Source organism: Ketobacter sp., assembly GCF_003671495.1.
In the GTDB taxonomy this organism is placed as follows: domain Bacteria; phylum Pseudomonadota; class Gammaproteobacteria; order Pseudomonadales; family Ketobacteraceae; genus Ketobacter.
Map to the genome: position 1 here is coordinate 1 of NZ_RCHN01000003.1, position 57,225 is coordinate 57,225.

Annotated in this window: 57 protein-coding genes and 1 pseudogene (1 of these 58 only partly in view); 30 read left to right on the plus strand and 28 right to left on the minus strand. The window is 58.0% G+C overall.

Annotated features, from left to right (window positions below; all coding sequences use genetic code 11):
• Positions 1-94 precede the first annotated feature (94 nt).
• The 6 genes from D9N14_RS00585 to D9N14_RS00610 all read left to right on the plus strand — a co-directional run bounded on the left by D9N14_RS00585 (position 95) and on the right by D9N14_RS00610 (position 5,383).
• Complete coding sequence (locus D9N14_RS00585) at positions 95-1,336, plus strand: NAD(P)/FAD-dependent oxidoreductase (RefSeq protein WP_290575726.1); 1,242 nt, start codon at positions 95-97, stop codon at positions 1,334-1,336.
• Positions 1,337-1,529: 193 nt separating this feature from the next.
• Positions 1,530-2,522 (plus strand): bifunctional MaoC family dehydratase N-terminal/OB-fold nucleic acid binding domain-containing protein, encoded by a 993-nt coding sequence (locus D9N14_RS00590; RefSeq protein WP_290575728.1) that lies wholly within the window; start codon positions 1,530-1,532, stop codon positions 2,520-2,522.
• Between the two features lie 10 nt (positions 2,523-2,532).
• Entirely contained in the window at positions 2,533-3,000 is a 468-nt protein-coding gene (locus tag D9N14_RS00595) for a MaoC family dehydratase (protein ID WP_290575730.1), read from the plus strand.
• The gene (locus tag D9N14_RS00600; protein ID WP_290575732.1) at positions 2,997-4,172 is read left to right on the plus strand and encodes a lipid-transfer protein; all 1,176 of its coding nucleotides are present in this window, start codon (positions 2,997-2,999) and stop codon (positions 4,170-4,172) included. The genes D9N14_RS00595 and D9N14_RS00600 overlap by 4 nt, the downstream gene beginning before the upstream one ends.
• A gap of 4 nt (positions 4,173-4,176) precedes the next feature.
• Positions 4,177-4,596 carry a PaaI family thioesterase gene (locus tag D9N14_RS00605; protein ID WP_290575734.1) on the plus strand — a complete coding sequence of 140 codons (420 nt, stop codon included), beginning with the start codon at positions 4,177-4,179 and terminating at the stop codon, positions 4,594-4,596.
• Positions 4,597-4,606: 10 nt separating this feature from the next.
• The gene (locus tag D9N14_RS00610; protein WP_290575736.1) at positions 4,607-5,383 is read left to right on the plus strand and encodes an SDR family oxidoreductase; all 777 of its coding nucleotides are present in this window, start codon (positions 4,607-4,609) and stop codon (positions 5,381-5,383) included.
• On the opposite strand, the gene D9N14_RS00615 is transcribed toward D9N14_RS00610, so the two are convergent.
• The 3 genes from D9N14_RS00615 to D9N14_RS00625 all read right to left on the minus strand — a co-directional run bounded on the left by D9N14_RS00615 (position 5,384) and on the right by D9N14_RS00625 (position 10,017).
• Positions 5,384-7,072, minus strand: a complete 1,689-nt coding sequence (locus tag D9N14_RS00615) for an OmpP1/FadL family transporter (protein WP_290575738.1) — start codon at positions 7,070-7,072, stop codon at positions 5,384-5,386.
• Positions 7,073-7,162: 90 nt separating this feature from the next.
• Complete coding sequence (locus tag D9N14_RS00620; protein WP_290575740.1) at positions 7,163-8,731, minus strand: OmpP1/FadL family transporter; 1,569 nt, start codon at positions 8,729-8,731, stop codon at positions 7,163-7,165.
• Positions 8,732-9,192: 461 nt separating this feature from the next.
• Positions 9,193-10,017, minus strand: a complete 825-nt coding sequence (locus D9N14_RS00625; RefSeq protein WP_290575742.1) for an NAD(+)--dinitrogen-reductase ADP-D-ribosyltransferase — start codon at positions 10,015-10,017, stop codon at positions 9,193-9,195.
• A gap of 80 nt (positions 10,018-10,097) precedes the next feature.
• Between D9N14_RS00625 and D9N14_RS00630 the strand changes: the two genes are divergently transcribed.
• Positions 10,098-11,006, plus strand: coding sequence for an ADP-ribosylglycohydrolase family protein (locus D9N14_RS00630; RefSeq protein ID WP_290575744.1), 909 nt, complete (start codon positions 10,098-10,100; stop codon positions 11,004-11,006).
• Positions 11,007-11,011: 5 nt separating this feature from the next.
• On the opposite strand, the gene D9N14_RS00635 is transcribed toward D9N14_RS00630, so the two are convergent.
• On the minus strand, positions 11,012-12,424 hold the full coding sequence (locus D9N14_RS00635; protein WP_290575746.1) for an FAD-dependent oxidoreductase: 1,413 nt from the start codon (positions 12,422-12,424) through the stop codon (positions 11,012-11,014).
• Positions 12,425-12,639: 215 nt separating this feature from the next.
• Between D9N14_RS00635 and D9N14_RS00640 the strand changes: the two genes are divergently transcribed.
• Positions 12,640-13,104, plus strand: a complete 465-nt coding sequence (locus D9N14_RS00640) for a hypothetical protein (protein ID WP_290575748.1) — start codon at positions 12,640-12,642, stop codon at positions 13,102-13,104.
• Between the two features lie 56 nt (positions 13,105-13,160).
• Here the strand turns inward: D9N14_RS00640 and D9N14_RS00645 are convergent.
• Together D9N14_RS00645 and D9N14_RS00650 are read right to left on the minus strand one after the other, a co-directional pair.
• A pseudogene (locus D9N14_RS00645) lies at positions 13,161-13,889 on the minus strand (DapH/DapD/GlmU-related protein); the annotation flags it as partial.
• Positions 13,890-14,071: 182 nt separating this feature from the next.
• Positions 14,072-15,043, minus strand: a complete 972-nt coding sequence (locus tag D9N14_RS00650; protein WP_290575752.1) for a GlxA family transcriptional regulator — start codon at positions 15,041-15,043, stop codon at positions 14,072-14,074.
• A 131-nt stretch (positions 15,044-15,174) separates the two neighbouring features.
• Here D9N14_RS00650 and D9N14_RS00655 point away from each other — a divergent pair, with 131 nt between their 5' ends.
• The gene (locus D9N14_RS00655; RefSeq protein ID WP_290575754.1) at positions 15,175-15,945 is read left to right on the plus strand and encodes an HD domain-containing protein; all 771 of its coding nucleotides are present in this window, start codon (positions 15,175-15,177) and stop codon (positions 15,943-15,945) included.
• A 113-nt stretch (positions 15,946-16,058) separates the two neighbouring features.
• Here the strand turns inward: D9N14_RS00655 and tpx are convergent, their stop codons facing one another.
• On the minus strand, positions 16,059-16,553 hold the full coding sequence (gene tpx / locus D9N14_RS00660; protein WP_290575756.1) for a thiol peroxidase: 495 nt from the start codon (positions 16,551-16,553) through the stop codon (positions 16,059-16,061).
• A 194-nt stretch (positions 16,554-16,747) separates the two neighbouring features.
• Positions 16,748-18,553, minus strand: coding sequence for a translational GTPase TypA (gene typA / locus D9N14_RS00665; protein ID WP_290575758.1), 1,806 nt, complete (start codon positions 18,551-18,553; stop codon positions 16,748-16,750).
• A 152-nt stretch (positions 18,554-18,705) separates the two neighbouring features.
• Between typA and D9N14_RS00670 the strand changes: the two genes are divergently transcribed.
• A complete protein-coding gene (locus D9N14_RS00670) occupies positions 18,706-19,695 on the plus strand; it encodes a serine/threonine protein kinase (RefSeq protein ID WP_290575760.1) in 990 nt (329 codons plus the stop codon).
• Between the two features lie 114 nt (positions 19,696-19,809).
• On the opposite strand, the gene D9N14_RS00675 is transcribed toward D9N14_RS00670, so the two are convergent.
• The gene (locus D9N14_RS00675; protein WP_290575762.1) at positions 19,810-20,820 is read right to left on the minus strand and encodes a glutamine synthetase beta-grasp domain-containing protein; all 1,011 of its coding nucleotides are present in this window, start codon (positions 20,818-20,820) and stop codon (positions 19,810-19,812) included.
• A 465-nt stretch (positions 20,821-21,285) separates the two neighbouring features.
• Here D9N14_RS00675 and D9N14_RS00680 point away from each other — a divergent pair, with 465 nt between their 5' ends.
• The 11 genes from D9N14_RS00680 to glnG all read left to right on the plus strand — a co-directional run bounded on the left by D9N14_RS00680 (position 21,286) and on the right by glnG (position 32,382).
• Positions 21,286-22,350: a tRNA (5-methylaminomethyl-2-thiouridylate)-methyltransferase gene (locus D9N14_RS00680; protein ID WP_290575764.1), complete on the plus strand. Its 1,065-nt coding sequence runs from the start codon at positions 21,286-21,288 to the stop codon at positions 22,348-22,350.
• Positions 22,351-22,481: 131 nt separating this feature from the next.
• Entirely contained in the window at positions 22,482-23,186 is a 705-nt protein-coding gene (locus D9N14_RS00685) for an energy transducer TonB (protein WP_290575766.1), read from the plus strand.
• Between the two features lie 28 nt (positions 23,187-23,214).
• Positions 23,215-23,943: a MotA/TolQ/ExbB proton channel family protein gene (locus tag D9N14_RS00690; protein WP_317622558.1), complete on the plus strand. Its 729-nt coding sequence runs from the start codon at positions 23,215-23,217 to the stop codon at positions 23,941-23,943.
• Position 23,944: 1 nt separating this feature from the next.
• Entirely contained in the window at positions 23,945-24,355 is a 411-nt protein-coding gene (locus tag D9N14_RS00695) for an ExbD/TolR family protein (RefSeq protein ID WP_290575768.1), read from the plus strand.
• Positions 24,356-24,511: 156 nt separating this feature from the next.
• Positions 24,512-25,327 carry a hypothetical protein gene (locus tag D9N14_RS00700; RefSeq protein ID WP_290575770.1) on the plus strand — a complete coding sequence of 272 codons (816 nt, stop codon included), beginning with the start codon at positions 24,512-24,514 and terminating at the stop codon, positions 25,325-25,327.
• 93 nt (positions 25,328-25,420) lie between these two features.
• Positions 25,421-26,794: a zinc-dependent metalloprotease gene (locus D9N14_RS00705; RefSeq protein ID WP_290575772.1), complete on the plus strand. Its 1,374-nt coding sequence runs from the start codon at positions 25,421-25,423 to the stop codon at positions 26,792-26,794.
• Between the two features lie 85 nt (positions 26,795-26,879).
• Positions 26,880-27,119, plus strand: coding sequence for a sulfurtransferase TusA family protein (locus D9N14_RS00710; protein ID WP_290575774.1), 240 nt, complete (start codon positions 26,880-26,882; stop codon positions 27,117-27,119).
• Positions 27,120-27,453: 334 nt separating this feature from the next.
• A complete protein-coding gene (glnA, locus tag D9N14_RS00715; RefSeq protein ID WP_290575776.1) occupies positions 27,454-28,860 on the plus strand; it encodes a glutamate--ammonia ligase in 1,407 nt (468 codons plus the stop codon).
• A gap of 116 nt (positions 28,861-28,976) precedes the next feature.
• The gene (locus tag D9N14_RS00720) at positions 28,977-29,537 is read left to right on the plus strand and encodes a DUF4124 domain-containing protein (RefSeq protein ID WP_290575778.1); all 561 of its coding nucleotides are present in this window, start codon (positions 28,977-28,979) and stop codon (positions 29,535-29,537) included.
• A gap of 274 nt (positions 29,538-29,811) precedes the next feature.
• Positions 29,812-30,942, plus strand: coding sequence for a nitrogen regulation protein NR(II) (gene glnL, locus D9N14_RS00725; RefSeq protein WP_290575780.1), 1,131 nt, complete (start codon positions 29,812-29,814; stop codon positions 30,940-30,942).
• A gap of 3 nt (positions 30,943-30,945) precedes the next feature.
• Positions 30,946-32,382, plus strand: a complete 1,437-nt coding sequence (gene glnG / locus D9N14_RS00730) for a nitrogen regulation protein NR(I) (protein WP_290575782.1) — start codon at positions 30,946-30,948, stop codon at positions 32,380-32,382.
• A gap of 18 nt (positions 32,383-32,400) precedes the next feature.
• On the opposite strand, the gene D9N14_RS00735 is transcribed toward glnG, so the two are convergent.
• The 4 genes from D9N14_RS00735 to D9N14_RS00750 all read right to left on the minus strand — a co-directional run bounded on the left by D9N14_RS00735 (position 32,401) and on the right by D9N14_RS00750 (position 36,814).
• Complete coding sequence (locus D9N14_RS00735; RefSeq protein WP_290575876.1) at positions 32,401-33,621, minus strand: PleD family two-component system response regulator; 1,221 nt, start codon at positions 33,619-33,621, stop codon at positions 32,401-32,403.
• 141 nt (positions 33,622-33,762) lie between these two features.
• Positions 33,763-34,389: an NUDIX hydrolase gene (locus tag D9N14_RS00740; RefSeq protein ID WP_290575784.1), complete on the minus strand. Its 627-nt coding sequence runs from the start codon at positions 34,387-34,389 to the stop codon at positions 33,763-33,765.
• The gene (locus D9N14_RS00745) at positions 34,389-35,132 is read right to left on the minus strand and encodes an SDR family NAD(P)-dependent oxidoreductase (protein WP_290575786.1); all 744 of its coding nucleotides are present in this window, start codon (positions 35,130-35,132) and stop codon (positions 34,389-34,391) included. The genes D9N14_RS00740 and D9N14_RS00745 overlap by 1 nt, the downstream gene beginning before the upstream one ends.
• A gap of 53 nt (positions 35,133-35,185) precedes the next feature.
• Positions 35,186-36,814 carry a Na/Pi cotransporter family protein gene (locus D9N14_RS00750; protein ID WP_290575788.1) on the minus strand — a complete coding sequence of 543 codons (1,629 nt, stop codon included), beginning with the start codon at positions 36,812-36,814 and terminating at the stop codon, positions 35,186-35,188.
• A 225-nt stretch (positions 36,815-37,039) separates the two neighbouring features.
• Here D9N14_RS00750 and D9N14_RS00755 point away from each other — a divergent pair, with 225 nt between their 5' ends.
• Positions 37,040-37,576, plus strand: coding sequence for a porin family protein (locus D9N14_RS00755; RefSeq protein WP_290575790.1), 537 nt, complete (start codon positions 37,040-37,042; stop codon positions 37,574-37,576).
• A gap of 10 nt (positions 37,577-37,586) precedes the next feature.
• Here the strand turns inward: D9N14_RS00755 and D9N14_RS00760 are convergent, their stop codons facing one another.
• The 14 genes from D9N14_RS00760 to D9N14_RS00825 form a co-directional block, all read right to left on the minus strand.
• Positions 37,587-41,768, minus strand: a complete 4,182-nt coding sequence (locus D9N14_RS00760; protein ID WP_290575792.1) for a DUF6701 domain-containing protein — start codon at positions 41,766-41,768, stop codon at positions 37,587-37,589.
• Positions 41,758-42,165: a hypothetical protein gene (locus D9N14_RS00765; RefSeq protein WP_290575794.1), complete on the minus strand. Its 408-nt coding sequence runs from the start codon at positions 42,163-42,165 to the stop codon at positions 41,758-41,760. The genes D9N14_RS00760 and D9N14_RS00765 overlap by 11 nt, the downstream gene beginning before the upstream one ends.
• Positions 42,162-43,019: a type II secretion system protein J gene (locus D9N14_RS00770; protein WP_290575796.1), complete on the minus strand. Its 858-nt coding sequence runs from the start codon at positions 43,017-43,019 to the stop codon at positions 42,162-42,164. Before D9N14_RS00770 ends, D9N14_RS00765 begins: the two co-directional genes overlap by 4 nt.
• Positions 42,994-43,485 carry a type II secretion system protein gene (locus D9N14_RS00775; RefSeq protein WP_290575799.1) on the minus strand — a complete coding sequence of 164 codons (492 nt, stop codon included), beginning with the start codon at positions 43,483-43,485 and terminating at the stop codon, positions 42,994-42,996. Before D9N14_RS00775 ends, D9N14_RS00770 begins: the two co-directional genes overlap by 26 nt.
• On the minus strand, positions 43,469-43,954 hold the full coding sequence (locus tag D9N14_RS00780; protein WP_290575801.1) for a GspH/FimT family pseudopilin: 486 nt from the start codon (positions 43,952-43,954) through the stop codon (positions 43,469-43,471). The genes D9N14_RS00775 and D9N14_RS00780 overlap by 17 nt, the downstream gene beginning before the upstream one ends.
• 11 nt (positions 43,955-43,965) lie before the next feature.
• Complete coding sequence (locus D9N14_RS00785; protein ID WP_290575803.1) at positions 43,966-44,424, minus strand: type II secretion system protein; 459 nt, start codon at positions 44,422-44,424, stop codon at positions 43,966-43,968.
• A gap of 36 nt (positions 44,425-44,460) precedes the next feature.
• The gene (locus tag D9N14_RS00790) at positions 44,461-45,009 is read right to left on the minus strand and encodes a Tfp pilus assembly protein FimT/FimU (RefSeq protein ID WP_290575804.1); all 549 of its coding nucleotides are present in this window, start codon (positions 45,007-45,009) and stop codon (positions 44,461-44,463) included.
• A gap of 99 nt (positions 45,010-45,108) precedes the next feature.
• The gene (locus tag D9N14_RS00795) at positions 45,109-46,329 is read right to left on the minus strand and encodes a type II secretion system F family protein (RefSeq protein ID WP_290575805.1); all 1,221 of its coding nucleotides are present in this window, start codon (positions 46,327-46,329) and stop codon (positions 45,109-45,111) included.
• A 5-nt stretch (positions 46,330-46,334) separates the two neighbouring features.
• Positions 46,335-48,050, minus strand: a complete 1,716-nt coding sequence (locus tag D9N14_RS00800) for a GspE/PulE family protein (RefSeq protein WP_290575807.1) — start codon at positions 48,048-48,050, stop codon at positions 46,335-46,337.
• 3 nt (positions 48,051-48,053) lie between these two features.
• Complete coding sequence (mshL, locus tag D9N14_RS00805; protein ID WP_290575809.1) at positions 48,054-49,802, minus strand: pilus (MSHA type) biogenesis protein MshL; 1,749 nt, start codon at positions 49,800-49,802, stop codon at positions 48,054-48,056.
• Entirely contained in the window at positions 49,795-50,121 is a 327-nt protein-coding gene (locus D9N14_RS00810) for a hypothetical protein (protein WP_290575811.1), read from the minus strand. Before D9N14_RS00810 ends, mshL begins: the two co-directional genes overlap by 8 nt.
• On the minus strand, positions 50,108-50,779 hold the full coding sequence (locus D9N14_RS00815; protein ID WP_290575813.1) for a hypothetical protein: 672 nt from the start codon (positions 50,777-50,779) through the stop codon (positions 50,108-50,110). The genes D9N14_RS00810 and D9N14_RS00815 overlap by 14 nt, the downstream gene beginning before the upstream one ends.
• Positions 50,757-51,377, minus strand: a complete 621-nt coding sequence (locus D9N14_RS00820) for a PilN domain-containing protein (protein WP_290575815.1) — start codon at positions 51,375-51,377, stop codon at positions 50,757-50,759. Before D9N14_RS00820 ends, D9N14_RS00815 begins: the two co-directional genes overlap by 23 nt.
• The gene (locus D9N14_RS00825; protein WP_290575817.1) at positions 51,374-52,369 is read right to left on the minus strand and encodes a hypothetical protein; all 996 of its coding nucleotides are present in this window, start codon (positions 52,367-52,369) and stop codon (positions 51,374-51,376) included. Before D9N14_RS00825 ends, D9N14_RS00820 begins: the two co-directional genes overlap by 4 nt.
• 160 nt (positions 52,370-52,529) lie before the next feature.
• Here D9N14_RS00825 and trmL point away from each other — a divergent pair, with 160 nt between their 5' ends.
• The 8 genes from trmL (at position 52,530) to D9N14_RS00865 (ending at position 57,049) form a co-directional block, all read left to right on the plus strand.
• The gene (trmL, locus tag D9N14_RS00830) at positions 52,530-52,994 is read left to right on the plus strand and encodes a tRNA (uridine(34)/cytosine(34)/5-carboxymethylaminomethyluridine(34)-2'-O)-methyltransferase TrmL (protein ID WP_290575819.1); all 465 of its coding nucleotides are present in this window, start codon (positions 52,530-52,532) and stop codon (positions 52,992-52,994) included.
• Positions 52,995-53,082: 88 nt separating this feature from the next.
• A complete protein-coding gene (locus D9N14_RS00835; protein ID WP_290575821.1) occupies positions 53,083-53,634 on the plus strand; it encodes a hypothetical protein in 552 nt (183 codons plus the stop codon).
• Between the two features lie 25 nt (positions 53,635-53,659).
• The gene (locus D9N14_RS00840) at positions 53,660-54,214 is read left to right on the plus strand and encodes an RNA polymerase sigma factor (RefSeq protein ID WP_290575823.1); all 555 of its coding nucleotides are present in this window, start codon (positions 53,660-53,662) and stop codon (positions 54,212-54,214) included.
• A gap of 15 nt (positions 54,215-54,229) precedes the next feature.
• The gene (locus tag D9N14_RS00845) at positions 54,230-54,550 is read left to right on the plus strand and encodes a hypothetical protein (RefSeq protein ID WP_290575825.1); all 321 of its coding nucleotides are present in this window, start codon (positions 54,230-54,232) and stop codon (positions 54,548-54,550) included.
• The gene (locus D9N14_RS00850; RefSeq protein ID WP_290575827.1) at positions 54,543-54,794 is read left to right on the plus strand and encodes a hypothetical protein; all 252 of its coding nucleotides are present in this window, start codon (positions 54,543-54,545) and stop codon (positions 54,792-54,794) included. Before D9N14_RS00845 ends, D9N14_RS00850 begins: the two co-directional genes overlap by 8 nt.
• Entirely contained in the window at positions 54,791-55,291 is a 501-nt protein-coding gene (locus tag D9N14_RS00855) for a DUF3106 domain-containing protein (protein WP_290575829.1), read from the plus strand. Before D9N14_RS00850 ends, D9N14_RS00855 begins: the two co-directional genes overlap by 4 nt.
• Before the next feature lie 21 nt (positions 55,292-55,312).
• Complete coding sequence (locus D9N14_RS00860) at positions 55,313-56,236, plus strand: hypothetical protein (protein WP_290575831.1); 924 nt, start codon at positions 55,313-55,315, stop codon at positions 56,234-56,236.
• A 66-nt stretch (positions 56,237-56,302) separates the two neighbouring features.
• Complete coding sequence (locus D9N14_RS00865) at positions 56,303-57,049, plus strand: ParA family protein (RefSeq protein WP_290575833.1); 747 nt, start codon at positions 56,303-56,305, stop codon at positions 57,047-57,049.
• Positions 57,050-57,053: 4 nt separating this feature from the next.
• On the opposite strand, the gene D9N14_RS00870 is transcribed toward D9N14_RS00865, so the two are convergent.
• Positions 57,054-57,225, minus strand: the 3' end of a protein-coding gene (locus D9N14_RS00870) for an autotransporter domain-containing protein (protein WP_290575835.1). 1,391 nt of this gene lie beyond the right edge of the window; the window shows 172 of its 1,563 coding nt (coding positions 1,392-1,563); its start codon lies off the right edge, out of view; it ends in the stop codon at positions 57,054-57,056.

Sequence of the window (57,225 nt, forward strand, 5' to 3'; positions counted from 1 at the left end):
CTTGGATGGAGTTAGTATACACAGTATACTAACAACAACAACAGCTATTCATTTTTCGATATTTATAAATAAAGGCAGTCCGAGGGATATCCCAATGAGTGAAGATCAAGTTTGTATTATTATCGGCGCCAGTCACGCCGGAGCCCAATTGGCCACAAGTGTTCGCAAGGAAGGATGGGAAGGTCGCATTCTGGTAATCGGGGATGAACCGATTGCGCCCTATCACCGCCCACCGCTGTCCAAAGCCTTTTTGATGAAAGAAAAAACCGCCGACCAGCTGGAAATCTTTAAGCCCTCGGTTTACGAAAAAGCCGGAGTGGAATTCAAGCTGAACGCCCGCGTGAGCAAAATCGACCGCGCCGGCAAATCCATTACCCTGGACAGTGGTGAGACCCTGCCTTATACCAAATTGGCACTGTGCACCGGCGCCCGGGTACGCAAGCTGGATATCCCCGGCGGCGATCTGCCCGGCGTACACTATCTGCGCGACCTGGCGGACTCTGAAGCGATCCAGGGCAGTGTTAAGGAAGGCGGCAAAGCCGTTATCGTCGGTGGTGGCTATATCGGTTTGGAAACCGCCGCATCGCTACGCAAGCTGGGCATGGACGTCACCGTACTGGAAATGATGCACCGGGTGCTGGAGCGGGTAACCGCGCCGGAACTGTCTGAGTACTACACCAAGCTGCACCAAGGCCATGGCGTTAAGATCATTACCGACGCCCAGGCTCAGGCCATTCTGGGTGATGGCCGCGCCCAGCAGGTGCAGTGCAATAATGACCTGACCCTGGACGCTGACCTGGTGATCATCGGCATCGGTGTTATTCCCAATACCGAACTGGCGGCAGATGCCGGTCTGGAAATCGAAAACGGCATCGTGGTAGACGAGTTTGCCTGCACCCAGGACCCGGATATCGTTGCTGCCGGTGACTGTACCTTCCATCCCAATGATGTGCTGGGCTATCGCCTGCGCCTGGAATCCGTGCCCAACGCCATGGAGCAGGCCAAGACGGCCGCCGCCTCCATCTGTGGCAAGCAGAAGGCCTACCATGCTCTGCCCTGGTTCTGGTCTGACCAGTATGACATCAAGCTGCAGATCGCCGGCTTTAACCGCGGCTATGATCGCGTGGTACTGCGCGGCAATCCGGACAGCAACCAGTTCGTTGCCTGGTATCTGCAAGGGGACAAAATCCTGGCCGCAGATTGCATCAACAGCGCCAAGGAATTCATGCAGGCCAAAAAGATCATCGGCGAGCAGCTGTCGATCAGCGTGGAAGACCTGGCCAACAGCGAAAATGACCTGGTGGCATTGGTAAAGGCGGCACTTGAAGCCGCATAAGCAAGAGCGGTACCGACCCATGTAATGCCCGGCTTCTGAAGCCGGACTTCGCAATCCTGACAAGTTCCAAAGCCGAGCCATCAGGATTGCGAAGGATAAATTATGCATTATTATTGCAAATATAATGCATAATTTATTACAATCGTGCTGTAACGCATAACAATAACGATCATCAGCACATGAGGGAGTAGCCATGTCAGATTCGTCGGCTGCGGACATTCTCAATAAAATCAAACCCCTGATGCACAAACGGGTAGGCCCCTACAACAGTTGGAATCCGGTCTCCCGCACCCAGATCTGGCAATGGTGCAGCGCCATGGGGGATCACAACCCACTCTATCTGGACGACCAATACCGCGCTGAACACAGCGAATTCGCTGCGGATAAAGCGGTGGCCCCACCGGCCATGATGCAGATGTGGTCCATGCGGGATGTGAACGGCCACGACGGCCCCGGCTCCACCACCGATAATCTGTTTGAAATTCTCGACGCCCTGGAGCAGGAAGGCTATGCCGGCATCATGGCAGTGAGCTACGACCAGACCTTTCATCGCTACCTGGAAGAAGGCGACCGCGCCCACCATTACAGCACCATCATCAACGTCAGCGACCTGAAAACCACCGGTATCGGCAAAGGGTTTTTCGTCACCCAGTTAGCGGAGTTCATGGACCAGAATGACGAGCTGTTTGCGGAAGCCCGCATCACCTATTTCAAATACCAGGTGCCGAAAAAGCCCGCCGGCGCCAGCAAGCCCAGCGCCCCCGGCAAGATCAATCGCATCCATCCGGTGGAAAACCACGACCACGCCCATTTCTGGCAGGGGCTGCGGGACGGCAAACTGCTGATCCAGAAATGCGATGATTGCGGCGAGTTGCGTCATCCACCCCAACCCATGTGTGAACACTGCCAGTCGTTGCGTTGGAGCACCATCGAGTCCAAGGGCAAAGGCACGGTCTATACCTACACCGTCATGCATTATCCGGAAATTCCGCCCTTTGATTATCCCAACGCCATTGTGCTGGTGGATCTGGAGGAAGGGGTGCGCATTGTGTCGCAGTTAATCGGCACCAAACCCGATGACATCAAAGTGGGTATGTCGGTGGAAATGAAACTGACGGAAGTGCAGGAGGACATGACCCTGCCCCTGTTTCATGCTGCCGACCCATCTACTACAGAGAAACCGTAAGGAGGCGATGATGTCTGACGCAAATCTTAACTACAGGAATGTAATCGCCTCTGAACTGTCCGTGGGTGATGCTCTGCCGGAATTTGAATTACCCATTACGGCGAAATTGGTGGTATCCACCGCCATGGCATCCCAGGATTTTCAGGATGTGCATCACGACAAGGATGCCGCCATCGCCAAGGGTACCCCGGATATTTTTATGAACATCCTCACCACCAACGGCTTTGTGGGCCGTTACCTGACGGACTGGGCCGGCCCCGGCAGCCGCATTAAAAAAATCCAGTTCAACCTGGGGGCGCCGAATTTTCCCGGCGACACCATGATCATGAGTGGTGAAGTGACCGAATTGAGCCAGGAGGGTGAACACCATCTGGCCCATGTAAATTTCAAAGGCAAAAACGGCATGGGCAATCACGTGAGCGGTGTTGCGGTGGTGCAACTGGCCGGGGCGCAGCAGAACGGGGGGGCAAACGGATGAGCCATACCTTATCCCGCAAAGCCGCCATCGTCGGCATTGGCGCCACCGAATTTTCCAAGGATTCCGGCCGCAGTGAAATGCAGCTGGCCTGTGAAGCGGTGAAAGCGGCACTGGACGATGCCGGACTCAACGGCAGCGCCATTGATGGCATGGCCAGCTTCAGCATGGACAACAACTGGGAAAACGAAATCCTGCGCCAAGTAGGCGGCAAGGCACTGAAATTCTTTTCCCGCACGGAATTCGGGGGCGGTGCTGCCTGCGGTCCGTTTGTGCACGCCGCCACTGCGATCGCCAGCGGCCTGTGTGAGACCGTGGTGATTTATCGCGCCTTGAATGAACGCTCCGGTTTGCGCTTTGGCAGCGGACAGATGATGAATAACAGTCCCCTGGACCCCAACATCATCAACTTCAGCCATTATTTTCCCTACGGCTTTATGACGCCTGCAGCCTGGATCGCCTTCAGTGCCCGCCGTTACATGCACGAATACGGCGCCACCAGCGAAGACTTCGGCCGGGTGGCAGTGGCCATGCGCGATTTTGCCGCCACCAATCCCAATGCGTTTTTCTACGAGCGCCCCATCACGCTGGAAGAACATCAGGCATCGCGCATGATCGCTGATCCGCTGCGCTTGTACGACTGCTGCCAGGAAAGCGATGGTGCCGTGGCGTTTGTGGTGACGTCGATGGAACGGGCCAAAGACCTGGCCAACACCCCGGCGGTGATCGCCAGCGCACGCCAAAGCATTGTGAAAGAATCCCGAATGATGACGCCGTTCTATGGAGAAACGCTGTCGGGCATTCCCGAATTCGACGCCTGCGCCGGTGAGGTGTATGCCATGGCCGGACTGTCGCCCAACGACATTAATGTGGCCTGTCTGTACGATCACTTTTCTCCCTGGGTGTTGCCACAGCTGGAGGCCTTTGGCTTTTGTGATCGCGGCGAAGCCAAAGATTTCGTCAAAGACGGTCATATCAATCGCGGCGGCAAGTTACCGGTGAATCCCCACGGCGGCCAATTGGGCGAAGCCTATATCCACGGCATGAACGGCATCGCCGAAGCGGTGCGCCAGATTCGAGGCACCTCGGTGAACCAGGTGGAAAACGTGGATCACGTGCTGATTACTGCCGGTGCCGGTGTGCCCACCGGGGCTGCGATTCTGGAACGGGGTTGACGTCATGACGATTCCCGCCGGTTTCGACAGCTCTGGCTTTGCCCCCTATTCCGATCACTGCGGCCCCATCCGTTATAAGCGTGAGACGTTAGAAGACGGCAGCATTCGGGGTTGGGCCGGTGTCCTGCTGCAGGATCATCACATCGGCGGCAACAACCGGGGCCACGGCGGCCTGCTGATGACCATACTGGATGAAGCGCTGGGCATGAACGCCTGCATCAGTCGCCAGATGCAGCCGGCGGTGACCGTATCCATGAACACCCAGTTTTTTGCGCCCATGACCGCCGGCGAGTTTTTGATGGCCTATGGCAAGGTCACCCATGCCACCGCCACCATGGCGTTCATGGAGGGCGAAGCCTGGTGTGGTGATGCGCTGGTGGGCAAAGCCACCGGAGTGTGGAAATACCTGAAACGGACGCAGTAACGAGGCAACCATGTTTGATTTTTCCGGCAAAAGCGTGATCGTCACCGGCGGCAGTAAAGGCGTTGGTTTCGGCATCAGTGCAGCATTCCTTGCAGCCGGTGCAGATGTTTTTATCTGTGGGCGCAGCGCTCCGGAATCCCTGCCGCACGCTAACGGTAAAACCGCGGTGTTTCACAGCGTGGACGTGCGCCAACCGGAAGCCACTCAACAACTCATTGACGCGGTGCTCAACCAAAGCGGGCGCCTGGATGTCCTGATCAACAACGCCGGTGGCAGCCCGCCGGTGGCGGCAGCGGATTCCTCACCACGACTGACGGAATCCATCATCCGCCTCAACCTGATTGCCCCCATGATCCTGGCCCAGCAGGCCTATCACGCCATGCGCAACACCGGTGGCAGCATCATCAACATCGCCAGCATCTCGGGCGAACGCCCATCACCGGGCACGGCCGCCTACGGTGCCGCCAAAGCCGGCCTGATCAACGCCACCCGCTCCCTGGCCCAGGAATGGGGAGCAGACCAGGTGCGGGTCAACGCCATCATCGCCGGTATGATCAAAACCGAAGCCTCCCACGATCACTACGGCGGCCAGGCCGGTATCCACCTGATCGAGGAATCCCTGCCCATGAAGCGCATGGCGGTGCCGGATGACATTGCCCACGCCTGCCTGTTTCTGGCCGATGACCACGCCGCCTACATCAGCGGTGCTGCCCTGGAAGTGTATGGCGCCGGTGAGCCGCCGAGCTTTTTGAAGTTGGCCCAGGATGCCTTCAGTCTGCGTGAGTAGCTAAAACGGCTGGGTGAAACTCAACTCCAGCATGAAGGTCTCCAGCTCCACCTGAAGATCCGAGCCAGCGTAAGGGCTGTAGATCAGTTTGGAGGCATCCAGGGAGTTTCCCACGTCTGCGGTTCCACCGGGCATGTCCAGGCTGGATTTCATATAACCCACCGCCATTTCCAGAATCGCATCACTGGCCAGCTCCATGCCGAAACCGGCGCCGTAAAATGTGCCGGACCCTAACGGCAGCAACGGCGTCAACCCATCTGCCGGCAACGAGGTGGGGCGATCCTCGACCCCCAACCGCAACACGGTGGTGGGGGAATACTGGTACTCAATACCCACCGCCCAGTTCCAGGTGTCTTCCAACCCAAGGGGAAAGGCGATGCGCTGCTTGCCCGCCAGATCCGGCTGCACGATTTCCGCCAGACGCAAAAAATCCACCGGCTCGGAAAACTCCACTTCCAGCACCTGCCAGGCAGACCAGCCGGCAAACTTGTAATCCAGGTTCAGTTTGAAATTCTCGGTAAGTTGAATGCTGGCCCCGAACATATACTGCTCTGGCATGTCCATGGATATAAAGGCATCCCCCTCGGTATAACTTTCCCCCTGGGGAAACGACCAGCCCAACACCCGCAACAGAGAATCAATCTGCCCCGCCAGGGTGACGCCGTTAGCATCCGGCACCAGAAACGGCTGCAGGAAACCATTCCAGTTATCCCCATTGGTCCAGCGGAACCAGCCTTCCATGTCCATGGGGAAAGAAGCAATGTAATTGGCCCCCAGGGTGAGCCAGGCGGTGGGGCGCCACAACACCCCGAAGTTGAATCCGGGCACCAAGGCCTTTTCCACTTCGAACTCCAGGTACGCCAGTTGGTTGTACAACCCCAGGCGCTCCCCTGCACACAACTCCGAGGCCAGGTCCTGAAAACCAATGAACGCATCATTCTGTGCAATAGGGCACTGGCTCTGAAGATCCCCCAGGAATAATTGCCCGGCATGGGGCGCCCGTATGGGCAGATCCATTCCCACGCCAATGTAGTTGAACGTCAGCGCCGCACCGACATCCAGTTGATCGGTGATGCTGACGCCGATGCTGGGCGAAAAGTAGGTGAGATGCATCATCGACATGCGTTCACCGATAAAGCGGCCCGGGTCATCTTCCTCCCGATAAAAGCCCACCATCATGGGGGAATACACGTTGGTGGCCAGGGTATAGCCTTTACCGGGCGGCGCATAGGAAGCACCGCCCAAAGGCGCAATGATCGCCGGCAGATCGGTCATGCCCACAAACGGCAGCATCAACGACGCGCCGCTGGTCTCGCTGGTGCTCATATGGGCTTCATCATAAAAGTAGTCGTCCTCGAACAGGCCGGACGCCTCCATGGCCTGCAACTGGGACTTGCGGGGCTCAACATAGTCGCCGATTTCCATCACCACCGAAAAGTCCGCTGCCACCACTTTCAGCTGCAGGGTGCGCCCCTTGATGCGCGCGAGACCGGCGGGATTAAAATGGATGGAATCGATACCGGGTGGGTCCGCGGTAACCGCATGACCCAGGGAAACCGCCTTGGCATTACCAATGGTGAGGCTGTCTGCCACCACCGCCTGTGCATTGAGAGGCAGTACGGCAAGCACAGCAACCGCAATCAAAGACAATAACCGCCCGTCAGGCAGTCGTTGAGTTGCCTGTTTCATACGCTCTCCTTAGCGCGAAACAACAAACCCGCGATACTGCGTTACGGTTGCTTTGTTATCGTTGTGAGTAGGTGTGTTTAGTCTTGGCGTTTAGTATTGGTAATTCGCCGACAACCCCAGGAATACCGATTCCACCGTCTGCAAACCGGGGCAGCCGGATTTCACCAACTGGCCGGCACGGCAGGTGGGTGTGTCCACCGGATTGCCCTCACTGTCATAGGGCTGATCGATGGTGTATTCCACTGTGGCGTAGTTAAAGCCGATATCCAGAATCCAACGGCCCTGTTGTGTGCCATAGCCAATGTAAAATGAATCCTGTTTGTCCGCGGGGGGCGGGGTGAAGGCATTGGTGTAGGCTTCCGGCGTGGCGCTGTTGCCCACGCTGTAACCGAAGCGCAGGTACTGATTGCGCTTGAAGTTCCACTCCAAGCCAAAACTCCACACATCCGCATCTTCCCAATCCAGCGTCTGGCCCAACCGGTCCAGGCCCGTGGCCTCAAAAATGGGCTCCTTCAATTCCACAATAAAATCCTTGTTGGAATCGGAGTAATACGCGCGCCGCCAATCCATGGCGAACAACAGGTTCGGCGTCACCTGCAGGGCGATACCCAATTCAATGGCTTCTGCTGTGGACCAGGAAATCTGCGAATCAATGTCGGTGGCAATTTTTTCCGCCACGTTATAGATGTCGTCGTTGCTGGTGATGGACACCAACTGCGATACGCCGGGAATGGAATTCACCAGATCCGCGTACCCCCCCACCGGCAAACCACCCAGCATGTTCAGAGCCGGGTTGATCAGCATATTGGATTCCAACACCACATCGGTGGTGCCCTTCATTGTGGTGGTGGTTTTGGTGCGATAGGCTGCGGCCACGGTGAAGTATTCCGTCACATCGTAACTCATGCCCAGCAATACCCCCGGGGTGCCCACGCCGTACATTTTGGACTGCACCTGGGTGTAACCCAAACCGTAAGATCCCACCGGCGAGTCCGGCTCGGTGAAAGCACCGGCAAAATCCTCGGTGGTCTGCTGTTCAAACATGCCGAAGGGAAAGCGGAAGGAAACGCCAACCCGGAAACGATCGTTGACGCGATAGCTGACAGGAAAAGCCAGTTCAAACAAAGCCAGGTTGACCATCTCCTCCCGCCCCCGGGACAGGCACTGGTCATTGTCGATGGCGGTAGGGTCCAACATCACACCGCCGTTACCGTCGCTCAGGATCACATCACTGGGTGCACGGGTGCATTTTTTGCCGGTGCCATAACGCTTCACATCCTCATAGCCGCCACCAAAACCCAGAGCCAGATAAAAAGATGCCCCATAGGCCAGATCGTTGGAGTGCTTGTTGATATAGCCCCAGAACGGCAGCGGCACGGCGATCCAGTCAGACTCCTGATAATGATCCGGACCGGCGAAGGAGCCACCCAGTTTCACCCCCAACAAGGTGAAGGCGCTTTGATTCTGTGAGGTGGGGTTCTGCACCAGGTTCGCCGGATTATGCAACACCGCCGCCGGGCTTTTCAGGTGCGCCAGGCCGGCGCCACCCATCCCCATGTTGCGCGCATCGTACATGCCCGGTGCTTCGGGATTGCCTAAGCAAAATATGGGATTAAGCAAAGAAAAAACGAACCCCAGCGCCACTATTAGCCGTGTCATTTGCTCTCCTTGGCGGGGAACAACATGAGCACCAGAATGAAGAGATACAGCCTGTGAATGGGATGACTGTCAGTCGCGTTGGGATGCCTGTGCGGCACAGCTTGACTCTTTAGTCACCAGTAGAGAAATATTTCCCCTCTGCACACAACCCGTTTCGCCGTTCTTCCTGTGTGTTGTTTGATCCTGTTGTTGAACCCTGCTTTTTGTTTCTTATTTTTGTTGGGTGGCTAACCCTCAATCAGATGACTTATGAGCATCTGTAAACATAGTGTCCAAATACAATTTATTTTGCAATATGTTTTGCAAAATAAATTGTCAAATTGCTCTCATATAAACAGCGGCGGCGATTTGTCTCCCATTATTAGCACCATCGTTCTAGTAAAACCACTGGGATTGAGTCGAATTTGAGCGCAAGCCGACGAAAGGCAGCGGGGTATCAGAAGCAAAGAGAGGCTTATGAATCAATAAGAAAGGAGGACTTCGTAGACGCCCCCTATGACCAGGAATTCCTGCTCCCCTTTCAAGACACCGGGCAGCAGGTCGTGAAAATACAGCAATTTGGGCAGCGGAACCTGCGCGGCGAGCACGGTATCGCCGAACGCACAGGCCTGCTCCCGATCTGCGCTAAAGGAATTGAGGTTATTCAGCAGCACCGCCACCCGCTCGCTTTGCGGCGGCGACATGCACTCAAAATCCTGCAGGCGGTTAAGGCCGCGATAAAGGGTCCAGTGCAAGCGCCCACCGTGGCGCCGGCGCAACTCATACTGACAATAGCTGTAGAGCAGGTCCAGCTGTGCCTCCAGCGCATTGGTGTTGTACAACCCACGGACATAGTCCGCCTGGTAGGCATGGTATGCCGCGGAATCCATCTCCCGCAACGGCCCCCCATGGCGCCGGGTCAACAGACCAAAGCGGGATTCCACCCAGCGTTTCAGGACAGCGCCTTCGATGCTGTCGGCGTCGAACATCCAGCCCCGCAGCAGCCGCAGGTAATCCGCCCGGCCCCGCCGCACCCGCTGCAGATCGGGGTCGAACCCGGCGCGCTCTTTATGGTCCAGCAGAAAGCAGGCACTCATGTAATCCCGAAAATGCAACGCCCGCACTGCAGGGTCATCGATGCGATCCAAGGCGCCAAACAGGGCGCGGTGCAACACCTGAACCCCGTCGATCTCAATCGGCTCAGGGTGGCGTTGGTAGGTCAGTCCGCCCAGGATCACGGCCGGCAGATTACAGTGATTCAAGGCGCTGCGCGCGTACGCGGGTAATGTAGCCGGTTTGGAAGACATCACTTAAATCCGATTGAACCGGTTTACGGGAAGCCCTGATAATACCTCGAACTGGTCCGTTGATAAGGTGTATTTATCCCATGTTTGACCGAGGACAACGCTACCGTGGCTGCCTGTTGGGATTGGCAGCCGGGGACGCCGTGGGCACCACTCTGGAATTCCGCGAGCCCGGCAGTTTTGAACCCCTGACCGACATGGTGGGTGGCGGCCCCTTCAACCTGCAAGCGGGGCAATGGACCGACGACACCTCCATGGCCCTCTGCCTGGCCCACTCACTGCTGCACTGCCAGGGCTTTGATCCGGCAGATCAGATGCAACGCTATTGCGCCTGGCGCAAGGAAGGCTACATGAGCAGCAATGGGCGCTGCTTTGACATCGGGGTCACCGTTTCCGAAGCCCTCAGTCAGTTTCTTTCAACCGGCGACCCGTTCTCCGGCTCCAGCAACCCCTTCAGTGCCGGCAACGGCTCCCTGATGCGACTGGCCCCCGTGGTCATGTACTTCAGCCCGAACCTGCAACAGGTGATCCACTATTGCGGGGAAAGCTCCCGCACCACGCACGCCGCACTGGAGTGCATTGACGCCTGCCGCTATTTCGGCAGCCTGCTGCATCTGGCATTGACGGGCACCGAGAAAAGCCGCCTGTTGAACAGTACAGAGTACACACCGGAAACCCGCAAAGTGAGTGCTGTCAGCCGGGGGGAATATCAAACCAAAACCCCGGCACAGATTAAAGGCAGCGGCTATGTGGTCGATTGTCTGGAAGCGGCCCTTTGGTGTTTTTACCGCACCGATAATTTTCGTGATGCCATCCTGATGGCGGCCAACCTGGGGGATGATGCCGACACCACGGCCGCCGTGTGCGGCCAGATTGCCGGCGCTTTTTACGGGGTGGAGGGCATCCCCGCACCCTGGCGCAACCAGCTCACCATGGCCGCGGAGATCGCGCAGCTGAGTGATCGACTGGCGGCGGCCAGTTCGCGCAACTGATCCGGCTACAGCACCAGCTCCGCCACCTTCTGACGCAAACCCGGTGACGCCGTCTGCGGCTTGGTCCGGGGTGCCAATTGAAAATCCGCCAGCACGGCATCCACCGCCCGGGCCGCGCTCTGGCAGGCCCCTTCCATGGTGATGGTCCAATCCGTTTGGGTCCAGTCACCGGCCACCGCCAGCCCCCGCACCGAGGTTTTCTGCGGCGGGCGCACACCGGCACTGCCTGGACGCTGGGCCATGGTGGAATTGGGCATGCGCACAATATGACTGTGAATCACCTGCGCATCCCGGGCCTGGGGATAATACTGCCGCAGCATCGCCATCTGGGTGTCCACGATTTCCTTGTTGGAGCATTTGATCAGCTCATAGGACGCAGACACCGTGGTGGAATAAAACCAGTTCTTGTCCGGGGAGCGACCGTGCATGGTCTGCCGGTCCCACACCTGCTCCAGCACACCTTCCCCTCCCAACAGGATCTCACCCCAGTCCTGCATGCCGATGCTGCGGTCCAGATACAGGTTCACACTGACGATGGGCACCGGCGTCAGCTCGGCCACTGCCCTGTCGTAAATCTCATGTTCCGGCACCTGGTCCAGCAAGCCTTTCACCTGCCACACCGGCACCGCACAAATCACGCAATCCGCCTCCAGGGTTTGCCCGCTGCGCAGGGTCACGCCCTTCACCTTGCCGGCCTCCACATTGACCTGGGCCACGGGGGACCGATAACGCACCTTGACGCCACGCGCTTCGAATATTTTTTTGGTCGGCGTCACAAACAGGGTATCCAGATCCACCGTGGGGTAACCGATGGACACCGGCTCCCCCGTTTTCAGCGCCTGGCGGATGCCGGTCACCAGCAGATCCGCCGGTACCTTGGCTGAGGAAATCTCGGTCTTGTCGCCGGTCAGGCCGATGACAATGCCATCCCACATGGCCTTGCGGGCCGAGGCCGGCATGCCGATCCGCTGGAACCACTCATCGGCGGTAATGCGGTCCAGGTCTTCCGGCTGACGCAACGCATCGCGGAACAACTTCGCCTGGGCAATGGCAGTGCGCACTTTATCCAGGCCGCTCACCCCGGGCAGATCCCCCAGTGCCGCGCGCAGTCCGTCCAGCCCCCAGAAGGCATTGCGCCGTACGGCACCGCCTGGCAGCCGCATGGACATGTGCCCCGGGAAGGCCACATGTTGACGGGTGCCCACGCTTTCCAGGTAACGGAACAGGTTTTCGTAACCACTGGCAAACACGTGCTGGCCATTGTCCGGCACATCGTCCACCTCCGGCTGGGGAATGGCGATGGTGCGCCCGCCCAGGGAGCCCCGTCGTTCCAACAGGGTCACGTCATGCCCGGCTTCCGCCAGCCAGACCGCGGAAGACAGGCCCGACAGGCCACCACCGATGACTATACATTTCATAATGATTCGTTCCCTCTTTAGCGACGTCGCGTGTGCAATCCGGTAAACATACTATGTCCCCTGTCAGCGGATCATTAACCCGCCAGAACAGAATGTGCATCGCATCGGATTTCTTACGCTGCCTGTCACATTCTGCAAGCCCACCGCGTCTTTTGAGGTGTACAGGATTCACCTATACTTCCGGCACACCCATCCCGTTGCCACAGGAACTGCCCATGTCCGATCTGTATGAAAGCCCGAAATCCATCGTCGGAGACGTGCGCAAGGGCAACCTGTTTCTGGCCATCATCATCGGGGTAGTAGTGGACTTCGGCTTGACGCTCGTTGCCGGCGGTGTGCTGGGTTCCATCATCGGTTTTGCCTTGCTGGAACAGGGCATTCCAGCCTCCCAGCTGGAAGCGGAAATCGACCGTACCCTGCCCGCCGTGATGGACAGCGCCATGGGTTACGGATTCACTGCGATCGGCCTGTTCGCTTCTTTTCTTGGCGCTTTTTTGGCAGCGAAATACAGTAATCATAAGGAATATACCGTGGCGACGGTGCTGGCGGTGATTGCCCTGCTGGTGTCCTGGTTGGTTGAAGACGCCAGCTCATCCGCATTGAAACATTACACCCTGGTGGTGCTGGGCGTTGCGGTGATCTATCTGGGCGCGCGCACTCACGTCAGGGGCAAGCTCTAACGTACTGCGTGAGGCTGCGCGATGGCTGGTGATCTGGCGGGCGCAGGATGCGCCCTTCAGTCGTTGTTGTGCAGTGTGGTATTGATGCCACCCCAGCGTCCGGAGTCTGTTGGCAACACCTCGACGCAACCACTTTGGCTGTTGCGCCGGAACAGCAATCCGGGCTGGCCCGATAATACCCGGGCCGCAACCACTGTACCGTCGGGCAGGCGCACCTTGGTACCAGCGGTGACATAAAGCCCCGCCTCCACAATGGAATCGTCCCCCAGGGAAATCCCGATGCCTGCGTTTGCCCCCAACAGGCTGCGCTCGCCAATGGCATTCACCTGCTTGCCGCCGCCGGACAAGGTGCCCATGATGGAGGAGCCCGCCCCCACATCGGATTTGGCTCCCACCACCACACCCGGCGTGACCCGGCCCTCGATCATGCACTCCCCCAGGCTACCGGCATTGAAATTCACAAAGCCCTCATGCATGACGGTGGTGCCCGGCGCCAGGTGCGCACCCAACCGGACCCGGTCGGCATCGGCAATCCTGACGCCCGGTGGAATCACGTAATCCACCATGCGCGGAAACTTGTCAATCGAAAACACCGTCAGGTGATGGTCCTCTGCCACCAGCGCCATCCGCAGTGCATCCACCCGATTGGGCAACACCGGACCGGCAGAGGTCCAGGCCACGTTCTGCAACAAGGCAAAAATACCGTCGAGGTTCATGGAGTTCGGCGTCATTGCGCACTCCGACAGCAAATGCAGGCGCAGATAGACCTCAGCGGTGGACACCGGCGGACTGGCAATATCCCCGATACACACCTCCACCCATTCGGCCTCAATCAGGCCCAGCTTCCTCGCCAGACAATTGCGCTCAATTTTTTGGTTATCCCGGGGAAACCACACATCCAAAACCGTTCCCGATTCCCGGTCACGATAACTGTGTCCTATCCGTGTTAATGCCACATTGATTCCTCTTATCGATTGATCGCCCGAAAGCGTGCCGGCGTCATGCCAGCGTGGCGTTTGAACAAACGCCGAAAGTGATTCACATCCCGGTAGCCCACCTGCTCCGCCACCTGCTCGATCTGCACCGACGATCCATCCAACAAATGTTTGGCCGCCTCCACCCGCAGTTTCTGCAAATAGTTCAACGGGGTTTCGCCGGACGCATCGGTAAAGCGCCGTTTGAAATTGCGCGGGCTCATTCCATATTGGCGGGCCAGTTCATCCAGATTAATGTCCGCATTGAAATTCTGTTCCAGCCACTGCTGAATGGACTGCACACGCTCATCGTGATGCATGCGGTGGTGCATGATGCCCGCGTACATGGATTGGGAAGTGCGCCCCGTATCCAACATCAATGCGTTAGCACATTGGCGGGCGATTTCTTTACCACAGAGTTTCTCCACCAGATACAACGCCAGGTCATTGCCCGCGTAACCTCCGCCTGCGGTAATGATATTGCCTTCCTCAATATACAACTGATCCGGTTCCAACTGCACCTTGGGAAAGCAACCCCGCACTGTATCGAACATGCCCCAATGCGTGGTGGCCCGCTTGCCGTCCAGCAGTCCGGCGGCGGCCAGCAACACCATGCCGGTACAGATCGAACCGATCAGCGCTCCGCGGGCTGCCTGCTGTTGCAGCCAGGGTATCACCGGTGCTGACGCCTGCAGACAGGCGTCGATGGCCTCACCACAGGAGGTGATCAGTATCACGTCCGCATCGTCCGCATCCAGCACGGCCAGATCCACTTCAATTTTCAGGCCGGTACGGGTCAACACTGGCCTCCCATCCAGAGACGCCACCTGCACCGTGAAACGACGATCAAACTCCGCACAGGTGAGGTAGTTCCACAGGGTGCCAGTGTAGGCAAACACTTCCAGGGGGCCCACCAAGGTGGAGGCGAAGCCGAATTGCTGGGCATAAATCAGAACTTTTTTCATGGCCGCACCTCCTCATCGGGTCTGAACGGCTTATCTGGCACAAATAGTATTAAAACCTGTCATATATGCCAATCACTCTCCACGCCAAGGGCGCTCTATATTGGCCACTCACGCATTCAAACGAGACGACCATGGACACAATAACGATGGACACACTGATGCACAGCCTGACACTGCACCAGGGCGCACTTTCCACCCGGGCACGCTGGCGCTACAACCTGCAGGCCGTTGCGGCCAGATTGAAGATCATGATTCCGGCCCTGGTGGCACATAAACCGCGGCGCCGCGCCCTCAGCAAACTGGACCTGGAGGCAATCCCCTACCCGGACAGCGCGCTGGCAAGATCCGCCGTGGAAGCGATGGAAACCGCCTCCAGCGCGGCCTTGTTCCACCATTGCTATCGCACCTACATCTGGGGCAGCCTGCTGCAACAACTGGATGAACAACAATGTGATGCCGAAATCCTGTTCGTCAGCGCCATGCTCCACGACCTGGGCCTGACCGAGCAACATCACGGCTGCTGCCACAGTGGACAGTGTTTCACCTGGGACGGCGTGTACGCGGCCAAACCGGTACTGGCGAAGACAGAACCGGCCCGCGCCGAGCGCATCAGTCAAGCGATTCTGCACCATCTGAACATTAACGTGCCGGGGGAGGTCCACGGCTGGGAAGCTCATTATCTGCAAGCGGGCGCCTCACTGGATGTGACCGGTCAGCGCAATACAGAATTACCGGCGGCGCTGCGGACGCAGGTGCTGCAGGAACACCCTCGCTTGCAACTGAAGCAGGAATTACAACAGTGGGTGGATCGGGAGGCGGCCTTGCACCCGGATTCGCGCTTTGCAGCCATGAAGCGCCTGGGGTTCAAGGGCGTGATTCGAAAAGCGCCGTTCGCTGGATAGCAGCGCGGACTCTGAATAGGATCTCGCAAAACAAAAACCCGGCATCCTCGCCACCAACGATTGTGATGATGGGCTCAGGATGACGGGTTCGTTACCGCACGATAGAGGCGGAATTACAGCACAGCGAGGGCCGCTTCATAGTTGGGTTCATCGGCGATCTCGCCCACCTGCTCCGTGTGCAGCACTTTGCCGTTTTCATCGATCACCACCACCGCACGGGACAGCAGCCCGAGCAACGGCCCACTACTGAACTGAACACCGTAATCCGTACCGAAACTGGAACGGAAGGTGGAGCCGATCTTCACATTGGCAATGCCTTCTGCACCGCAGAAGCGGGTCATGGCAAACGGCAGGTCCGCCGCCACGCACACCACCACGGTGTTATCCAACGCCGCGGCTTTTTGGTTGAAAGTGCGCACGGAGGTGGCACAGGTGGGCGTATCAATGGAAGGAAAAATATTCAGGATCACCCGTTTGCCCGCCAGGGCAGCAGACGTCAGCTCCGACAGATCGCCCTGCACAAAAGTATAAGCCGGTGCCTGAGTGCCAACCGCAGGCAATTCACCTACAGTCTCAATGGGATTACCTTGTAGCGTAACCGTTGCCATAAAAAATTCCTTGTTATGAGTGGATTGGTCTTATGCAGATCAGACTGTAGTGAAAGTGGGTTCAAAAAGGAATGGTTTTCTTGATCCGGCCTGACGCGCAACACACCGGACAGGCCAAAAAAAACGGCTGAGGTTTGCACCTTCAGCCGTTGTTCTGGATCGCCGGACGCCGGACCCGTGATTGTAGTTACTGCTTACTTGGTAGCGCGCTTACGCTCGTGTTCCTTGAGGAACTTTTTGCGGATTCGGATGGATTCAGGGGTTACTTCCACCAACTCATCTTTATCGATGAAATCCAGCGCCTGCTCCAGGGACAATTTGATCGGCGGGGTCAGCAGCACGTTCTCATCGGAGCCGGAAGCGCGGAAGTTAGTGAGCTGCTTGCCCTTGGTGGGGTTCACCACCAGATCGTTGCCGCGGGAGTGAATGCCGATGATCTGGCCTTCATACACGTCCACGTTGGGGTCCACGAACAGACGACCACGTTCCTGGATATTGAACAGGGCATAGGCCAGTACCTTGCCGCTGATCATGGAGATCAGAACACCATTCTGGCGCTTGGTGACGTCCCCTTCCTTGATGGGGCCATAGTGGCTGAAGGTGGAGTTCATGATGCCGGTACCGGAGGTCAGGGTCAGGAATTCGGAACGGAAACCGATCAAACCGCGGGAAGGCGCGATGAAGTCCATGCGGATGCGGCCTTTGCCGTCGGGCACCATGTCGGTCATTTCCGCTTTGCGCAGACCCAGTTGTTCCATGATCGAACCCTGGTTGTCTTCTTCGATGTCGATGGTGAGCTGCTCGAAAGGCTCCTGCATTTCGCCATCCACTTCTTTGACGATCACTTCCGGAGAACCCACCGCCAGTTCGTAGCCTTCACGGCGCATGTTCTCAATCAGTACCGACAGGTGCAGTTCACCGCGGCCGGATACACGAAAACGGTCCGGGCTGTCGGTGTCTTCCACCCGCAGCGCCACATTGTGGATCAATTCTTTCTGCAGGCGGTCACGAATATTACGGGAGGTGATGTACTTGCCTTCCTTACCGGCGAACGGTGAGGTGTTGACCTGGAAGATCATGCTCACGGTGGGCTCATCCACCGTCAAAGGCGGCAGGGCTTCCGGCGCTTCCGGGGCGCACACGGTGTCGGAAATGAACAGCTCGTCGATACCGGTAATGCACACGATGTCGCCCGCCTCGGCTTCCTGCACTTCCACCCGTTCCAGGCCCAGGTGGCTCATGATTTTCAGGATCTTGCCGCTGCGCACTTTGCCTTCACGGTCCACCACTTTCACCGGGGCACCCGCCTTGATCTTGCCACGCTTGATGCGACCGATACCGATAACACCCAGGAAGCTGGAATAATCCAGGGAGCTGATCTGCATCTGGAACGGGCCGTCCAGGTCCACTTCCGGGGGCGAAACTTTCTCGACGATGGCCTCAAACAACGGCGTCATGTCGTCGGCCATGGCGTCCGGGTCCAAGCCCGCAATGCCGTTCAGGGCCGAGGTGTAAATCACCGGGAAATCCAGTTGCTGATCGGTGGCACCCAGGCGGTCAAACAGATCGAACACCTGGTCCATAACCCAGTCCGGGCGGGCGCCGGGGCGGTCGATCTTGTTGATGACCACGATGGGGTTCAGACCCTGGGCAAAGGCTTTCTGGGTCACAAACCGGGTCTGGGGCATGGGGCCGTCCTGGGCATCCACCAGCAGCAGCACGCAGTCCACCATGGACATGACCCGCTCCACTTCACCGCCGAAATCGGCGTGCCCGGGAGTATCCACAATATTGATATGGTAATCATTCCAGCGAATGGCGGTGTTTTTGGCCAGGATGGTGATCCCGCGCTCTTTTTCCAGGTCATTGGAATCCATCACCCGCTCCCCTTCGTCTTTGCGACCCAGGGTGCCGGATTGTTGTAACAGCTTGTCAACCAAGGTGGTTTTACCGTGGTCAACGTGCGCGATGATGGCGATATTACGGATTTTTTCGATCACAAACTTACAGCCTCAGCCCTAAACACTTCTTCGAGGGCGCGGAGTATACAGGAAACCACTGACAACTTGGCAGCAGGATTTACAAATTCGCCACAAGTTGGGCTATTTTTTCTGTACAATCCGATCAATGCCGGCAACCCAGTGGTCACTCTATGCTTCAGTTCCAGCAACCACCCCGGGAGTACAGCAATGTATACCTGGAAGACACCGACCGGCCTTTGCCGGAAGTGCTCAACCCCAACACCCGCTACATGTTCATTGGCACCGTGGCCACCGGCGGCAAGTCCATCATCCGCAGCTGCAAGGATCTGCACCTGTCCCGGGTGGTGGTGTACAAATCCCTGCGCCCCGAGTTCATCAACGACCCCATTGAGCAACGCCGCCTGCTGCGGGAGGCCCGGGTGTCCGCCCTGCTACAACACCCCAATACGGTGCCCACTTACGAAATCGGCCGGGACCGGGACGGCAACTGCTACTTCACCATGAAGCTGGTGCACGGCTACACCCTGCGGGAAATCATGAACTACCGGGACCGCTACGACCTGACCCAGCTGGTGGAGGTCATCGAGCAAATTGCCCACGCCCTGGATTACGCCCATGCCCACGGCGTGGCTCACCGGGACATCAAGCCGGAAAACATTCTGGTGGGCCCCTACGGGGAGGTGTTGCTGCTGGATTGGGGCATGGCCAAGGTCTGGCGCAAGGATGGCACCTCCGACGAGGAGCTGGATGAATCCAGCCTGAAGCCCCTCAATTCCCGCATCAATAAAGAGAACAAGTCCATGACCGGCATGGGCAACCTGCAGGGCACCCTTTGCTACATGTCACCGGAGCAGATCCGGCGCGACCCGGACATCAGCTACAGCACCGACATCTACAGCCTGGGCTCAGTGCTTTATGAACTGCTCGCCGGACGCACGCCGTTCACCGGCACCCACAGCTATGAAGTCCTGGAGGCGGTGGAACACCACCAGCCCGCCAAGCCCTCCAGCGTCAGCAAGTATCCAGTGCCGCGTCTGCTGGAACGCCTGGCCCTGCAATGCCTGCAGAAAGACCCCGCCCAGCGGCCGGAGGCCATGGTTGATGTGATTCGGGTACTGCAGGAAAACTGGGCCACAGATCTGCTGGCTCATCGGCGCTGACAACCCCACGCGACATTCTCCGATGCAGACATTCAGGCACAAAAAAACCGGAGGCGGCGTCCCGCCCCCGGCTAAACGGACTGATTAAAATCCGTCAGAGGATGTGCTATCGGATCAGGCCAGTGCTTTTTTGGTCACTTTCACGATCACGGCGGCCACCTTGTAGGGATCCGCGTTGGAAGCCGGACGGCGGTCTTCCAGACGGCCTTTCCAGCCATCTTCAACAGTCCCGATGGGGATACGGATAGACGCACCACGGTCGGATACGCCGTAGCTGTACTGGTCGATGGACTGAGTTTCGTGCTTACCGGTCAGACGCTGTTCGTTGTGGGCACCGTATACCGCGATGCACTCCGGAACGTGACGGCCGAACTGTTCGCAAATTTTGGTGAATACGGATTCATCACCGGAATCGCGCATGGCGCCATTGGAAAAGTTGGCGTGCATGCCGGAACCGTTCCAGTCGGTATCACCCAGGGGCTTGGGATGCCAGGAGACGGACAGGTCATATTTCTCGGCGGTGCGCTCCAGCAGATAGCGGGCCAGCCAGATTTCGTCACCGGCGCGGGTTGCGCTCTTGGCAAAGATCTGGAATTCCCACTGGCCGGCAGCTACTTCGGCGTTGATACCTTCCACGTTCAGGCCAGCTTCCAGACACAGGTCCAGGTGCTCTTCGATCAGGTCACGGCAATAGGCATTGCGCGCGCCCACGGAGCAGTAGTAAGGGCCCTGTGGCGGTGGGTAACCACCCGGAGGGAAGCCCGGGGGCAGGTTGGTGGTGGGATCCCACAGGAAGTATTCCTGCTCGAAACCAAACCAGAAATCGTCGTCATCGTCTTCGATGGTGGCACGACCGTTGGACACATGAGGAGTACCGTCCGCGTTCAGAACTTCGGTCATAACCAGATAGGAGTTCATGCGGCCTGGATCAGGAATAATCATCACCGGCTTCAACAGACAATCCGATGCATTACCTTCCGCCTGCTCAGTAGAGCTACCGTCGAAAGACCACATGGGGCAGTCTTCGAGCTTGCCGCTGAAATCTTTGCGGACCATGGTTTTGCTGCGCAGGCTTTGAGTCGGCTTGTAACCGTCGAGCCAGATATATTCCAACTTACTCTTCATATTTTATTGCTCCGAACAGAGGTCGTGATCAAGGCAGTCGCCTTGGTTATAGAAACCGGTTTGAACTCCGGCAAAGTTTTTCATGGCGGTCATAATACAATTATCGTGCCGATCTGATTCTGGCGCCCCAATAAAAGGCCCGCGCTCCCCGAAACCAGCGCCAACCGGCCGCAGACCGCGGAATACGTCGAGTTACCCCTTTCCACCCAGGGCCCACGGGGGCCCTTTCCTGGCCCCCCGCCAAACCACTTGCACCATTTCAGAGCAGCATGCGGCATCATCTTGGTGCACAATGTACACTTCTGGCTTCGTTGCCGCCACGGCTTTCTCTGCGGATTCCGCCGTGCACCGGTCTGGCCTGCGTTGCGCGTCTTTACAAAATCACCACCCGTCCGGCGGCGTTTTTCTGTATAATGCGCGACCCCAAATCAATACAGTCACTTTACGAGTAAATAGCGGATCACTATGGCTATTCAACGCAAGGCAATTGCTCTGATTTCCGGCGGCCTGGACTCCATGCTGGCGGTTAAAGCCGTGCAAAAACAGGGTATTCATGTGGAAGGGGTCAACTTCTACACCGGTTTCTGTGTGGAGGGCCATACCCACGCCATCCGCAAGAAGGATAAAGACAAACAGAAGCGCAACAACGCCCTGTGGGTGGCCGAGCAGCTGGGTATCCGCATGAACATTGTGGATATCTCGGAAGAGTACAAAAAGATTGTATTGAATCCCCAGCACGGTTATGGCGCCAACCTGAACCCCTGCCTGGACTGCAAGATTTTCATGGTGGACAAGGCCAACACCATGCTCAACAAAGCGCGGGGAATGGCCGCCGACAAGGGATTTGACTTTATCATCACCGGCGAAGTCATCGGCCAGCGCCCCAAATCCCAGCGCAAGGACACCATGCCCCTGATCGCCCGGGAATCCGGCGCCGACGACCGCCTGCTGCGCCCGTTGTGCGCCAAGCTGTTACCCCCCACCCTGCCGGAGCGGGAAGGCTGGGTGAACCGGGACGAGCTGTACAATTTCAACGGTCGCAACCGCAAGCCCCAGATCGCTTTGGCCAAAGAGTTCGGCCTGGAGGACTTTGCCCAGCCCAGTGGCGGCTGCTGCTTCCTCACCGACGAATCCTATTCCCGCAAACTGGCGGACCTGTGGACCGCCCGCGGCCGCAAGGATTACGAGCTGGACGACATCATGCTGCTGAAAGTGGGTCGCCACATCCGCCCGGCGCAACACTACAAAGTGATCATCAGCCGGGAAGAAGGCGAAAACAACTTCCTGATGGGGTATCGCAAGCAGTTCCACTCCATCAAGTGCGTCAGCCACGGCGGCCCCCTGAGCCTGGTGGATGGCGCTCCTACGGAAGCGGACCTGCTCACCGCCGCCCGCATCGCCACTCGGTTCAGCCAGGGCAAGAACAGCCCCAGCGTCACCGTGGAGATCCAGGACAAAAACGGCGTGGCCCGCCAGGTGGATGTCACCCCCATGGACGCCAATGACATCCAGCAGGCCTGGTACGTGTGACCCACCAATACAAATAATTCTCATTTAGATTAGAATCTGGTAAGCTGTCGCGATTCCTGGGGCATTGATTATATGAGGGTATAATCCGGCCCCTGACCACTCACTGCCGTCTGCCGAAGTTGGGTAATCACGTGGAAAATCCCTGGAGCAACAGCCTGATATTCGCCGTCGTCCTGCTGGCCCATGGGGCCGCTTTGGGCGCCGCCGCGCTGTGGCAAAAACAGGAGCCCCTGCCGGACGAGTTGCCCACCGTCAGCGGCGTGCTGATTCAGGCTCCGCCCGCCAACGTGGTGCAGGCTCCGGCCGCAGCACAAGAGCCCGTACCGCCCAAACCCGAGCCACCCGAAAAGCCCAAACCGGTTGAGCCTCCCAAACCCGAGCCCAAACCAGAGCCAAAGCCGGTGGAGCCTCCCAAACCCCAGCCCAAACCCAAACCCCAGCCGGAAAAAGCGATTACGCCCCCGCCACCTGCACCCCAGCCCCAGGTCGCCGAGCCGCCGCCCACACCGGCCCCCGTCAAGGCCAAGGCCAATTCCCAGGAAGGTGCACCGGTTACCGCTCCCAAGGTGGATGCCCGTCAGCACCAGAACCCGGCTCCGGCCTACCCCCGCCTGTCCCGTCGCCGGGGCGAAGAGGGCACGGTGATCCTGGAGTTACTGGTACTGAAAAATGGCCGGGTGGATGAAGTAAAAGTGAAAGAGTCCAGCGGTTTTCCCCGCCTCGACAAATCCGCCATCGAAGCGGTGCGACGCTGGCGTTACAACCCGGCCACCCGGGGCGGAGAGCCCATCGATTATCGTTACCTGCAACCGGTCACCTTCAGTTTGAACGGCTGACAGCAGACACATAACAGGAGAAAGCAAAATGGAAAACAACCCCTACGGCATTGCCGCCCTGTGGGAACAGGGGGACCCGGTCATCAAAGGCGTCGCCATCATGCTGCTGGTGATGTCGGTCTTATCCTGGTACGTGATTCTGGTGCGCTCCCTGGGTTTGCTGAGTCTGCGCCGGGTGGCCGGCTCGATCCAGAACTTCTGGCACGCCCACAGCCTGGGGGAAGGCATGCAGATTCTGGGGCGGGGCCGCAGCCACAACCCGTTTTATCAACTGGCGGAGGATGGGCAGATCGCCCTGGACCACCACGCCACCCACCAGGAAGACCTGCACGGCAAACTGCCCCTGGCGGACTGGCTGACCACCAGCCTGCGGGGTTCCATTGACGAGAGTGCAGAACGATTGCAACGTGGCTTGTCCATCCTGGCATCCGTGGGCAGCACCGCCCCTTTTATAGGGCTGTTCGGCACCGTGTGGGGCATCTATCACGCTTTGGTGGGTATTGGGGTCTCCGGCCAGGCCAGCATCGACAAAGTGGCAGGCCCGGTGGGCGAGGCGCTGATCATGACGGCCTTCGGCCTGGCGGTAGCGATTCCGGCGGTGCTGGGTTACAACGCCCTGCAGCGGCAAAACAAACTGATCCTGGGCCGCCTCAACCGGTTTGCCCATCAGTTGCACGCCTTCTTCCTGACCGGCTCCCCCATTGCCAGAAGCAGCGGCAAAAACGTGACCGCACTGCCCAAGCGCGAGGCGAAATAAGATGGCTTTTGGCAGTGGACTGGACGACAACGAAGAGGCCATGAGCGAGATCAACATGACGCCGTTGGTGGACGTCATGCTGGTGCTGCTGATCATCTTTATCATCACGGTGCCGGTGCTGACCCACTCCGTCAAAGTGGATCTGCCCCAGGCCAGCAACACCCCCAATGAACTGAAGCCCAAAACCGTCGCCATCAGTGTGACCGCCGACGGCAACCTTCACTGGAACGACGATACCGTGTCGTTCGAGGTGTTGGAACAACGGCTGCAGGTGGCGGCCGGCGCCCCGGAGCAACCGGAAATACACCTGCGGGGAGACAAGCAAGTGGCCTATGAGCATATGATCCGGGTGATGGCAGCAGTGCAGCGGGCCGGTATCGAAAAACTGGGGTTTGTCACCACGCCGGAGTAAGCGGGCAGACAAATTGAATTTGGTTTTTTATGCCTGCTGGTTTCATGCACGGCCGCATTGAGATTTTCTTGAGCTGTTTTTCTGATTTTGTGGCGGCAGTCACGGTTGGGGTCTATTTTTCATCAGAGTTAGCCCTACACGTTGTGCGAGTGCATCATGCTTGGCAGTCACAAATTCATCACCGCCGGATACTTTCTGGTGGCCGGGATCGGCGGCTTTATTGCCTACCAGCAAAGCGGGTTTTCCCTACCGGCAGCGCCTTCTGCGGCACTGGCCAGCAGTGGAGAACAACGCCCTGTTTCTGCTGCCGGTGAGCCATCGGCAGCACACAACACCAGCACCCCCACTCGCAGCGCGAACCAGAACCCCACCCTGTTAGCAGCACAACAGGCACTGGCCCTGGCGGACGCCATCGAGGCGGAGCCCGACGCAGCATTCGATGACCTGCCCGGGCCCGCGGCCACCGGCGCCACGGCCTCTGCCACGGTGAACCGCCCCTGGCAACCGGACCCCAAGCAGCAGCGCACTCCATCATTCATGCTGCACGACGACGTCCGCGAATACGAGGTGGTGAACACCGATGCGGCCGCCACCTACCCTGGCGAGGGCGAACGGGTGCAGTTGACGCTGCTGAACGGCAAGCAGGTCACCGTCAACGTGAAAAACAGCACGGTCACCCGCAACGGCGATTACTCCTGGAGTGGCCACCTGGACGGTTACGGAGACGACTATCCGGTGGTGATGACCTACGGGAAGACTTCGACCTTTGCCATGATCACCACGCCGGAAGGCAGTTACTCCATGGAATCGGTGGAGGGTGTCGGCTGGCTCTACAAGAATCCGGCGGAACACGAGCTGACCCGACCCGGACACGAGGATTTTCTGGAAATTCCAGAGCAGCATAGTCAACACCCAGCACAACACCAAAGCCACTCACAACAGGACGAGGATGATACCCATATGGAAACCTGATCACCGCACACGGAAAAATGACTTTAAAGGATGCGCGCAATTACTTGTGAATCATGGAGGATTTTCAGTAAAGTCAAACGAGGCAGACGTTTCATGACACACTTATTTTCAAAAACCGTAACCCGCTCCCTGGCCACCCTGGCCTTCCTGTTTCCCTTTTCATTGCAGGCTAATGCCGAAGCCACCATCGATCTGCTGATCGTCTATACCAGCGGCACCAACGACCTGTATGCCGGCGACCCCATGACCCGCTTCAATCACCTGGTGGCCACCGCCAACCAGATTTACAGCGACAGTGGCATCGACCTGCAACTCAACATCAAGCACAGTGTGCAGGTGAATTACACCGACACCAACAACGCCGAAACCGCCCTCAACGACATCACCAACGGCAGCGGCGCCTTCAGCTCCATTGCCGGATTGCGCGAAGTGCATGAAGCGGACATGGTGGTACTGTTCCGCCCCTATCATGCCAATCATGGCAGCTGCGGACTGGCCTGGATCGGCGGCATGAACACCAACGGTGATTTCTCGGCGCCGTACATCAAGAACTATCAGTACAGCCACGTGGCCGTGAATTCCTGCGGCGATTACGTGACTGCCCACGAGCTGGGGCACAACATGGGATTACGCCATTCCCGCAAGCAGGACGGCTCCGGCGGCACCCTGAGCTATGCTCTGGGCCACGGCGTCAACAGCCAGTTCACCACCATCATGGCCTACCAGTCGGAATTCAACGTGGATTACTGGACCGGCAAAGTCTACAAATTCTCCAACCCCGACATCACCTGCAAAGGCCTGCCCTGCGGCGTGGACCGGTTTCAGTCCCAGGGCGCCGATGCCCGCTTTGCCCTGAACATCACCGGCCCGCAGATTGCCAATTTCTTCGGTGACCCCAACGCCACGGTGCAATCCGAGCTGCAAATCGCCCATGGCCAGATGAATGATGCGGAAACCGCCTACAACGACGCCGTGCAAGCCAAACTGGACAGCGATGCCGCCTACGCCGCCAAGAAAGAAGCAGAGAAAGCGGCTAAGGTGGCGGTGAAAGACGCCAAGAGAAGTGCCAAGGACGCCGCCAAGGCCTACTCAAAATCGCTGAAGGACCAGGCCAAGGCGGCCAAGAAAGCGGCCAACTACCTGCAGAAGGCCCAGGTTCAACTGGACAAGTACAACGCCACCGGCAAAGCCGCCTACCAGGCCAAGTACAACGACTTTATGGCCCTGTACAACAGCTACAGCGACCAGGCAGACGCCTTCGCCAGCACGGCAGAAGCCCAGGAGCCGGCCGTTCTCAGCACCACCCAGGACCTGACCGACGCCATCACCGATTACGAAGCCAAAAAGCAGGCCCGCATCGATGAGAAGGACCAGAACAAACTGCTGAAGCAGGATGAGAACAACAAGAAGAAGGTCTGGACCACATTGGTCAAGCAGTACAACAATTTGCTGAAGAACTGGTCCTGATGAGGAAAGCCCCGCCAGGGGCTTTGCCATTTCCAATTTCCAATCCGGCGCTGCGCCGCTATCATGGGCGCCCGGAGGATAGATCATGACCCAACACGAACTGGACGCCCGCGGGCTGCTCTGCCCCATGCCCGTCATCAAAACCCAGAATGCCATCCAACAACTGACGCCGGGAGACCGGCTGCGGGTACTGGCCACCGACCCGGGTGTCCTGCACGACATCCCGGCCTGGTGCCGGGTCAACGGCCATACCATCCTGTCCAGCCAGGAACAGGCACGGGAGATCGAGGTGGTGATCGAGGTCTGCGGTGACCCCGGCGAGTAGCGCTCCAAGTTGGTGCTGTGATGAACAGCGCATGGCCCAACGCCTTGACAACTCAGGGTTACAGCCTGCGCGACAAACTCCGGGCCCGCACCATTTGTGGGCTGGACACGGCCCCAAAAAAATCTTACTGTTGCCCACCGGGGCCCCTACCCGGTAAAACCCAGTGGCAAATAGTTTGCTTTGCTTATGGCAAGACCAGAACACCCGCAGCGTGGATCAGATTCCTTTTCGCACCTGCCGGTTGGGGCTGTCGAAGACCCGAGGGGGAATCGACAGGACTTCTTCACTTGGTCACACCCCCTAATTTCAAATTCCAATTGGAGGACACTTCAGAATGTCTGCAAAGACCACTTCTCTTATTAAAGAAAATAACGTTCGTTGGGTTGACCTGCGCTTCACTGATTCCCGTGGTAAAGAGCAACACGTTTCCCTGCCGGTAAGCGAAATCAAAGACGATTTCTTTACCGACGGCAAAATGTTTGATGGTTCTTCCATTGCCGGCTGGAAAGGCATTAACGAATCCGACATGATCCTGATGCCTGATGACAGCACTGCGGTCATCGACCCCTTCACAGATGAAACCACACTGAACCTGCGTTGCGACATCGTTGAGCCTGCCACCATGCAGGGCTACGAGCGTGACCCCCGTTCTGTTGGCCGTCGTGCAGAAGAGTATCTGAAGTCCACGGGCATCGCCGACGGTGCCCTGTTCGGCCCCGAGCCGGAATTCTTCGTGTTCGATTCCGTTACCTGGAAATCCGACATGAGCGGTTCCATGTACGCCATCCATTCTGAAGAAGCCGCCTGGGTTTCCCATGAAGATTTCGACCGTTCCAACATCGGTCACCGTCCCGGTGTGAAAGGCGGTTACTTCCCCGTGCCTCCGGTGGATTCCCTGCACGACCTGCGCGCCGCCATGTGTGCCGCCATGGAACAAATGGGCCTGACCATCGAAGTACACCACCACGAAGTGGGCACCGCCGGCCAGTGTGAAATCGGCGTTGGCCCCAACACCCTGGTAAAAAAAGCCGACGAAGTTCAGATCCTGAAATACTGCGTACACAACGTAGCACACGCTTACGGCAAAACCGCCACCTTCATGCCCAAGCCATTGGTGGGTGACAACGGTTCCGGTATGCACGTGCACCAGTCCCTGTCCCGTGACGGCAAAAACCTGTTCGCCGGTGACGAATACGCGGGCCTGTCCAAAGAAGCCCTCTACTACATCGGCGGCATCATCAAGCACGCCCGCGCCATCAACGCCTTCACCAATGCGTCCACCAACTCTTACAAGCGTCTGGTGCCCGGTTTTGAAGCGCCGGTTATGCTGGCTTACTCTGCCCGCAACCGTTCTGCTTCCATTCGTATTCCGTGGGTCAGCAGCCCGAAAGCGCGCCGCATCGAAGTTCGCTTCCCTGATCCTTCCGCCAACCCCTACCTGGCATTCTCTGCCATGTTGATGGCCGGCCTGGACGGTATCAAGAACAAGATCCACCCCGGCGACGCGGCGGACAAAGACCTGTATGACCTGCCTCCGGAAGAAGGCAAGCTGATCCCCACTGTGTCTTCCTACCTGACCATGTCTCTGGACGCCCTGGAAGCCGACAAAGACTTCCTCATGGAAGGTGGCGTGTTCACTGAAGACATGATCGCCGGTTACGTGGACCTGAAGCGCGCCGAAGTCGAGAAGCTGAACATGACCACTCACCCGGTTGAGTTCGAGATGTACTACTCCTGCTAATCGCTGCTGCGATCAGCCCGGAACGGAAAAAGCTCCCAAAATAGGGAGCTTTTTTTGTATCTGGTGCCGAAAATGGTTTTTAATGAGTAGATAACAACAACCGATGGAGCAACACCATGATCCGTACCCCGGTGATCCTCACCCTCCTGGCCCTGGTTGCCGTGCCGGCGACGGCAGAAACGGTCTACAAGTACAAGGATGCCAGCGGCAACACCGTGTTTACTGACGAGCCCACCGAGGGGGCTGAAAAAATGGATGTGCAGCCGGTGCCCACCATACCCGCCATCATCCCCAAAATTGATACGGCTCCGGTGGCCGCTCCGGAAGACGACAAGTTCAGTTACAACAAGATGACCATCATCATTCCCAGCGATGGGGAGCACTTCATCAACAACGGTGGTCAAGTGACCGTGCAGGTGGCGGTATCACCCAACCTGCGCAATAACGACAAGGTGCAGCTGGTGTTCAACGGCGTACCCTATGGCAAGCCCCAGCGTGCCACCACCTTCAACATCAGCAACCTGGACCGGGGGGAGTATGTGGCCCACGTGAGCGCCATTGACAACCACGGCAAAGAAGTGGGCAAAAGTGACAGCATCACCTTCTATGTCAAACGCTCCGCCGTTGCCCCCACCCTCGCTCCCGCTCCCAAACCGGCACCAAGAAAAAGCCCCTAAAATCCAGTCGCACCATTTTGGTTCACTCCAACACCAAAATTCCCTAAAATCCCCTGATATCACCACCTGGGAAACCCAATAAAGGGCATCCCAGGTGCCCGTGTGCCAAATCAACCCGGATTCCAGCGCTTTGCTGGCGCCAAAACAGGGATCTGAAAAGCAGGCAAGCCCGGAAACCAGACACATTCTTTCACCAGACGCACCAACTTCAACCCGTGATTGCATAGGTGGTTTAGTTTTTGCATTGGCAACTCCCATAGTATCTGAGGTCCCGATGAATCCAGTGAATACAGCAAGGGTATCAAACAATTACGATCAACCACGTCGTTTGATGGACCATCTCACCACGGCCGTGGTGTTGCTGGACGAACAAATGAAGGTTCAATACGTTAATCCCGCTGCGGAGCAACTGATGGCCGCCAGCCAATCGCAACTGGCGGGCATGAGCATCAACGCCCTGATCAACGACAAGGACCAGAGTACCCAGGCGGATCTGGAAAACGCCCTGCGGGACCTGCACCCCTTCACCAAACGGGAAGCGCAGGTCTACATCCTGAACAACCCGCAGCTGGCCACCGTGGACTACACCATCACGCCGATCCGGGAATCGACCAACAACCACAGCCTGTTGTTGGAGCTGCGGCCCCTGGATCGCTTGATGCGGATCAGCCGGGAAGACAACCTGATTAACGCTCATCATGCCACCCGCGCCCTGGTACGGGGGGTGGCCCATGAGGTCAAGAATCCTTTAGGGGGGATACGTGGGGCAGCACAGCTTCTGGCAAGGGAACTGCCAGATGACTCCCTGCGGGAATACACCGACATCATCATCGCGGAGGTGGACCGCCTGCGCAATCTGGTGGATCAGATGCTGGGGCCGCGCAAGTTACCCAAGTGGGCCCAGGTCAACATCCACGAAATCCTGGAACGGGTACGCTCGGTGCTGACGGCGGAAACCGGCGATCCGGTGTCCATCGAGCGGGACTACGACCCCAGCCTGCCGGAGATGTGTGGCGACAAGGATCAATTGATCCAGGCCATTCTCAACGTGGTGCGCAACGCCAAACAGGCCTTGACCGAGTTTGAGGAACAGGAGAGCCCCACCATCATCCTGCGCACCCGGGCCCTGCGCCAGTTCACCATCGGCCATACCCGCCACCGCCTGATCCTGCTGGTGGAAATCGAGGACAACGGCCCCGGCATCAGCAAGGAAATGCAGGAAACCATGTTCTATCCCATGATCAGTGGCCGCGCCAGCGGGACCGGTCTGGGGTTATCCATCTCGCAATCGATTATTAATCAACACCACGGGTTGGTGGAATGTGAAAGCAACCCGGGCAAAACCATTTTTAGACTCTTGCTGCCTCTGGAACAACCGGAAGAGCATACCAATGTTGGAGCGTAAATCATGCAGGGTGAAGAAAACGTCTGGATTATTGATGATGATAAATCCATTCGCTGGGTACTGGAAAAGGCCTTATCACAGGAAGGCATCAACACCTCCACTTTTGAGTCCGGCGACTCAGCCCTAAACAAGCTGCGTAATACACAGCCTGACGTGATCATCACCGATGTGCGCATGCCCGGCACCGACGGCCTGGGCCTGCTGGCCCATATCCAGGATAACTATCCCAATCTGCCGGTCATCATCATGACCGCCCACTCGGACCTGGACAGCGCCGTGCAATCCTACCAGGGTGGCGCCTTCGAATACCTGCCCAAACCCTTCGACCTGGACGATGCCGTCTCACTGGTGAAGCGGGCCGTGACCCACAGCCAGGAGCAACAGGCCAGCAGCGGGGAACCGGTCATCAACAACAACACCGACATCATCGGTGAAGCACCGGCCATGCAGGAAGTGTTTCGTGCCATCGGCCGGCTGTCCCATTCCAACATCACCGTACTCATCAATGGGGAATCGGGAACCGGTAAGGAACTGGTGGCCGGCGCCCTGCACCGCCACAGCCCGCGGGCCGACAAACCCTTTATCGCCCTGAATATGGCGGCCATTCCCAAGGACCTGATTGAATCCGAGCTGTTCGGACATGAGAAAGGCGCTTTCACCGGCGCCGCCGCGCAGCGTCAGGGTCGGTTTGAACAGGCCAATGGCGGCACCCTCTTCCTTGATGAAATCGGCGATATGCCCCTGGATGCCCAGACCCGGTTACTGCGGGTGCTGGCGGACGGCACCTTCTATCGTGTGGGTGGCCACACCGCCGTCAAAGTGGATGTACGCATCATCGCCGCCACCCACCAAAACCTGGAAAACCTGGTGAAAGACGGCAAGTTCCGGGAAGACTTGTTCCACCGCCTCAACGTCATTCGTGTGCACCTGCCGAAGCTGAACGAGCGGCGGGAGGACATTCCACAACTGGCGGGGCACTTCCTGCAGAAAGCGGCCAAGGAACTGAATGTGGAAACCAAGGTGCTGCTGCCGGAAACCGAAGAATACATGATGACCCTGGACTGGAAGGGCAACGTGCGGCAACTGGAAAACACCTGCCGCTGGCTGACGGTGATGGCTTCCGGACGCGAGGTGTTGATCAGCGACCTGCCACCGGAGCTGCAGGAATCCCACGGTTCACAGGATGCCTCTTCCAATTGGGAACAGGGCCTGCGGGCCTGGGCAGACCAGGCTTTGGCCCGAGGTCAGCGCGGGCTGCTGGATAAAGCGGTACCGGCCTTTGAGCGCATTATGATTGAGACGGCCTTGAAACATACCGCTGGACGGCGTCGGGACGCGGCTGAATTGCTGGGCTGGGGGCGTAACACTCTGACCCGCAAGATCAAGGAGCTGGGAATGAACGGCAACAATTCCGATGATGACGACGATGGCGACGAATGACAGCGACGAGTAATCCGCTCAGAACAACTCCACGTCGCTGCTGATTTCCCTGTCTTCAGGCGCTCCACTCGAATGGAGCGTCTTCTCCTCCTGCACCACCTCATGCAATAACTTGTTCTGCCGGTCCGCCAGGTGTTCCAGCAACCGGCACACCGTCTGAAACGCTGCGCGGGCACTTTCGCCGCCGTCGATGATGCGTTGTGATGACAGCAACGCCCCATCCAGGGTATTGATCAGATATTTTTCCTGGTCCTCATCCAGCCCCAGGGTGGGGATTCGTTGATCCAGTCCCTGAATAGTGGTCTCCAACAGATTCAGCACCTCACTCTGGCTGGACTGCAGATTCGCCCCCACCTGCACCAGGGTTTCCCGCACCACATTAAAGGACTGGGTCAGGTTTCGGGTTTGCTCCACCAACGCCATTTCGGTGTTCAGGGCTTTCACTTTGGCATCGGTGGACCCCAACATCGTGGGCAGAAAATCCTTATACCGCCCATAGGCCTGCGGATCGTCCATGGGCATGTTCTTGATCAGCAGCGCCACGCGGGAATAATTGATCTGAGTGCGGTGGCCAAAGTCGTTAAAGCGCACGCCGGCGTCATACAGCGTGCTGATGACTTCTTTTTCCAGCGGGGATACCGCGCCTTTGGCACTGAAGAAGTTGGGTCCACCACGGGTGCGGAACATCAACGCACAATTCAGGCCCAACTGGTTGGTGACATCAAAGAAGCGCCGGGCGATGGTCTCAAAATCGGTGACGTTATAGGTGGCTTCGATAAACTGGATGGCGAGCCCCAGTTCACTGGAGCCACGCATGGCGGTCAACGCCGTGGCGGAAGCATGCCGGGCTTTCTGGTCCAACTGTTCACGATCGCGTTTGAACTGCCCCAGCAGGCGCAGTTTGGCCAACAGTTCGCTGGCCTCAAACGGCTTTACCAGGAAATCCGCTGCCCCCTTTTCATAGCCCAGCATGCGCTGCTGGATGCCACTGAGGCCGGACAGGAACAACACCGGCTTGTCCTGGGTGGCTGGGTTCTGCTTCAGGCGTTCACACACTTCGAAGCCGTTCATGCCGGGCATTTCCACATCCAGCAGCACGAAGTCGGGGTTTTCCGTGGTGGCTTTATCCAATCCCTCTGCCCCATTGGCGGCGGTCAGGATCTCATACTCGCTGGATAACGCGCGGCATACGAGCTTGCGCACCAGCCCGTCGTCGTCCACCACCAGAACTTTTTGCATCGCCACAGTCGACCCTCGTGCAATTCCCTTGCTATCTGTAAGTGTAGATAACCAGGCAACGAGAACAACGTCGTTCAGGGGTTATAAAGGATTCGACTGAGACCCGATTTTGATATACCTAACCGGATCAGCCTGTACGCATCAATCGAACCAGGAGCGCAAGCGGCCATCGGCCGCAAAGGCCAGCGCCGCGGCGATGTCCTCCGGCAGGTTTTTACCCAGGGAGAGCGGCGGCAATGCGTCCGCTGGAAAGAATTCGGCGCGCACGGTTTCCACCCCCGGAGAAGGAGCCGCCGCCGGGTCCACGCACTCACACAGAAAATGCAGTTTATAGAAATCCCGGCTATCGGGAGGATAGTTCCCCCGGGCTTTGTGGCGCAGGGCATACAGTTGCTGTGCCTTCACCTCCAGCCCGGCTTCCTCCCACACTTCTTTCTCCACATTACCGGCGGCGGAAATGCCCACATCCGCATAGCCCCCGGGCATGGCCCAGCGACCGTCTTCCTTTTCCTGAACCAGCAGGATGCGGCCGTCACGGATCACCGCGCCCCGCACTTCCACCTTTGGCGTCACATAGCCGGGATCGCCTTCGTCAAACAGGCCGGCAATACGCTCCAGCGGCACCGAGCCCAGATCCGCCAGCATCTGCAGGGCAATGGTTTCGATTTCCTGATAGCGCTCCAGATCGAACGGACAACGGGTGAAGTGACGCCCGGTGGCCGCCAATGCCTGCAACCGCTTGGCCATGGCCAGCCAGCTGGATTCCATCAGAACGCCTTCTCGATCACGGCGTCGGGCATGAAGGGAATGACCCGCCCCAACACCGACCAGGGCAGGGCCGGAACAATGATGTTGGACTTGCCTTTGACGATGCCGTCGACAATGTCCCGCGCTGCCTGTTCAGCGCTGATGACAAACGGATATTTTTCCATGTTGGGAGCGATTTCGGTTTTGACAAAGCCCGGATGCACGGCGATCACCTGAATGCCGTGTTTTTTCAGCTCAATCCGGGTGGTGTCCAGATAACTGCTGAAGCCGGCCTTGGAAGCGGAATAGGCCGCGCTGCCGGGAATGCCCCGGAACGCCGACACCGACGAGATGCCCACCGCCGTGCCCCCACCCTGTTGGCGGAACAGACGTGCGGCAGCGTCGATGGTGGCCATGCCCCCCACCAGGTTGACCTGGATGATCTGCTGATCACGGCTAAAGTCACCGGCACCGGTTTTATTCACCCCGGTGATGCCCGCATTGGCAATCACACAATCCAGGTGCCCCAGCAATGACTGCGCCTGCTCCAGGGTCGGGTAGAGGGTTTCCGTCTGGGCCACATCCAGCGCCAGGCAATGCACCTGCAGCGCGGGGTATTGGGCCCGGATGTCGTCTGCCAGCGCTTGCAGCAGCTCCAGCCGTCGCGCCAGCAACACCAGGTTCGCGCCACGGCGGGCAAACTCGTAGGCAATGGCTTTGCCGATGCCGGAAGAAGCGCCCGTTATTGCGACTGATTTGATCATGAGATTCACCACCAGGATGCGTTGCCAGAAGCGGCTTGCAGGCCACTCCGGGCTTAATTTTCCGCTGTTTGATTTTGCTCTAAGGTAACAGATGGTTCCTGTGGATGCATCAGGTCATCAATTTCCTCAACCCGACGCAGCACCTTCATCATCTGCTGGGCAATGCGCCGATGCCACGCCACCCATTGCGTGGCCAGACTGACATCGCTGCTGAACACCGCATGCCCCCGCAGACGGGTGAACACATCCCGGTTGACCCGTTCCGCTTCTGCCAACACCTGCTCCAGGCGTTGCTGAATGCGCAGGTGATCCTCTTCCGCCGCCACCGCCTGAATAAATTCGCGAAAGCTCAGTTCAAACGGCAGCAGTATCTGCTCAATGGCCGGATCTTTGGGGCGGGCGCCCTGTTGCAGGGTCAGTTGATACCATTGCAGGGCATTGAGCAGGCTCTGACTGGATTTGATGATTTTACTGAACGCATCGGCGTTGATGGGGGCCATGGGTTGACGCAGCGTGGCCACCACATAGCCGTCGAACTGTTCCAACAGGCGCTGCAGCTGCTCGATCTGGTCGTGGGTATCCGGCCCCTTCTCCTCCCGCACAATCACCGAGGCCACCAGCTGCGCCAGGTTGTCCAGCTCCTTACTGATGGACTGTAATGCCAACGGCGGCATCGAGACGATGTTCTTGTCCAGGTAGCGCAACTGAAAATGCGCACCCTCCCGCTTTTTAAAGCGCCGGGTCAGCATGCGGGTCACCCGCGGCTCCAGCGGGATCATGATCAGCACCCCCAACAGGTTGAACAGGGAATGGTATATGGCCAGCCAGAACGCTGCGTTGCCGCCGGCCAGCTCGCGGTTGTAGGCGGTTGTGAATACCGTGGACACCAGCGGCAGCAACAACAGTGCCACCGCCGCCGCCACCACATTGAAACTGACGTGCGCCCAGGCCACCCGCTTGGCGTTGGCAGTGGCACCGATGGTGGCCAGCAGCGCCGTGGAGGTGGTGCCCACATTGGCGCCAATCACCGCCGCCGCACCCAACGGCAGCGGAATCACCCCGCCGTTCACCAGCGTCAGGATCATCGCCATGGAGGCACTGGAGGACTGCATCACCACCGTCATCAGAAAGCCCATCAGCAGCAGGATAATCACGTGCTGCAGATCGAAACTGCCTTCGTCCAGAAACAGGAATTGTTCCTCGTAGCCTTTCATGCTGGCCTGCATAAAATCCAGACCCACGAACAACAGGCCGAAACCCGCCAGAGCTCCCCCCAGCGCGCGCCACTGGGCCTGCTTGGACAGAATGTGGATGAACGCCCCCAACCCCACCATGGGCAGCGCGAACACCTGCACATTGATTTTGAAACCGATCAACGCCACGATCCAGGCGGTCATGGTGGTGCCCACGTTACTGCCGAACACCACCCACACCGCCTGCCCCATGGTCAACAGGCGGGCGTTGACAAAGCCAATGGTGGCCACGGTGATCACACTGGAACTCTGCACCAGCGCCGTCAGCAGAAAGCCGGAAAAGAAGCCCCGCCGTTTGGTATTGGTCCCCCGATGCAGGTACTCATCCAGCTTTTCCCCGGCGGATTGTTTCAGACCGTCGGTGAGATAGATCATACCCAGCAAAAATATGCCGACGCCGCCCAACACGGTGCCCAGTGCCACAAGCATACGATTCCCTTTTTTGGTTGGTAAAACGAGTTCCAGTTTAGCCACCGGACCGGGTGGCCATCTTAGACCCTGATCAACGCCTGGTCATTCTGCCGCTGCATTATTTCATTCAGCTGAACCCCCCAAGGCCGGAGATCTGATTCAGCTCATATTCAGTTTGCAGCGCCTATGGTATAAACACGCCCAGTGGGCAATGGCCCACCTTTGACCAACGGAGAGAATATCATGAATAAAACAGTAACCCATTCCGCCTTTGCCCTGGCCCTGTTGGCCGCCGGTTCCGCCATGGCCGCCGATCCTTACGTAGGCGGCAGTGTGTTGTTTGTGGATGCGGAATTTCAAGACATCAGCGAAGAGGCCTCCCTCACCGGCATCACCGGCCGCCTGGGCAGCATGATGAACGACAATATCGGAGGTGAAGTGCGGGTGTCCCTGGGGGTTGGTGACGACAGTATCGGTTCAGGTATTTTTGACACTGACGTAGAATTGAACAGCATGATCGGCGGCTATTTGCGAGCAGGTGCGCCAGTGGGCTCGGGTTTTTTCCCTTATGCAGTACTGGGCTTCACCCGCACGGAACTGGAATATTCCAATGACTACTTCGGTAGTGATTCCGAAAGCGAAACCGATGTTTCCTGGGGCTTCGGCGCTGATCTGAGCCTAGATCGCAAAATGAGCCTGAACGTGGAATACATGAACTACTACGACAAGGACGGTGTGGAGATCAGCGGATTTTCCATCGGCATAGCCAGCAAAATATAACGGCCGCGCCTCAGCGGAAACGTTCCCGGCGGAACAGCACAGGCTGGTTCGCCGGTTGCCCTACAAAGGTGGCCACCCCGGCCGGGTCTTCACTGGCCCCATCACCATCAACATCAAACTGCAGCCAGGTCTCCGGCACCCAGTTCAACAGCACACTGCCGGCGTTGGCCGTATTGCCCTGGTAGCCAGGGGCGCTCAGCGTGCTGATGTAATATCCCGGATAACCGGTGACCGTACTCACACTGGTTTCTCCCGCATTGAGCTCACCACTGTAATTGCTTAAAGACAAATCCGCGGACTGCACCAGGGTGCCGCTGCAGGTGGTGAAATCATCGTCTTCGTTCAACTGGAACCGGGCGCTGCTGTTCCAGTACTGCAGGCGTAACGTCACCGGCAGGGGCGTCAGCACGCTGCCCAGGGCGCTGTCCACCCAGGCCCGGCCCCAACGGATGTCGGTGCCGGTGATGTCGTCGATCAGGTAATCCGCACAACTGCCGTTGGGTTGACCCGAGGCCTGATAACAGGCTCCGTCATCATCGGTGAGGGCAGCCGCCGTTAACCGATAATCCAGGGCCGGGCTGTAGGGCACATCTCCACCATCCGGGGTGAGGTTCAATTTGTTCAGGATCAGGCTGTGGTCACCGGTCACCACCACACCATTGCCGTCATAGTCACTGTTGACACTCCAGGCTCTGCTCACCGTGGCGCTGTTTTCCGTCAGGCAACCGGCCACCACCGCGCCCCCGCTTTCACAGGCGGAACCCGTGGGCAGGCTGCTGACGTCCAGCACAATGCTGTGGGTCGGTACATCCAGTTTCCAAAAGTCCGCGCTGTAGTTCTCCGTGACATCGCCATTCATGTTAAAGGCCTGCACCGTGATCAGAGGTTCCGAATCAAAACCGAACGGCTGGCCTTGATAGGTGAACGGGCAGGTCCAGCTGCCGGTGGCATCCCGCAGCGCCGGACCATTGTCCGTCGCCGAGAAATAAGCCGGATAGAAGCGCCCCACATTGGCAATCTGCCCGCGCACATTGGCGGCGCCCAGATAGCTGGTATCCGCCAGCACGCCATTGAGCTGGACGATACCCACTTCGTCATAGCGTACGGTGGTGGCGGCCGTGCCCGCGCTGAATCCACTCACCGTGGTGGTGCCCAACAGGCCGGGGTCATGTGCTTCGGCTGCAGCGGGTAACAACAGTGTCGCACTTAAGGCCACCGATTCGGCAGCGCCGTTTTGTTCCTGGCCGAAGGCGGCTGTAACCGGATTATCCGACAGGTTGGCGCCCGGGTCAGGGTGATGATCGCCGTCGCTGTCTTCAGCGGATTGATCCGGACGATAACCCACAGCGGTCACATTCAGCGTAAAACTTTCCCCCGCCCGCACATAAGCACCGCCATTGGCATCGACGGCGGCGGGGTTGCCCACGGCCTCCAGATAAAAACCAAAGGGGCGCACGGTGAACGGGCTTAGGCTGCCTTCGATGGGCAACGGATTGTTATTGATATCCAACAGCAATCCGCTGCTGTCGTCCTTCAGTGTCAGGCCATACTGACCCACATCGGTGGTCACCCAATCGGCGAACGCCTCACCCGCGCTGAAATTCAGGGTCACATTATTGGCGGCCGGTTCAGCGTTGGGCAATGCCTGATTAGCGCCGGTGGTGGTGATGGCCGGAGCCGCACCGCCGGGGTCTTCCGCACTGCGGCTGATCCAGGCTTTCAGATCGATATCCCCCTGGTATTCGGTGAACAGACCGCAACGGCCGGTGCTGGGGTCCAGGCGCAATGCCTGTACCCGCAACGCATGATCACGGCCAGCCACAAAATCCGACCCCCAGGCATCCACCACATCAATCTGCAGCGCGTTTTCACTGAAGGTGATGGTGCCAGAAGTACCGGTGGCGGTGCCGCCGTTTTCGGTGGCCGTTACCGTCAACTGATCCGCATGGGTATTGCTGAGGTAGAGCTGGGCGCTGCCATTATCCCCGCTGACGAAGGTGTACTGCACCGCACCGTTATCATCGTTGTCGGGGTTGGGGCTCAACGATCCACTGGCGCTGGCGATGGACCAGTTCCCATGGGCGCTGCTGGTGGCAATGTCCACGGCGCCGGTGAAGGTGCTGTAGGTGCTGCCATCGGCTTGCGTGGCGGTGATGGTGACGGTGGTGGGGGCGCAGACACTGGCGCTGGCCGCCGCCGTAACCGTAAAGGCATCCAGGGCGTTGGCACAGGGATGGGTTTCGTTCATCACATCCTGCACGTCGGCCTGGGTCAGCGGTTGCTTGAAGATTTTCACTTCGTCAATCTGGCCCACCCAGTTGCGATTAGTTAAGCCCTGATCAGCACCGATTTCCAATGGGTCCGCATTGGTGATCAGGGTCTCTCCGCTGTAGGTGCGGAACGCCACTTCATTGCCATCCAGATAAATACTCTGGCGGCCGTCCGCATAGACAATGGCCACATGATGCCAGGTGTTGAGAGTAATACGGCTGGCACCGGAATCAAAGGAACGGGTACCCCCATTGCTGTTCCACCACCAGTAAATCGCGCCGTTGCGATCGATATGGAATTCGTAGTTTTCATCTTTCGACAGAATGGAGCGCAGCTCATTGCTGAACGAGCTCAAGTTGATCCAGGCGGTGACCGTAAGCTCGTCAGTCAGGTCCAGTGCCACGTTATCCTGAATGCGGATGAAGTTGCTGCCGTCCAGTTCCGCCCCGTTGCAGACCCGGGCCGGCGTACTGATGGCCCCGTTGACAATGTTGCCGTGCACATTGCCGCCGGCGCTGTCCAGCACTTCATTGGCAGTGCCGTTCCAGGTGGGGCCATCCAGGGTGTAATGCACCACCAGGCCGTTGGTGGCATCCGGGGCCGCCCGACAGGTGTTCAACGCGGCGGATGAGGTGCCATAGCTGCCGCTGTTGAGTCGCCACTGCAACTGGATTTCTCCATCTTCGCCATTGGCACTGCGGTTGTAGTACTCCAGCCGCAATGGATAACTGACGCCCGCCTCCAGGGCCATTCCGCTCCCCTGGTCCCAGGTGGCCGGGTGGTCGGTCCAATTATTGATGGTTCCGGTGCCACTGAGATCGTCCACCCACAGGCGTACGCCATCATCACTGTAGGTACGGAACTGGTACGTGCCGGTGCTGGCGGGAACAAAGTACCCTTCCCAACGCATGGAGAAACCGCTGGTGCCACTGCCAAAGGGGGTTTGATTGGAATTCCAGCTGCCATAGACCTGGCTTTCCACCCGATACTCAGTCACCGGATCAGTGAGGGTGGAGTTGTAATAATATTCCCCCACCAATCCGGTTTGGGTGGTGGTGAAATACACCGAGGCACTGGCGCTGGCCAGTGTGGTGCCATCTTCATCAGCGATGTTGCTCACCGTCAGGGTGTAGTTCTCGCCTGCGGTCAACGGTGTCGCCAGTGTCAGGATCACCTCAAAGCCGTTGTCCGCCAGCTCGGCATCACTGATCCCGATCACCGTGCCGCTGTCTGCCTGCAATACATAATTGGAGGTCACTTCTGCCGAGGAGCTCAGGGCGGTTTGACCACTGGCATCACTGAAACTCACAATCAGTCGGTCGTTGGCACCGCACTCCAGGCTGACCATTTCCAGCACCGGCTCGGCGCCACCGCACAGGCTGCCGAAATCTGCATTGGCCACGGCGTTGGCGTCATAATTAATGCGGTTGGGGTTGTTAACCCACCCCTCTGCGGTCACGGTTCCATTGACCACCACATCGTTGTTGAGGTTCACATTACCGGTGGCATAAATGATGGCGTTGACATTAATGGTATTCCAGCTGGAGTTAAAATTGAGGTCGCCATTGACGATAATGATCAGGTCTTCTGGGTCGCCGTTCTGGTTCAAATCCGTATTGCCACCGATGATCAGGTTACCGTTGATGTAGATGCGGGTACTTGGCCCGCCATTCACACTCAGGTCGCCGCTACTCTCACTGGAGGACGCGAAATGAAAATCGCCAGCCCCCAGGGTACGATTCAGGTTCAGTTGAGTGGTGCCGGTAAACGCCGGCAGGGTGGCCCGCGCCGTAGCCTGGGAAGTATCGCGGTCCGGCCAGATGGCCGCGCACTCCGCCGCCCACAGACGTGGGCTGACCAGCCACAGCAGCACCAACAGTAATACGCCAGGGCCTGCCCATAGATTGCGACTAATGCACATCCAGAATCACCTCCACTGAACGGGACACATAATCCGGCTGGGCCGGATCGTTGCCCATCACCGCCCGGGTGTTGATGGTGTAGATGACGCCGTTGCTGGCCCCTTCGGTATAGCTCAAACTGCTGCACGCCAGCGTGATGGCGAACCCGTTGATGGTGAAATTGGCAGGCACGGTGGGGCAGGCATTGCTCAGGTGGATGGAATACGCCGCCCACTCATTGGCGCTCTGGGCTGCCCAGTAGGCCCGCTTGCCCTGCAGGTTCAGGTTGGCAGTGGCGGTTTCCGATGACAGCAGGCGGGACATACTGGCCACCAGCAGCGTGACGATCACCATCAGAAAAATCACCGCCGGCAGGGCGATACCCCGCCCCTTGCGCTTCACCCAAACACCATTCATGGGCGGTTCTCCACATGAATAAAGCGCACCAGGGAAATGGACTCACTGCCCAGGCTCAGTTCCAACTCGATGGTTACCAGACCGTGCTGCTGATCCAGCGCCGTGTAACCAAACACACAATTGCTGACCGCATCCACCAGCAGGGCAGTGGCGGCGGACGCCAAAGGGGCCAAAGCCGTGTTGGTGGGCTGACTGGACTGCAGGGGGTAACTTTGATAACGGCGCAAGGTACCGTCGGACAGGTTACACACATAGCTGCCGGCGCCATCCACAATATAAAAGCGGCTGGCGATGGAATCCTGGGAGAACTGAAACGGAGTGCTGAGTGAAATGACCCCTGCCGCCGCTGACAGGGTCACTCCGGTTGCGGTGATCACATGGGAGCCCAGTGGTAATGAGCTGCCGTCACTGGCTGCCTGATACAGGTTGTAGCCACTGGCCGCAGCCGCGCTGTTGGCGATCACCATGCGATTGCCCGCGGCCACCGCCGGCACACTGCCGAACACATCAAAGCTCTCATCCGCCACGGAAAAATCCAGCACATCACCGGCACCACCGGTGGGAAACTTTCGATAGCGGCCGAACCCGCTGATCGGAACCCATTCAATGGCACTGCCGCTGACCCGAATGCTGTGGGGCACTGCATTACGCAGATCCCGCGCCATGCGACTGAGGGCCGCATCGGCCTTACCCACCAGCTCAGCCCGGCGCGCGGTGTCCACGTATCCCTGCATCTGTTGTGAAATGATGGTGGATGCCATCACCGCCACCACCCCCACCAGGGTAATGACGATGATCAGTTCCACCAGGGTGAACCCGGAGCAACCCTTAACTGCAGGCAGGATCGCTTTCATAATCCGTGCGGTACCCCGTCAACGACATGGCATCCTGAATGGGATTGGTCACCGTGACGGTGACCTTCAGGGCGCAATGGGTGGGAATGGCTCCCAACTCGCCGGCAGCGATGTCAGCAACGCTGATGCTGACGCTGTAGCCATTCAAAGACGATACTGCGCTGCCATTGGGCAGCGTGATACTGGTACTGGAATAACCGTCGTAGTCGCAGACATTGTTGAACGTACTGCGGCCTCCGCTGGCCCCCGGACAACGGCTGTTGGTGGCGGAATCCAGAAACGGCTTCTGCAGCACTTCCTCCAGATAGGATTCGGCAATGGCAATGGACTGCACGCGAATCATCGGATCGGCACTGCGGCCAACGATCGAGCTGTAGGAGGACATCAGGGCAGCCACCAGAATGCCCGCCAGGGCGATGGCCATCACCAGTTCAATCAGGGTCATGCCTTTATGGCTGATATACATAACCGGTTTCACCTACTACCCGCAGTTCCCGCGCGCCCACACTGATGACGGCTTCGCCGGAAAAGATGGCGAGGCCACTGTTCATGGCCCGACCCTGGGGATCAAACAGCAACGGGTTCACCGTTGCGGAATAGGACACCCCAGCCGGCAACGGGCTCAGCTCGGTGTAGCTGCTGTCAAATCCATCCGGGTTGACCACCGCAGCACCGGAAAACGCGGCACTGTTGCAGTCGCTGTCCACCGTGACGCTGAAACCCGAACCGCTGAACTGCACCTGTGTGATGCAACCGCTGCCCAAGGCTTTGGCCTGGGCAAAACGCACCGCCTGCGCCACGTCATCAAAAAAGGTGCGCTCATCGAACACATCCGTGGAAGCAAAACGGGGTCCGACCACAACAGCCAGGACCCCGATAATGGTGATTACTGTGATGAGTTCGACCAGAGTGAAGCCGGAGCTATGCGATCTCATCGAGGCACGTATTAGGTACAGGTGTTAGGAGTACCTGAAGTCCACGTACCAATCACACTGAAAGTTGGGGCACTATTGGCTGCTGCTTCGGTATAGGTGAAGCAAGGGTCATTGTCAGCAGGAGTTCCTGGAGCCACAATAGTTGCTGTACCGGCCGCATTCGTCTCGCAATCAAAATCTGTATCCAGTTGACCGGCGGCGCAAATGGACTCAGCATCCGGATACAGGTTCACCAAACTAATAGCAGTGCCTTCCAATGTCACCGAGGCGGTTGCATCTTCTGCCAACGCAGCCGCATGACTGATAGCCGCGGCCGACTTGGCGGAACCCAGCGCCCCTTGCACGGCCGCAGTGGATGCCTCGTCACTCAGGTTCGCAAACCGTGGCAACGCGAACGCTGACAGAATACCCAGGATCACGATTACCATGATCAGTTCGATAAGGGTGAAACCCGATTGTTGCTTTTGCATTGTTCTAGCTCTCCTGTAAAACCTGTTATGAAATACTTAATTAATGGTGGTAATCACTTCGCCGGTACGGGCGTTGTAGACGATGTTGCTGCCCTGGTCCGTGCGTCGATACAGGTAACGGCAGTTGCCGTTCACGGTATCCACTAAATAATCTGAGCTGGCCGCCACGCTGGCGGAAACCGATGGCGCATTGGCTACCAGCACGCCCCGCCAGATGCGTACACAGCGGTCAGAACTGTCCATGACATCGCTGTTGTTGGAACCCGCGCCCTGCCCTACATCCGTGGGCCAGCCTTCGCTGCTGGTGGCCACATCGTCGTTGCCGAAGCCATCCACCGCGTCCACCGCCAGGGAGTCACCGTTGGCCACCCACTGGCTGCGCACCAGCACCACCGCGGAGGCCAGGGCACCACCGGCACCGAACACCGCCGCTTCATGGGCGTTGTCATAGGTGTCCAGCATCCGCGGCAACGCCACCGCCGCCAGAATGGAAATCAGCGCGATGACCACCACCATCTCAATCAGGGTAAAGCCCTGAGTGTTGGTGCTGCCCTTTAGGTTTGCCGATAAAGTCGTTGTTTTCACACCAGTTCTTGAATCTGAAGTTTGTTTCATAAATATAGACCAGAATTCCAGCAGCAATGTCCGTTTAACGAATCTTTACAACCTTTCATCTCTTTCTTACTAACGTTTCATGGCAGAGCCCAATTCCCACATGGGCAGGAACACACCCAACGCCAGAATCAGCACCAGAATCCCAAGGAAAACCAGAATGATAGGCTCAATGGCATCGGCCAGGCCTTTCAATTCGTAGTCCACTTCTTCGTCATAAAAATCCGCCACGTCATGCAATAATTTATCTAAGGAACCGGTTTCCTCACCGATGGCAATCATCTGCAACACCAGATCGGAGAAGATCCCGGCGGCGGCCGACGTGCGCGCCAGGGAATCGCCCCGCTCCACGCCCCGCCGAATGGAATCAATATTGCTGGCAATATATTCATTACCCACCGTGGGGCCGACAATGTTCAGGGCCTGCAACACCGGCACACCGGACTCAAAGGTCATGGCAAAGCTGCGGGCAAAACGGGACAGGGCGATCTTTTCAAAGATGCCGCCGATAATGGGTATGCGCAGTTTTTTCTGATCCCACCACAGCCGGCCCGGTGCAGTGTTGATGTAGCGGACGAACGCAAAGATGCCGCCGCCCACCACCCCGAAAATCAACCACCAGTAGTCCACCGAAAATTCCGAGACTGCCACCAGAATCCGGGTGGGGGTGGGCAACTCCGCCCCCACCTTGGCGAACACTTTGGCGAATTGCGGAATCACAAACATGTTGACGATCATCATGGCCACGAACATGGCACCCAGCACAAACATGGGGTAACGCATGGCCTGGGTCATGCGGTTACGGGTGTCCCGTTCCATTTCGATGTGGGAAATCAGTTTGGCAAAGGCATCCTCCAGCCGTCCGGTGTTTTCTCCCACATGGATCATGCTGACGAACATGGAATTGAAGATCCGACTGTGGGCCGCCATGGACGTGGCCAGTGTGGAACCGGTGGCCAGGCGCACATTGATATCCGCCAGTGCCGCTTTGATCTGCGGTGACTTGCTGATGTCCGCCAGCCCGGCAATGGCCTGGATGATGGGAATGCCCGCCCGTGTCAGGGCCCGCATCTGCCGGCACAGCATAATCAGGTCATCGTGCTTGACCCGTTTCTGAAACGACCAGGAAAGCGCTAAACCGGACGCGGCTTTCGCTTGCACCGCCTGGATGGAAACCGGCGTTATGGACTGGTTTTGCAATTGTAACGCCGCCGCCTGGCTGTTGCCGGCCTCGAGGGTGCCGGTGACTTCACTGCCGGAGGTGGTGCGGCCGCGATAGCTGAACGTAGGCATGACGCTTAACGATCATCCAGAGAAGCGGTGATTTTGAAGACTTCCTGCACCGAGGTCACTCCGGTGCGGGCATAATCCAGCGCACATTGACTCAGGCTGCGAAAGTGCTGATTGTTGGCGGCCGCACGGGAAAACTCCGCAGCATCGCCTTTGCGCAGGGCATACAACAGGGGTTCATCCAACTCCAGTAATTCATACACGCCGATACGACCGCTGTACCCGGTATTGTTGCAATGGTGACAGCCAGTGCCCTTGTGAAATTCCGCATCCAGGGCCGTGCTGTCGATGTTGCCCAGCCAGGTTAATTCCTGCGGTGTCATCTGGTAGGGCTGAATACAATGTTCACAGATCTTGCGCACCAATCTCTGGGCAATCACCGCCCGCAGGGACGACGCCACCAGAAACGCATCACAGCCCATGTCGATCAGACGCATGGCAGTGGACACGGAATCATTGGTGTGCAATGTGGACAACACCATGTGGCCGGTCATGGCGGCGCGCAAGCCGATTTCAGCGGTCTCATGATCCCGCATCTCACCCACCAGAATCACGTCCGGGTCCTGCCGCAACGCGGTGCGCAACACCGAGGAAAAACTGAGGCCGATTTTGCTATTCACCTGTACCTGGTTAATACGCGGCAACCGGTATTCGATGGGATCTTCCGCCGTAATGATTTTGCGTTCCGGAATATTGAGCATGGACAGCGCAGCGTAAAGCGTGGTGGTTTTACCACTACCAGTAGGACCGGTGACCAACACCATGCCGTAGGGCCGCTGGATCAGGTTTTCAAACCGTTTCTGAATCGACTCGGGCATCCCCAGCTTGTCCATGGACAACATGCCGGCGGACTGATCCAGCAAACGCATCACCACGCATTCGCCATAGGGCACCGGCAACGTGGACAAGCGCACGTCGATACTTTTACCCAACACCCGCACATTGAAGCGCCCATCCTGGGGCAGGCGTTTTTCCGAGATATCCAGGCCGGACATGATTTTCAGGCGCGACACCAGCGCCGGCGCAATGCGCCGCTCTTTCATCACCTGCTCCTGCAATTCCCCATCGATGCGCAGCCGCACCCGCAACACCTGTTCATCCGGCTCGATATGAATATCCGACGCCCGCACCTGCACCGCGTCTTCAAAAATACTTTGCAACAGGCGCACCACCGGAGCTTCTGCGGTATCGGTGGTGGTGGCCAGGCTTTCCAGGTCGAAGTCGGTGCTTTCCAGTTCCGAATCCAGCTCCACCGCGATGGAGGCAATCTGCTCGGAACGCCGATAGGAGCGGTCCATGGCCCCCAACAACTCCTGCTCTTTCACGAACGCAGGATGCACCGGCCGTTTCAGAATGCGCTGCAATTCATCTATGGCCAGCAGATCCAGGGGATCCGCCATACCCACCAGAATGCCGTCGGGCTGCTCTGCCAGCAGGATGGCGCGGAAGCGGCGGGCATAGGTTTCCGGCAGGGTTTTGATCAGATCATTGTTGAGGCGGAAACGGGCCAGGTCCACAAAGGGATAACCAAAGTGATTGGCCATGGTCTGCAGCATCTGCGCTTCGGTGACAAACCCCAGGTCCACCACCACCTTGCCGATCTTCTTGCCGGTGCGCTTCTGCTCATCCAGCGCCTGTTTCAGCTGTGCGTCGACGATCAGGCCTTTGGAAACCAACAAATCCCCGATGCGAACCTTGGGCGCCTGTTGTTTGGGTGCTTCCATGGCTCAGGGCTCCTCGCTTTGCGTACCCTCTGCAGCCTGTTCATCCTGCAGAATGGGGGACCGGTTCATATCCGGGAAATAAGGCTGGAAACGATGCTCGATGGACTGGATTTCTTCCTCGTTACTCAGGCTGTCATTCACCACGAAAGGTTTCAACAGAATCACCAGCTCGCTTTTACTCTTGCGGCGCAGTTTCTGGCTGAACAGCACATCGCCAATCAGGGGCAGATCCCCCAAAAAAGGAATCTGTGACACTTCTTCTTTATAAACATCCTGCATCAGGCCACCGATGATCACCACCTGACCGGTGCGCGCCCGTACGATGCTGTCGGTTTCACGAATCGTGCTGTAGGCCAGGGGCAACGAAAGATCCTCATCCCCCAGACCGATGTCCTTGCGCTTTTCCACCACTTCAGAAATGGAAGGATGGACGTGCAGAATCACCTCGCCGCTGTCCGCAATCTGGGGCGTCACATCCAGGGCAATGCCGGAAAAGAACGGCGTCAGGGTAATGTCCGGCGTATCACTCACCGTGGACGACGTGGTGGTGGTGGTACTGGAGATATCGGTCACAAAGAATTCGTCAGAGCCCACCTTGATCACCGCTTTCTGGTTGTTGAGAGTGGAGATGCGCGGGCTCGACAACACCTGCACATTGCCCTGCAGTTCCAGCAGGTTCAACACCGCAGTGAAGTCGGTAAAGTTGGCCCCCAGGGTGAACACACCGCCAATCAGCGATACGCTTTCGCTCACCAGGGAACTGAAATCCGCCTGCTCCAGGCCACCGGCCACGCGGTTGTCACTGGTTTCCAGGCTGCCGTTATAGCCTTCACCAAAGGTGTCCCAACGAATGCCGGTGGCAAACCCTTCCGACAGTTCCACCTCCAGAATCTTGGCTTCGATCAACACCTGCTGCTTCAGGCTCAGCTGAGCACTGTCGAGAAAGTTCTGCACTTCGGTCAATTCCGACGGCAGCGCTTTGACCACGGCGATCCCCGATACCGGGTCCACCACCACACTGCGGTTATCACCGGTGCCCACGATCATGGTCAGCACATTGGCCAGCTGTTGCCAGAAGGCACTATTACTCTCGGTTTTGATATTGCTGCTTTGTTGCACCTGGGTTTCGCGGGAGCTGCTGGTGGAGCTGCCGGTGGTGTCGTCCTCTCCAGTGACGCTTACCTGGCCGCTGCTCACCGAGGTGGTGGACAAGCCCATGCGATTGATGTTCAGGTAATTGATGCGGAACACCCGACTCTGCAGGGTGCGGGGCAGTATCTGGTAGCCATAGGGCTTGCGCACGAAATCGTAGCCATAGGCATCGCGCACAGCCTTCAGTGTCTCCTCCAGGTTGACACTGCGCAGGCGGATGGAGATGTTGCCGGTGACATCCGGGTGCACCACCATGTTGACGGAAGTACCGTGCACCAGACTCATGAAGAACTGTCGCGCCGGGGTATCGCTGGCCGTCACATCAAAACGGGGCAGCTCCGGCTTGGCTTTTTTGGCCGGGGCAACCGGAGCCGTCGCCACCGGCAACGCCGCCGCGGCTTGGGGGCCAGGCTGGGAGTTCATTGCAACCGCAGAGGGGGTTGTCCCGCTCTGCGATTGCGGCTGTGATTGAGCCTGTGATGGTTTCGTCGCGGCTGGCGCTGTGCCGGCCTGCGGCTTGGGCTGATACCAGGAAGCACACCCTGCCACCAAGGCCAGGCAGGCGGCAACCAAGACAGACTGGGCAAACACTTTATTCATTCACACTTTCCTTTCTCACCGCCGCCATGGGCATGCGCAACGTAATTCTGCGACCGGCTCGACTCACCACCACCGAATCCTCGGCAATGGAAAGCACTTTGGCATCCGCCACCTGATCCGACACCCCCACCACCGATTCGTTGATGATGGCGCGTTTGTGGTGCCCGTCATTCAAAATCATACTGAGCTGCAACGGCGCATAGGCCGTTTTGGTTTTGGTATTGGAGAACATGGGAGGACGGGTGGGATCACCGGCCGCCTGCACAGACACTGAACCAGCGAGCACAGTCAACATCAACAAGCATTTAATGGGCAACACGCAACAACTCCTCCTGCGAGCTCAGGGTATGGACTTCCAGGGTCAGACTCCCCTTCGGATATTCCTCCACCACATATTCCAGGCGGTCCCATAACAATTTCTCCGGCAGCGCTTCCACTGCCGCCAGGTAGTTTTTCACCTGGAAAAAGGAACCCACCATCTTCAATTCCAGATCGTGACGATAGATCGCTGCCGCCTGTTGATCCTGTTCATCAGCCACCAGCAACCGCTCTGCCGCTTTTGATTTCACGCTATGCACTTTCAGGCCAAAACGTTCACTCAACATTTCGCCCAGGATCACCGGCATCTGCTGAGGCGCGATCATGCCATCGGTGATGGCTGCAATGTCGTGATCCACTTCCTCGTGCAACTCCAGCAGATTTTCAATATTGGCTTTCAACTGGTTATTGGGGTTGTTGAGAATCGCGCTCTGCAACTCATCAATACGACGGTTGGACGCCTCCATGGATTTCAGCAGCGTGGTTTTGTCTTTCTCAATCTGATCCCGCTCCTGCAGCCAGGGTCGCAACAGCAACTGATCCACCACCCCCAGCACCAATACCGCCAGGGCACCCACAATGATCATGCGCTCCCGCACACTGAGTTTGTGGGCTTTGGTTTCCAGCTCCTGATATTTAATTCGCAGACTGTTGGTCATACTGCGTACTCACACTGAATGTCAGGAATCGGTTTTGCTCCTCCATGCGCTCCAGGCTGAACACCCGAAAGCCAAAGCCCTGGAAGTGTTCTTCCTGCTTCAAATCCGAAATGTAGTCTGGAATCGCCTTGGGTTTATCGGTCACACCGTGCAGGCTGAGCTCCGGCCCGGGGGAACGCATCACAATGCGCGTCAACCACACGGAGGGCGTATCCATATTGGACAGTGCCTGCAGGTAACCGGAAAAATGCACATGATGGGTGTCACCCTCTTGCTGCAACTGGCCCAGGAACTTGCGCTTGCCCTGCAGTGATTGCTGCAGTTGTTTTTCCCGCTGCTGCAAGCGGGTATCCAGTACAATCGCATCCACTTCTTTTTGCAGGCGCTCAATGGAGGCTTCCATCCTGGTACGGGACGCCTCCATATCCGCCAGAGTGTTGCGCGCATGGACTGTGCGACTCCACTCCAGCACGGTGAGCATGATCACCGCCACGACCACCGCCGCCACCACCATCAGCATCTGCTTCAACGGCAGAACAATGACCGGTTTGCGAAAGCTATCCTGATAGAAGTTGACGCGTTGAATCACTGCGCTCACGCCACCCTCCCCATGCCCGTCACTTTGGCCCCGCCAGACGCCGCAGTCGCCAGGGCGGCCAACACGACACCCAGGGCCGGAGCCAGCGCACCGGCCGCCACTGTTGAGCCGTCCGTCGGTTGCAGCCCGGTACTCAATTCAAAACACTGGGCGGCGATGGGCAGGCGCTCGGCCAGACCGGGACACCACCCATTCTGCTCCTCGGCATCGGACACCAGGTACAAGGCGGTGATGCCGGACTTGCCAATCTGGCTCTCGTAATAATCCAGCGAGCGCTGCACGTCCAACGCCAGGTTGTCCACCGGGTCCTGCTGGAAATCCAGGTTGCCGCTGAACACCGCACCGCCATTACCCAACTCGATGGTGCGGGTCAGGTACAGGCTGCCGTTTTCAATCAGGTTGATGGTGCCACCCTGCCCGTTGAGGTAGAGGAAGGCCGCGCCCCGCTCCTGCAGTTCATGCATCTGCCCCGCCAGGCCGGACATGGCCAACTCATTAATGGAGATACTCTGCAGGTTCACAGCAAGCTGGTCACACACGTCCACCACGGCCTGCACCTGGGCCCGTTCCGCCACCGCCACATAGGACATATTCATACGGCCGCGATAGGCATCCGCAGGCAACCGGAATACGTCCATCACCACCTGCTCCAGGGGTTGGGTAATCAGATCCTTGACCTTCCAGCGCACGGCCTCCCGCAGCTCCGCCTCCGGCACATCCGGCGCATCCACCAGCAACAGGTTGTAGTACTGATGTCCCAGGCAGATGTGAGCGGGGGCCGCTGGCACGGGCGCCGACTCGCACAGCGCCTTCAGTGCCTCACCCGGGGAGTTAAAGGTTTGCTCAAGGGCATGAGTTTGGGTAATCTGCGGCCCCTGATCGGTCTGACGCACCAGGCACCATAGCGCCTGGTTGGGGTTCAAACTGATCCCAAGCAGCGTATCCGAACCGGCTTTATCTTTGCGAAACAATTGTTTATACCAACTACTCATCACCCAAACCCAATCAGGGAAACGTTGTCATCTTATGAAAGCGTAGACGACAATCAGAAAATGGTGATCAATATCACGCAGTTAGGGCCACTTTTTAATCAACTTATTAGCCCCTGAACGCCACCGATAGGGCCAACACCGGACACCCGCAGGACCCACCATGCTTAACATAGTGCTGTATCAGCCTGAAATTCCGCCGAACACCGGCAATATTATTCGATTGTGCGCCAATACCGGCATGAGCCTGCACCTGATCAAACCCCTGGGTTTTGAGCTGGATGACAAGCGCATGCGACGCGCCGGCCTCGACTATCACGAGTGGGCCAACGTGCAACTGCATGACCATTTTGAGGCGTTTCTGAGCACGGTGCGCCCCGCCCGCTGCTTTGCGCTCTCCACCAAGGGCAGCGAGCACTACCACCTCCAGTCCTATCAGGCCGGCGATGCCATCGTCTTCGGTCCGGAGACCCGGGGCCTGCCACAAGCGATTCGCGAACACCCGGCCATGACCGGCTGCATCCGCATTCCCATGCAGGCGGACAGCCGCAGCCTGAACCTGTCCAACGCCACCGCCATCGTGGTGTACGAAGCCTGGCGCCAGTTGGGCTTCCCGGGCGCCCGTTAATCTGATCAAAAAATTTTCAATTGGAGGTAAACCCATCTCCCCCCGCTGCGTTAATACCGGTATCACCACCCAAAAACGGAGCATCAACATGAAACTCAACACATCCAAACAGAACATTTCCAAACTGAATTCACTGATCCTGGGTTCCTGCCTGGTTGGCGGCCTCCTCATCAGCAGCGCGCAGGCCGACACCTTGCGTCACGCCCAACGCCACAGCTTTCAGACAGAAGTGACCCGCACCGCCGGCGACCGCAGCCTGCGCCGCACCACCGAACAGGTAGCAGGACAAGGGCATTTCCAACGCACCACCCAATTCGCCACCGGCCAGGGCAAAACCGCCAGCCGTAAGGTGCAGGGTGAATACGACGCCGCCGCCCAGACGTACACACGCACCCTGGAAAGCACCCGTCCCAACGGCGACACCGTTTCCTCGGTGCGGGAAACCACCAAAACCGAAGATGGGTTTGTGCGCAGCCAGAGCCGTACCAACGCCGATGGCCAGATGGCATCCAAGCAGGTAAGCGTCAGCGTGGATCATGAAAACCAAGTGCAGACCCGCAACGTGGAAGCCAGCGGATACGCCGGGGCGAGCTACAGTGCCTCCACCACCCGCAGCTGGGGGGACAGTGGCGAGCAATAACAGGCAACTGCTATAGTCGCTCACTATGACCAGCAACGTAACCGCACTCAATCTGAATGCATTTCTCGCCAGCGTGGAACGCCGTGCTTACCGCATGGCGTTGCTGGCCACCCGCAATCAGACCGACGCGCTGGACATCGTGCAGGACGCCATGTTGAAACTGTGTCGCAGTTACGGCGATCAAACCCCGGAACAATGGCCACCCCTGTTCCACCGCATACTGCAGAACCAGATCATGGACTGGCATCGACGGCAACAGCGCAGCCAACGCTGGTTCAGGCCCTGGAAAAAAACCGACGCAGACGCAACCGACCCAGCAGAGGACGACGGCATCGAAGACTTCGCCGATCCCAGCGAACAAAACCCGGAGCACTTGCTGAGTCGCGCAGCGGACGTGGCAACCGTCATCCAACAGGTGGAGCAATTGCCCATACGCCAGCAACAGGCATTCCTGTTACGGGTCTGGGAAGGACTGGACGTGAACGCCACCGCGCAGGCCATGGAATGCAGCGAAGGCGCGGTAAAGTCCCACTTACACCGAGCCATGCGCAGCGTGCGCCAGGCACTGCAACAGGAATGAACGTGGAGATCGCCCATGACTGATGAAGACCGCAGACTCCAACAAGCCCTGGCCCGATCACTGGATCGCAGCCTGGATGAATTGGACGAGCATACGCTGCAGCAATTGCAGCAAATACGTCTGCAGGCACAACAGCCACCCCGACGCGCCTGGCGCCCGGCCCTGGCGGCGGCCGCCTCCATCCTGCTGCTGATCGCCATCCCCTGGTCACTGCAGCAACCGGCGGCCCCCGAACAGGCCGCGGCCTTGTTCAGTGACCACTACCTGAGTGTGGACCCGGAACTGCTGGCGGATTGGGACATGCTGGAGGCCATTGGCGAGGTGCCCGATGCCTGATCCCTACTACAGCAAAGCCGGAATGCTCTGTTATGTCCTGCTGTTTGCCACCCTGGCGCAGGCAGACACCGCGCCCCTGCCTGCGGAGTTCTGGGATTATTTTATGGAGTACAGCGATCAACAGGGTGATGTATTCGATCCGCTGGACCTGGCCACAACCCATCAGGTGAACACGCAATCAGAATCACCTGCAGCACCGGGCAACCACGCCCAACCGAATGACAATGAGGAGCCACAACCATGAAACACTGGATTGTCATTGCACTGCTTTTGCTGGGAGGAACCGCCATGGCGGAACCGGTAGACTGGCAGGCCCTGCCTGCCGAGACCCGCGTATTACTGCAACCGTTTGCCAACCAATGGGCTGAGTTGGATGCCGACCGCCAACGCCAGCTGCTGGCCGCGGTGGAGCGCTTTCAGGCGCTGCCAGCAGAACAGCAACAGAGCATCCTGCAACGCTTTGAGCGCTGGCAGGCACTGCCCCCCGCAACCCGGGAAGAACTGCAGCAACGGTTTCAGGAATTCCGCCAATTGCCGGCGGAACGCCAGGAAGCCATCAAGCAGCGTTATCGCTGGTTCAGTTCACTGCCCGCTGAAGAGCGCGCACAACTGCGGTCCGGCTGGCAGGCACTGACGCCCCAGGAACGCAGCGTGGTGAAGGAACGCTTCCGCAAAGCCACACCGGAAGAACGCCGTACCATGCGCGAACGCCTGCAACGCCGCTTAAACCCATTACGTTAACACCGCAACACCAGGTGCAGTATGAATCAGAACCCACCACGCCGGCTGCCATGGCCACAGGCGGCAGCATGCGCCGCCGCAGTACTTTCCTGCAACCTGCCCGCCGCCACCTTCGAGCCCGGTTTCTCGGTGAGCGCAGAGCGCATTCAACAGGAATTTTCCTTTGAAACTGACGACAGCGAAGCCACCATTGACACCCTGACCCTGGCTCCGGGATTCAGCTGGGGGGACTGGCATGTCTCTGCCAGCCTGCCCTGGCAAGCCATCGACGGGGTGTACTTTTTCAATAATATTTATCCCAACCTGGCCCATACCTGCAGCCAGATAAATGAGCTCACGCCGCTGCAAAAATGGGTACTGGTCCGCAACACCGCATTGAATCAGGAGGCCCTGGACTATTGCGAGGAAACCGGCGGCATCGAGAGTGAAACCGTGGAGGATAAAACCACCGGTTGGAATGATATCGAGATTTTTGCCAACTATTACATTCCTCCGGACTTCATTCCAACACACCCCAACTGGTTGGCGGGCAGTGTCGGCATCGGGTTTCAGTTCGACAACGGCGACGAGCTTGCCGGTTTGGGCAATGGTGCCAAGCAACTGTTTGTCGAAACCAGCTGGATGGCCGGCAATGGCCTGCTGAGCCTGAGCACCACCCTGGGTTACTATTTTGTGGTGGACGACAACAGCGCTTTCGGCCTGCAGGATCATGGCTATGGCTCCCTGGATGGGCGGCTGGCGCTGGGTCAGTATTTTGAACTGGGTGCCCGCTATGATTACCGCCAAACCGATAACGACGTATTCGATGATTACGCCTACCTGACCTATTCCCTGCACTTCTTTGCCGGTCAGCATTGGGGGGGCCAGGCTTATCTATCCGACTACGACGATGACACCGGCTTCCCCGATGAGGAGTACGGACTTTATCTCTTCTATTCCCTCTAGGTTCATGAACAGTCGAGGAATTCTGTAGTACAGTGGGGGGCACACCGCGCAAACCAGAAGAGATGCATGAAAAAAATCGCCTTTTTCAACGTAAAAGGCGGTGTGGGTAAAACCACATCCGCCGTCAATATCGCCTGGCAGGCCGCCCAGGACGGCGTCAACACCCTGCTGTGGGATCTTGATCCGCAAAGTTGTGCCAGCTGGTATCTGGGGGTGGATGATGAACACCCCCAAAAATCCCTCAACCTGTTCAAGGGCAAAATGCCCATTGGCAAACTGCGCTTACACACTCCCCAACCCCGCCTCTCCGTGATCCCGGCGGACCTGAGCCTGCGCAAACTGGAACTGCTGCTGGCCGACCAGGAAAAATCCGGCGCCCTGCTGCAGAAACTGACAGAGGACGTAAGCGAACGCAACAAACTGCTGATCTTCGACTGCGCGCCCGCTTACTCCAAACTGTCCGAAAGCCTGTTTTCCAGTTGCGACATTTTGGCGGTGCCATTGTTGCCTTCGCCCCTGTCCCTGCGTTCCTATCAACAGTTACGGGAATTTTTACAGAAGAAAAAAACCTGGCGTCGCGTGCAGCTGCAACCGTTTTTCACCATGGTGGATCGACGTCGCAAGATTCATAACGACGTGTTGGAAGATGCCAAAAACATCATCGGTGATGAAGAACCGGTGGCCATACCCTATGCCAGCGATTTGGAGAAGATGGGGATTCATCGAGCGCCCATCCAGACTTTTGCCGCCAGCTCTCAGGCGGCAAAAGCCTATCAGGCATTGTGGCAGCGCTTACGCACAGATGTTGAGTAGCGCCTTACATCTCATAGTTGAAACCGAAGTTGAACTGATAAGCACTGATATTCTCATAGTCCGCCACGGTTTTAATGGACGCAAAAGTGGATAGACCACCGGCGAAGATCAATACGGAATTGACCTCTGCCTCATAGAACAGGCTGTCTTCCGATTCCGGTTGCAGCGAGAAGTCG

Bases quoted from the DNA above. Each gene is read 5' to 3' on its own strand.
- D9N14_RS00585 (WP_290575726.1), top strand. From the start codon at position 95: ATGAGTGAAGATCAAGTTTGTATTATTATCGGCGCCAGTCACGCCGGA.
- D9N14_RS00675 (WP_290575762.1), bottom strand. From the start codon at position 20,820: ATGAAGAGTAAGTTGGAATATATCTGGCTCGACGGTTACAAGCCGACT.
- D9N14_RS00775 (WP_290575799.1), bottom strand. From the start codon at position 43,485: ATGTATATCAGCCATAAAGGCATGACCCTGATTGAACTGGTGATGGCC.
- D9N14_RS00760 (WP_290575792.1), bottom strand. From the start codon at position 41,768: ATGTGCATTAGTCGCAATCTATGGGCAGGCCCTGGCGTATTACTGTTG.
- D9N14_RS00815 (WP_290575813.1), bottom strand. From the start codon at position 50,779: ATGACCAACAGTCTGCGAATTAAATATCAGGAGCTGGAAACCAAAGCC.
- glnL (WP_290575780.1), top strand. From the start codon at position 29,812: ATGAATCCAGTGAATACAGCAAGGGTATCAAACAATTACGATCAACCA.
- D9N14_RS00705 (WP_290575772.1), top strand. From the start codon at position 25,421: ATGACACACTTATTTTCAAAAACCGTAACCCGCTCCCTGGCCACCCTG.
- D9N14_RS00770 (WP_290575796.1), bottom strand. From the start codon at position 43,019: ATGAAAGCGATCCTGCCTGCAGTTAAGGGTTGCTCCGGGTTCACCCTG.
- D9N14_RS00650 (WP_290575752.1), bottom strand. From the start codon at position 15,043: ATGAAAAAAGTTCTGATTTATGCCCAGCAATTCGGCTTCGCCTCCACC.
- D9N14_RS00855 (WP_290575829.1), top strand. From the start codon at position 54,791: ATGAAACACTGGATTGTCATTGCACTGCTTTTGCTGGGAGGAACCGCC.
- D9N14_RS00840 (WP_290575823.1), top strand. From the start codon at position 53,660: ATGACCAGCAACGTAACCGCACTCAATCTGAATGCATTTCTCGCCAGC.
- D9N14_RS00620 (WP_290575740.1), bottom strand. From the start codon at position 8,731: ATGACACGGCTAATAGTGGCGCTGGGGTTCGTTTTTTCTTTGCTTAAT.
- tpx (WP_290575756.1), bottom strand. From the start codon at position 16,553: ATGGCAACGGTTACGCTACAAGGTAATCCCATTGAGACTGTAGGTGAA.
- D9N14_RS00720 (WP_290575778.1), top strand. From the start codon at position 28,977: ATGATCCGTACCCCGGTGATCCTCACCCTCCTGGCCCTGGTTGCCGTG.
- D9N14_RS00680 (WP_290575764.1), top strand. From the start codon at position 21,286: ATGGCTATTCAACGCAAGGCAATTGCTCTGATTTCCGGCGGCCTGGAC.
- D9N14_RS00605 (WP_290575734.1), top strand. From the start codon at position 4,177: ATGACGATTCCCGCCGGTTTCGACAGCTCTGGCTTTGCCCCCTATTCC.
- D9N14_RS00780 (WP_290575801.1), bottom strand. From the start codon at position 43,954: ATGAGATCGCATAGCTCCGGCTTCACTCTGGTCGAACTCATCACAGTA.
- D9N14_RS00635 (WP_290575746.1), bottom strand. From the start codon at position 12,424: ATGAAATGTATAGTCATCGGTGGTGGCCTGTCGGGCCTGTCTTCCGCG.
- D9N14_RS00700 (WP_290575770.1), top strand. From the start codon at position 24,512: ATGCTTGGCAGTCACAAATTCATCACCGCCGGATACTTTCTGGTGGCC.
- D9N14_RS00695 (WP_290575768.1), top strand. From the start codon at position 23,945: ATGGCTTTTGGCAGTGGACTGGACGACAACGAAGAGGCCATGAGCGAG.
- D9N14_RS00625 (WP_290575742.1), bottom strand. From the start codon at position 10,017: ATGTCTTCCAAACCGGCTACATTACCCGCGTACGCGCGCAGCGCCTTG.
- D9N14_RS00670 (WP_290575760.1), top strand. From the start codon at position 18,706: ATGCTTCAGTTCCAGCAACCACCCCGGGAGTACAGCAATGTATACCTG.
- D9N14_RS00630 (WP_290575744.1), top strand. From the start codon at position 10,098: ATGTTTGACCGAGGACAACGCTACCGTGGCTGCCTGTTGGGATTGGCA.
- D9N14_RS00835 (WP_290575821.1), top strand. From the start codon at position 53,083: ATGAAACTCAACACATCCAAACAGAACATTTCCAAACTGAATTCACTG.
- glnA (WP_290575776.1), top strand. From the start codon at position 27,454: ATGTCTGCAAAGACCACTTCTCTTATTAAAGAAAATAACGTTCGTTGG.
- trmL (WP_290575819.1), top strand. From the start codon at position 52,530: ATGCTTAACATAGTGCTGTATCAGCCTGAAATTCCGCCGAACACCGGC.
- D9N14_RS00600 (WP_290575732.1), top strand. From the start codon at position 2,997: ATGAGCCATACCTTATCCCGCAAAGCCGCCATCGTCGGCATTGGCGCC.
- D9N14_RS00710 (WP_290575774.1), top strand. From the start codon at position 26,880: ATGACCCAACACGAACTGGACGCCCGCGGGCTGCTCTGCCCCATGCCC.
- D9N14_RS00765 (WP_290575794.1), bottom strand. From the start codon at position 42,165: ATGAATGGTGTTTGGGTGAAGCGCAAGGGGCGGGGTATCGCCCTGCCG.
- D9N14_RS00795 (WP_290575805.1), bottom strand. From the start codon at position 46,329: ATGCCTACGTTCAGCTATCGCGGCCGCACCACCTCCGGCAGTGAAGTC.
- D9N14_RS00750 (WP_290575788.1), bottom strand. From the start codon at position 36,814: ATGCTTGTGGCACTGGGCACCGTGTTGGGCGGCGTCGGCATATTTTTG.
- D9N14_RS00845 (WP_290575825.1), top strand. From the start codon at position 54,230: ATGACTGATGAAGACCGCAGACTCCAACAAGCCCTGGCCCGATCACTG.
- D9N14_RS00690 (WP_317622558.1), top strand. From the start codon at position 23,215: ATGGAAAACAACCCCTACGGCATTGCCGCCCTGTGGGAACAGGGGGAC.
- D9N14_RS00610 (WP_290575736.1), top strand. From the start codon at position 4,607: ATGTTTGATTTTTCCGGCAAAAGCGTGATCGTCACCGGCGGCAGTAAA.
- D9N14_RS00590 (WP_290575728.1), top strand. From the start codon at position 1,530: ATGTCAGATTCGTCGGCTGCGGACATTCTCAATAAAATCAAACCCCTG.
- D9N14_RS00865 (WP_290575833.1), top strand. From the start codon at position 56,303: ATGAAAAAAATCGCCTTTTTCAACGTAAAAGGCGGTGTGGGTAAAACC.
- D9N14_RS00825 (WP_290575817.1), bottom strand. From the start codon at position 52,369: ATGAGTAGTTGGTATAAACAATTGTTTCGCAAAGATAAAGCCGGTTCG.
- D9N14_RS00640 (WP_290575748.1), top strand. From the start codon at position 12,640: ATGTCCGATCTGTATGAAAGCCCGAAATCCATCGTCGGAGACGTGCGC.
- D9N14_RS00860 (WP_290575831.1), top strand. From the start codon at position 55,313: ATGAATCAGAACCCACCACGCCGGCTGCCATGGCCACAGGCGGCAGCA.
- D9N14_RS00755 (WP_290575790.1), top strand. From the start codon at position 37,040: ATGAATAAAACAGTAACCCATTCCGCCTTTGCCCTGGCCCTGTTGGCC.
- D9N14_RS00745 (WP_290575786.1), bottom strand. From the start codon at position 35,132: ATGATCAAATCAGTCGCAATAACGGGCGCTTCTTCCGGCATCGGCAAA.
- D9N14_RS00595 (WP_290575730.1), top strand. From the start codon at position 2,533: ATGTCTGACGCAAATCTTAACTACAGGAATGTAATCGCCTCTGAACTG.
- glnG (WP_290575782.1), top strand. From the start codon at position 30,946: ATGCAGGGTGAAGAAAACGTCTGGATTATTGATGATGATAAATCCATT.
- D9N14_RS00615 (WP_290575738.1), bottom strand. From the start codon at position 7,072: ATGAAACAGGCAACTCAACGACTGCCTGACGGGCGGTTATTGTCTTTG.
- D9N14_RS00850 (WP_290575827.1), top strand. From the start codon at position 54,543: ATGCCTGATCCCTACTACAGCAAAGCCGGAATGCTCTGTTATGTCCTG.
- mshL (WP_290575809.1), bottom strand. From the start codon at position 49,802: ATGAATAAAGTGTTTGCCCAGTCTGTCTTGGTTGCCGCCTGCCTGGCC.
- D9N14_RS00655 (WP_290575754.1), top strand. From the start codon at position 15,175: ATGGACACAATAACGATGGACACACTGATGCACAGCCTGACACTGCAC.
- D9N14_RS00740 (WP_290575784.1), bottom strand. From the start codon at position 34,389: ATGGAATCCAGCTGGCTGGCCATGGCCAAGCGGTTGCAGGCATTGGCG.
- D9N14_RS00800 (WP_290575807.1), bottom strand. From the start codon at position 48,050: ATGGAAGCACCCAAACAACAGGCGCCCAAGGTTCGCATCGGGGATTTG.
- D9N14_RS00785 (WP_290575803.1), bottom strand. From the start codon at position 44,424: ATGCAAAAGCAACAATCGGGTTTCACCCTTATCGAACTGATCATGGTA.
- D9N14_RS00735 (WP_290575876.1), bottom strand. From the start codon at position 33,621: ATGCAAAAAGTTCTGGTGGTGGACGACGACGGGCTGGTGCGCAAGCTC.